Below are 57336 nucleotides of genomic sequence, written 5' to 3'. Positions count from 1 at the left end.
CCATACGAAGGTTTGGCCCCCGACAGCTTCGCATCGAGATAGGTCCGTCGGTCTGCCTCGGCCGGAAAAACGGCCTCGAACAGGGCAGAGTACTCGTCTGGTGCCCCTTCGGCAGGCAGGCTGTTTGAAGAGTCTATGTGGGCCTGCAGATGCTGGCGCACCCCTGGCGCCGAAAGGTCCGCGACCATCTCCGGTGAGGCGCGACGCTGGCTCACAAACAGCTTCTGCTTGAACTCCCAAATCATGTCGCCAGCAGTGGGAATGCCAGCTGCCGCGGAAGCTCCTGCACCCAAGAACCACATGAGATTCCCGTGTCGCATTGAGAAGCGTCTCGAAAAGTCGTCGAGCTGAATCTCGAACGGCAGCGTTGCGCCCGCCGCAAACTGGTCTCCTACTTCTTGCATATCCCTCCGGGTCCGCATTGGCGTCGGTTGTACACATCAGTTTACAAAACTGCCGCTCGCAACGAGAGGGGCGACCAGCGCGCCTTCAGTCGGGCGCCTGGACCGAGGAATCTCACTCAGGGAAAGTCCCTAACAGTACAACATTGACCGGTTATAGTTGTAGTACATACACTGCGCCACCGTCATCGATGAGGCGTTGCGCAGCGCACTGTCCACTGACGGCTTCAACCCTCCTTGTGAGGGCTGCATCTCAACTAGGGACAAGGCATGGGATATTTCATCGGGACTGATGTAGGCGGCACCTTCACCGACCTTTGGGTTGCCGAACGTGGCGGCCGGGCGCGTGTGTTCAAGTCGCCGACAACCGGCGACGTCATGACGGGCGTCATCAACGCCGTTCATCTGGCCGCGGAGCACTTCGGCAAGGACTTCAGCGCTTTCTGCTCGAGCATCGAACGCTTCGGTCATGGCACCACCGTCGGGCTGAACGCGCTCCTCACCGGCAACGGAGCCAAGACGCTGGTGCTCACCACCGCCGGCTTTGGCGACACGCTGGAAATTGGGCGCATGCGCCGACAGACCGCTGGCCTGTCGGAGCTCGAGGTCGGCGACTGGATGCTTCACGACCGCCATGGACCGCTCGTGTCGCGTGACCGCGTCGTCGAAATCGTGGAACGAATCGATGCCAACGGGCAGGTCCTCCTGGCACTCGACGAAGCCGCTGCTCGCGAGACGCTTCAGCCTTGGGCATCCCGCGGAGTCGAAGCTGTCGCTATCTGCACCCTTTGGGCCACCACGAACCCCGTTCACGAGCAGCGGCTGGAGAAGCTGGTGCGCGAACTCTTCCCGTCCGCGTTCGTCACGCTGTCGCACCAGATTTCCCCGGTGGTCGGCGAGTACGCCCGAATGGCTACCACCGTTGCCAACGCAATGCTCGGGCCGATTGCCGGCCGGTATCTGAGCAAGTTGGAGTCGACGCTCCGTGAAGCAGGTATGCGTGTGCCAGTGCTCATGATGACCAGCGCGGGTGGTGTGCTCCCGACGCGCGTCCTCGATGACCGGCCCGCAGTGGCCATCTTCTCCGGACCTGCGGCTGGGGTGATGGGCTCCATCGCTGTCGGCAAGCAGCGCGGAGAAAGCAACATCCTGAGCGTTGACATTGGCGGCACCAGCTTCGACGTCGGTGCCATCGTTCAAGGCAGTCCGATGATGCGCCAGTCGATTGACCTTGCGGGAGCTGACATCAGCGTGCCGTCCATTGACGTTGCATCCATCGGCGCAGGGGGCGGAAGCATCGCTTCCGCCGAGTTTGGTGACATGGCTGTCGGCCCGCAGAGCGCCGGGGCCAATCCCGGTCCTGCCTGCTACGGCCGTGGGGGCAAGCGTCCGACCTCGACCGACGCGGACCTGGCGCTCGGCGTCCTGGACCCGGACTACTTCATTGGTGGCCGCATGCGCCTCAACAAGGACCTCGCGGAGACGGCGATTCGCGAGCATGTCGCCGAACCCCTCGGTCTTTCCGTGCGTGCGGCAGCCTGGGGCATCCGTGAGGTGCTCGACAACAAGATGGCAGACCTTCTGCGCAGGGTCACCATCGAGCGCGGTCACGACCCTCGCGACTTCGTCCTTTACGCGAACGGCGGCGCCGGCCCATCCCATGCCTGGGTACTGGCTCGAGAACTGGGGCTCGACAAGTTCGTGGTGCCCGCGGCTGCGACGGCCCAATCCGCCTTCGGAACTGCCAACAGCGCGCTGGGCTTCACTGTGACCAAACCGTTCTACCTGCGTTTGACCGGTCGCACAGAGCCGACCCCGGCTTCATTGGACGCGCTAGGCAACACCCTCTATGGGGCGGTCGCTGACGCCCGGGCAGCTCTGGCGCAGGCGGACGCGAGCGACCTTGAGTGCGGGGTGAGCATTGCCATTCGATACCGCGGCCAGGCGCACCACCTGGACGTGCCCCTGCGGGACCTCGACCCCAACGGCGGCTTTGCGCTCAAGGACTATCGCGGCGCCATCGAGAGCTTCGAGCAGTCCTACGAGGCCTTGTTCGGTCGCGGCGCCGGCTCTCGTGATGCCGGCTTCGAACTCCTCTCGATTCGCGTCATAGGCCGCGGTTTGCTGCCAGTGCCCGACATGGTCGGAGAGGGCGAGCCCATGGAGGAAGTCGGCAAGCGGGAAGTCGTGTTCGACGACCCGGAGCAACCGGTGCTCACCACCATCTACCGCACGACCTGGCCGAAGCCCGGTCAGGTCATCAATGGTCCGTGCATCGTCGAGTACCCGGGTCAGAGCGTGGTTGTGCCTCCTGGTGCGGTGGCAGAAGCAGACCCTCGCGGTCATCTGGAAGTCCGTTTCAACGCCGCACCGGTGTGAGGTCCCCTATGAGCAAAGAGAACACTGTGAAATCCGAGCCGTCGACGCTGAACCCCATCACGTACGAAGTCATCCGCAACCGCATGATTGCGATGACGGAGGACATGCGCGTCGCGCTTCAAAGCGCCTCGGGGTCTCCCACGGTGACTGAGGCGTCCGACTTCTTCACCGGCATCTACCTGCCAGACGGTGCCTTCGCATCGATGGGCTTCCAGGTCACATACCAGGCGCCCGTGGTCGGCTCGCTGATTCGTCACATCACCTCCCGTCCGTACTTCGACGTGAAGGACGGTGACATGTACCTGGGCAATGACCCGTACGTCGGAGCCCTCCATCAAAACGACGTGCAGCTGGCTGGCCCCATCTTCGTGGACGGCGAGCTGATTGCCTGGGCCGGCGTGGAGGCTCACGAAACGGACGTCGGCGGCATGGACTTCGCCAGTTGGTCCCCCAAGGCGAAGTCGGTGTACCAGGAGGGTATGCGGATTCCTTGCGTCAAGCTCGTCGATGGCGGCGAAGTACGGGAGGACGTTCTCGAGATGGTTCTAACGGCGTCCCGCCTGCCGGCACAGCTCGGTTTGGACATTCGCGCATTCATCGCAACCATCAACGTGGCGCGCGAACGCACGGCGGCCTTGGTTCGCAGGTACGGGGCAGCCACCATCAAGGAAGTCATGCGCCGCATGATTTCCGCGTCGGAGACCCGGCTGAAGGCCCGGTTGATGGAGCTGCCGGATGGCGAGTTCCGCGCCGCCGACTTCCTCGAGCACGACGGCCATGAGAACCGGCTGTACAAGGTCGATGTGAAGCTGACGAAGAAGGCTGACCGGCTGGTCTTCGACTTCGGCGGTTCTTCGGAGCAGGCCCCAGGGTTCATCAACTGCACGCGCGCCGGTCTCCATGGTGGGGTCGCGGGTGGTCTCTTCCCCACGCTCGCATACGACATCCCTTGGAACGAAGGCTTGCTCAACTGCTGCGAAATCGTTGCGCCTGAAGGGCTGGTGTGCACCGCGAAGTTCCCCGCGCCTGTCGGGTCGGCCACGGTCGAGACCATCTGGGTCGTGTCGAACGCTGTGAACGCGGTCCTCAACAAGCTTCTGGGCTGCGCCGAGAAGTACAGCCGTCGAGCGCAAGGCGTGAACTCCGGCACGATGGCCACCTTCAACCTGGGCGGGAAAAACCAGTTCGGCGAAGTGTTCGGCCTCCATTTGATGGACCCGCTGGCCGGTGGCTCTGGAGCGTTCGCTACCAAGGACGGTGTGTGTGCCGGTGGCCCCAACAACGCGCCAATGCCCTCGATTGCAGACGTCGAGCGCAATGAGCAGGTCGCGCCGTTGTTCTACCTGCATCGCCGGCTTGCGACGGACACCGGAGGTGCAGGCGAATACCGAGGTGGCCGCTCGGTCGAGTTGGGCCTGACCCTCGGCGGCATCGAAAGCGCCGACGCGCTCATCATGACTCACGGGGCCGAAGTTCCAAACTCCGCGGGCCTGGGTGGTGGTCTTCCTGGTTCGACCGTCCTCCAGCGCTTCGGACGGGGTGCGGTCAAGAACGGCGTAGCAACCGGCTCCGGCGTATGGGAAGACTTCGGGCCCAAGCCCGGTCACATCCCGATGACCAACAAGGACGTGTTCGAAGTTCGTTGGCAAGGCGGCGGGGGATTCGGCGACCCGCTTATGCGGGATGCGGAAGCGGTCGCCGCCGACGTGCGACGCGGTGTGGTGTCGCAGGCTGCCGCCAAGCAGGTCTATGGGGTGGCACTTGCGGATGACGGGATGGCCGATGCGGCGACGACGGAATCGCTCAGGCGAGGCATTCGGGCAGAACGCATCGGACGGCAACCGAAGGCTGCCGATGTCCAGGAGGTCCGGCAGCTGCTTCGTCCGCTCTCGGCTGCTCTGTCGGTCGAGATAGTCGACGGGCAGGTGAAAGTGGTCTCGCGTGCGGGACACGTCTTGAGCGAAGGGGACACCCGTTGGCGGCAGGGGGCGGATTCCAAGCGGTACGACGCCGCGCCGGCGGAGTGGGGCATCACCCTGCATGAGAATCTGGCTTTGACCGCATGGCACTGCCCGCTCAGTGGCGACCTGCTTGCGGTTGATGTTCACGAGCGGGACCGTCCCCCTCAAGACGATGTGGTCCTAGATTTGACTGCACTGGACGTTCCCGCAGCCTAGTCCTTAGCCTGCCTGGAGCCATCCGTTCATGTCACTTCGTCACGCCATCCTGGGATTCCTTAGCACGACGCCCGCGTCTGGGTACACGCTCGGCCGAAAGTTCGCCGACGGTGCCGGCGCGATGTGGGAAGCGTTGCCAAGCCAAATCTACCCCGAGCTCAAACGACTCGATGAACTCGGGTGGATTGAGGGTGACGTCGACGAGAGCGACCAGCTCAAGCGTCGCGTCTACAAGCTCACGAAGGCTGGCCGTGCCGCGCTACAGGAATGGGTGGAAAGTGACGACGCGGAGCACCCACCGGAGAGGGACGCGGAACTGGTCCGGTTCCTGTTTCTCGACCGGTCGGACTTCTCGTTCATCAGGCGGCATGCAACTCGCCACCGGGAGCACTACGCAAAGCGCCTCGCGCACTGGAGCTCAGAGCGTGATGCCATCGCGGATGGGACGCACGAGAGGAACGTCGACCGCCTCGCCAAGGAACCAGCCGAGAAGCACGGCTTCATCACTGGCATGAAGTGGTTCGCGTTCGAGGGTCTGGTGAAAAGGGCTCAGATGGAAATCGATTGGGCCGATGACGTGCTCGCCTGGCTCGACAGCCTCAACGACAGCAAGCTGAACAGCCCGCTTCCCAAGGGCGCTCGAACCTCCGGCCGGCGCCCCAAAGAAGCCTCGAAGGAACCCTCGGCAGCAAAGGCGGCGAGGGCGAGATAGCGCGCGCTGGCATGCCGGTTCTCATGCAGCGCGATTGAAAACTGAACCGAATTTAGGAGACAACGTGAAACTCTCAAGGATGTTGGATACCGCCAAGGCGGGAGTCCTGGCAATTGCAGCAACGGCGCTCGCGCAGCCGGCGCTGGCGGACGTGAAGGTCGGGTTCTCGGGCGTGATGTCCGGACCCGTTGGCATTCTTGGGCAGGAGCAATACGACGGGTTCATGTTGGGCGTCGAGTTGCTGCAGGGCAAGCTTGGCGGCCAGACCGCAACCGTCTTGAAGGAGGACGACCAGGTGCGACCCGAGGTCGGCGCCCAGATTACGCGCAAGTACCTTGAGAAGGACAAGGTCGACGTGCTCGTCGGATTGGGCTTCACGAACGTCTTGATGGCGTCTCTCCCGCTTATCGCGGAGTCCGGCGTACCCGCGCTCGCGACCAACGCAGGGCCGTCCGCGGTCGCAGGAGCGAGCTGCAAGCCGAACCTCTTCACGCTCGCTTGGCAGAGCGATGGTCCGGCGGAGGGCATGGGCTCTTACATGACGTCCAAGGGCGTCAAGAAGGTGGTGCTGCTTGCACCGAACTACCAGGCCGGCCGGGACATGCTCAACGGCTTCAAGCGCTTCTTCAAGGGCGCCGTCGTCGACGAGATTTACACGCAAATCAACCAGCCGGACTACTCGGCTGAGATTGCTCAGGTACAGGCGGCCAACCCAGATGCCGTGTTCTTCTTCTATTCGGGGGGCATGGGCGTCAACTTCATCAAGCAGATGAACCAGGCAGGCCTTGGTGGCGGGAAGCTCCCGCTGTACTCGGTCTTCACCGTGGACGCTACAACCCTTCCAGCGCTCAAGGACCAGGCGGTTGGCGTGTACTCGAGCGCACTCTGGGACGCCGGTTTGGACAACCCGGCTTCGAAACAGTTCGTGGCCGCCTTCGAGAAGAAGTATCGGCGCACGCCAAGTCTGTACGCGGCCACGGGCTTCGATGCAGCCAATCTGCTTGACGCTGCCATCAAGCAGGCCGGCGGGAAGGCAAACGACAAGGCCGCCCTGGCGGCGGCCATCAAATCTGCTGCCAAGACTTTCCCGACGGTGCGTGGCAGCTTCGCGTTCAACAACAACAACATGCCCATCCAGAACTTCTACGTGTTCCAGGCGGCGAAGTCGGGTGACGGCGTGCAGATGAAGCAGGTCGCGACTGCGCTGTCTGCGCACAAGGACAGCTACGCGAAGGACTGCAAACTGCCCAGCTAGCGCCTGTTCGAAACGTCGGCGAGGCCCGCGATGAGTTCTACCCTCCTGCTTTCCCTGCTGCTCAACGGCTTGCAGTACGGCGTGCTGCTGTTCCTGCTCGCCGCGGGCTTGACGCTCGTGTTCGGCATCATGAGCTTCGTGAACCTGGCGCATGGTGCCCTGTACATGATGGGTGCCTACGCCGCAGCCGTAGTGCTGAATGCGACGGGGTCATTCACCCTGGCCGTGCTGGCGGCCGTCGCGGCGTGCCTCGCTATCGGTGCCGCGCTTGAGTACCTCGCGGTGTCTCGGCTCTATCGGCGAGACCATCTCGACCATGTCCTGGCGACTTTCGGCATGGTGATGTTCTTCAATGAACTCGCCCGAATGATATGGGGCAGCCAACCGTACTTCGTGTCGCTGCCCGCCAGCCTCGAGGGCACATTCGAACTGTTTGGGTTCAAGTACCCCGTCTACCGACTGGTCATCATCGGTGCCGGCGTCGCGGTGGCTTTGGGGTCGTACTGGCTCATCCAGCGCACGCGTCTGGGCACACTGATTCGAGCCGGCTCGGTGAATCCTGCGCTGGTCGGTGCGCTTGGCGTGAACATTCGCGCGCTCAACGCGCTCCTCTTCGCCATCGGTGCGGGCCTTGCTGGACTGGCCGGGGCGTTCGCAGGTCCGATGCTGTCGGTTCAGTCCGGGATGGGTGACGGCGTGCTGGTGACGGTCCTTGTTGTCATTGTCATTGGTGGTATCGGGTCTGTGAGTGGCGCGTTCGTTGCCGCGCTCATCGTGGGCCTCGTCGACACCATGGGGCGGGCACTTCTCCCAATGCTCCTGCGCGAGTTCCTGGACCGCCAGGTTGCCAACGCCGCAGGACCCGCGCTTGCGTCCATGAGCATCTACGTCCTGATGGCCGTCGTGCTCGCCCTCCGGCCGCAGGGCCTCTTCCGACCATACAAGGTGTGACGTCGATGTCGGCCAGTTCCTTCCAGGCACGCTCTTTTGTGCCAACAACCGCGGCCTCGCGCCGGTCCGTGCCGGCACTCGGCTTCTCGCGTGGCGTTCCAGCGTTGGTTTGGGCTGCCCTGGTAGCGCTTCCAGTTTGGGCCCTCGCAAGCGGGGAGCCGTACTACGTGACTGTTGTGGCGCGCATCCTGATATATGCGATTGCGGCAAGCGCGTTGCACTTCGCGCTGGGCCTTGGTGGCCTGGTTAGCCTGGGCCATGCCCTTTTCGTGGGCATCGGCGCGTACTCGGTTGCTCTTCCAGCCTTCTACGGGGAGTCGAGCGGATGGCTCCATCTGGCGATTGCGCTCGGCGCCTGTTCGCTCGTCGCTGCCGTCACCGGTGCCATCAGCCTGAGGACAAGCGGTCTAGGCTTCCTCATGATTACCCTCGCGTTCGCGCAGATGGGGTACTTCCTCTTTGTCAGTCTGAAGCAGTACGGCGGCGACGATGGCCTGGCAATCCCGGTTCACAGCCAGTTCGCTGGTTGGGGGTTGGATGGCTCGGCGAAGGTGTACGTCGTGGCGCTGGTGCTCCTCGCGCTGCTGACATATTGGATGGCCCGCCTGAAGCGCGCGCCCTTCGGGATGGTGTTGTTGGCCGCAGAGCAGAACTCGCGGCGTGTCCTCGCTTCCGGCCTCACGGTTCTGCACTATCGCCTCGCCGTCTACGTGCTGTCGGGGGCCGTCTGCGGAATCGCCGGAGTCCTTCTCGCGAACCTGAGCGCCTATGCGTCGCCGGCCACCTTCACGCTCCAGGTTTCCGGCGACCTGCTCGTGATGCTGGTCATCGGAGGCGTCGGGTTCACCTCTGGACCGTTGCTCGGTGCCTTGAGCTACATGGTCCTCGAGGAACTGCTAAAGGGGACCACGGACCACTGGATGGTCATCCTTGGGCCAGCAATCGTTTTGGTCGCCTTGCTCGGCCGGGGTGGACTCTGCGGATGGCTTGAGCGGCTGGATGCTCGGCGCGCTGCTGCAGCCTTGAAGGCGAGGTCGCAATGAGTACGTCAGAAACGTCATCAGCACTTTTGCAAGTTGATGGCCTGGTGCGCAACTTCGGGGCGCTACGGGTGACGGACAGTGTCTCGCTGCGAGTCGCGGACAGGGAACTGCACGCCATCATCGGCCCGAACGGTGCAGGGAAAACCACTCTCGTCAACCAAATCAGCGGTGAACTGTCGCCACATGCTGGGCGTATCGTATTCAACGGTGTCGACGTGACGACCCTGAAGGTTCAGCAGCGAGCGCGTGCTGGGCTACTCCGCTCGTTCCAGATTACGTCTGTCTTCGAGCGGTTCACCGTGCTGGAGAACGCGGCGCTCGCCGCATTGGGCACGCGGGAACACGGCTTTCGGTTCTGGCAGCCGCTCATGAAGCGCCGTGACCTGGTGGAAGCCGCTGAGCAGGCGTTGACCGCAACTGGACTTGAAGCGAAGGCCGATACGCCTGTCGAAGCCATCGGGTATGGAGAGCGCAGGCAACTCGAATTGGCCATGGCACTCGCATCCAAACCGAAGTTCCTCCTGCTCGACGAACCAATGGCCGGGATGAGCCCGCAGGAATCTGCGGTGGTGGTGGAACTGCTGAAAAGCCTGAAGCAGAGGTACGGCATCTTGCTCATCGAACATGACATGGACGCGGTGTTTGCGCTTGCCGACACGATTTCAGTGTTGGTGAACGGTCGAATCCTCTTGCAGGGGCCGCCGAGCGAGATACGTGACCACCCGGAAGTCCGCGCGGTCTACCTGGGAGAGGAAGGCGTCGATTCCGAGGAGGGCGTCCTATGACAACGCTCCTCAGTGCCCGTGGCCTACGGGCGTCATATGGCGCCGCCCAGGTGCTCTTCGATGTCTCACTGGATGTTGGCGCTGGCGAAGTAGTGACGCTACTTGGGCGCAATGGGATGGGGCGCTCGACGACGGTGAAGTGTGTATTCGGTCTGCTGCGCCCCGGCGGTGGCGAGATTCATGTCGGCGGCCAACGTTGCGATGGGTGGACATCCCATCGGATTGCCCGGCTCGGGCTGGGCCTTGTTCCAGAGGGAAGACAAATCTTTCCCAACCTCACCGTCCAGGAAAACCTTACTGCAACCGCTAGGCGCGCGTCGAGTCCGAGCAGCCAGGCCGAACCGTGGGGACTGAAGCGCATCTACGAGCTTTTCCCTCGCTTGGAAGAGCGGCGGAGCAACCTCGGAAATCAGCTGTCGGGTGGCGAGCAACAGATGCTGGCCATCGGGAGAGCGTTGATGACAAACCCGCGCGTGCTCGTGCTTGATGAGGCCACCGAAGGGTTATCGCCTTTGGTGCGCGGGGAGATTTGGAAGGCGCTGGCGAATCTGCGACGGGACGGTCTGGCGATGGTTGTGATTGACAAGAACATCCGGGCGCTTCTCGAACTTGCGGACCGACACTACGTCCTGGAGAAGGGGCGGGTGGTCTGGAGCGGGAGTTCGCGCGACCTACGTGCCAGTCCTGAGACCGTTGGTAGGTATCTCGGCGTGTAAGTAGGGTACCGCCCCCACTCGCAGAACTCGCCCGGTGCGGCCTATGAAGGTGCGGTTCGGGTCTTGCGAAGTAAAACGCAATGCCGGCATTCGGGCCAGAAGCGGAAGTACATGCACCGACACAATCCAGAGCCGAAAGCGGTCACTCAGCCGGGCGTCACCGGAGCCAGCGCTACTTCGCAGCCGCTTCCAATTCCGGCTCTCGGTAGTGCTCGAACGTGCGCTTCACAAGTGCGCGTAGCCAACTCACTGCTGGGTCGTTGTGAAATCTAGGATGCCAGTGCTGGCTCAACGCGAACTGCGGCAACTCTAGAGGCGGCTTCAGAATCCGCAGCGTGCCGTATTTTGAGAACGCACTTGCGAGTTCCATCGGGACGGTCGCAATGAGGTCCGGATGCCGCTCAAGGAGCAGCGGCACGACAAGAAAATGCGGTGTCGTCAGAAATACGTTGCGCTCCAGACCCTGCTCTTCGACTAGCTTGTCATACGCGGTGCCAGGCTTGCCTTCAAGGGAGACCACCACTTGGGGCATTAGCTGAAACTGCTCCATCGTCAAGCTGTCGCCAATCGACGTGTTGCTAGCACTGACGATGGTGACGAAGGTGTTGAGGAAGAGACGCTGGCGATACAGGCCTTCTGGGGCGGAACGGATTGAACCCAGCGCCAGGTCGACCTCGCCGGAGGCAAGCAGCCCTTCAATCTGCTCAATTGGAACCTGCACCGTCCGCACCGTGCAGTGCGGCGCTTCCTGCCGTAGCTTGGTCAGCAGCGGCGGAAGAAACACCAACTCCCCGGCATCAGTCATTGCGAACACGAAGGCTCTGCGGGAGCGTTCCGGATGGAAACCTGCCTCAGCTAAGACCTGCTGGCGGACGGTGGCCATGATGTCCATGACGGGCTGACGCAACAACTCTGCCTTGCGCGTCGCCACCATGCCCTGTGATGACTTCACGAACAGCGAGTCGTCGAAGAAGGTCCGCAGACGGCTGAGCGAGTGACTGACCGCGCTTTGCGTCATGCCAAGTGAGTCGGCTGCGCGTGTGACGCTTTGCTCACGCAGCAAGGCGTCTAGGACCCCCAGAAGGTTGAGGTCCAGTTGCTTCAGGTTTGAATCGATGGAGGCCATAGGGGTAGCGTGCCGCGCCGCAGCATGAATCGCGCTCATTCTAGGCATGAGCGTCATGGCGTTGTCTCATTTGCCCGCCCCTCGTATCGTCTGCCCCGCTACGTGGAAGCAGACCAAATGAGACAAGTGCACGCCAGGAGCTGGCCGCAGAAAGGCCAGACATGAGATTCGCCGAGATGCCCGAAGTGGGGCCGGCCGGATTGGACTATCAGGCCTTGGAATTCGACTTTGAGCGGGCCCCAGACCAAGGCGCCGCGACCCCGGCGCGCAAGCCCGTAGTAGTGGTTGGGGCGGGGCCGGTCGGGTTGAGCCTTGCCATCGACCTAGCACAGCGCGAAGTGCCCGTCGTTCTGCTCGACAACGACTTCAGGCTCTCAACTGGCTCGCGCGCCATCTGCTTTTCCAAGCGCACCCTTGAAATCTTCGACCGCTTGGGATGCGGCGACCGGATGGTCAAAAAGGGCGTGTCGTGGAAACTCGGCCGCGTTTTCTTTGGCGAGGAGCAGATTTACCAGTTCGACCTCTTGCCAGAGGACGGCCACGAGCGGCCCGCATTTATCAACCTGCAGCAGTACTACGTCGAAGGCTATCTGGCGGAGCGCGCTGCGCAACTGCCCCTCATCGACGTTCGCTGGCACAACCGGGTCTTCAACGTCGAGCAGAAGGAAGGCCACGTTCTCGTCACCATCGATACGCCGGAGGGGCCCTACCAACTGGCCGCCGACTACCTGGTTGCTTGCGACGGCTCGCGCTCTGCAGTGCGCCAACTGATTGGCCAAGAGAGCAAAGGACGCGTTTTCCGTGACCGCTTCCTCATCGCGGACGTGAAGATGAAGCTGGAACAGCCCGCCGAGCGCTGGTTCTGGTTCGACCCTCCCTTTCACCGCAATCAAAGCGTGCTGCTTCATATGCAGCCAGACGGCGTTTGGCGCATCGACTTCCAGCTCGGATGGGATGCTGACCCGGACGAAGAGAAGAAGCCCGAGAACATCATTCCTCGCGTCAAGCAAATGCTCGCGCACACCTCGATGAAGGACGCCGAATTCGAGCTGGAGTGGGCGAGCGTCTACACATTCGCGTGCTTGCGCATGGACAAATTCAGGCACGGGCGCATCTTCTTCGCAGGCGATTCAGCACACGGTGTTTCGCCCTTTGGGGCGCGTGGTGCCAACTCCGGGGTGCAGGATGCCGAGAACCTGGCCTGGAAGCTTGCTGCGGTGGTCCAAGCCCGAGCTCCGGACACGTTGTTGGACAGCTATGCAGTCGAGCGTGAATACGCCGCCGACGAGAACATTCTCAACTCGACCCGTGCGACCGACTTCATCACGCCTAAGAGCGAAGTCAGTCGGCTCTTTCGCGACGCGGTCCTGAACCTGGCAAAAAGGCACCCCTTTGCCCGCACATTGGTCAACAGCGGACGCCTATCGGTCCCAGCGACGCTCAGAGAGTCGTCCCTTAACACGCCGGTCTTGGGCGGTGACTTCCAGCGCATGGTCCCCGGTGCGCCGGCGACGGATGCCCCGGTGCGGCTCCCTGATGGCACCTCTTCCTGGCTGCTCCGGCAGCTTGGTGCTGACTTCACCGCACTGGTGCTGGCGGACGGCGGCGAGTCCAAGCAATTGGCGGGCTTCTTTGACGCTGCGGGTACGACCGGTCCCGTGAAGGTGCTCACCGTCGCGAACGCTCCTGGTATCGACGCCGACCTGGTCGACGCAGCTGGCCTGGTGGCAAAGCGCTATGAGATGAAGCTCGGTTCAGTTGTGCTTCTGCGTCCAGACCAACACGTTTGTGCGCGAGGCGAGCTCGCGGACCCGTCCTGGCTACCGGCCGCCCTGCAACGAGCGCTCGCTGCGCACTGAGAACCAGATGGCGCTCATCACTACCCCCAACCTCTCTGCTCCCGACGAGTTCTACGAGGCGCTGATAGAGGCGCATCAAGACCTGTCCCTCGCGCAAAGCCAGGCCCTGAACGCAAGGCTGGTTCTTCTGCTTTCAAACCATATCGGCTCAGTCGACGTCCTGCGTGAGGCGCTTCACGAGGCGCGCGGCTAGCTCCACTGCATTCAATTTACCACGGAGACAAGATGATTCGGACACAGATTTCACGACGCAATGTGCTGCGAGCCGGGGTGCTTGCAGCAGCGCTGCCCAGCTTGGCATTTGCTCAGGACAGCCGCCCCATCGAATGGGTTGTCGGCTACGCCGCCGGCGGGGGCTCAGATGTCGTGGCCCGCACTGTTGCGGACGCCATGAGCAAATCGATGAGCCAGCCCATCGTCATCAACAACAAGCCGGGCGCTGCGACCAACATTGCCGCCGGCTATGTCTCGAACTCCAAGGACTACGGGCACGTCATGTTGTCCGCCGACTTCGCAACGCTGGCTGTCAATCCTTGGCTCTTCGCGAAGCTGCCCTATGACCCGGTGAAGGATTTTCAGCCAGTGGGAATGCTCGCCCGATTCCCCATGCTGCTGGTGATTAGCCCGACTGTGCCTGCGAAGAATCTGACCGAGTTCCTCGCATGGGCTAAGACCAATGGTCCAGTGACCTACGCGTCTGCGGGTGTTGGTAGCCCGCACCATCTGGCAGCAGAACTCTTCCGGGAGCGCACCGGCCTCAGCCTGCAACACGCACCGTACCGCGGCGCGGCTCCTGCTGTTCAAGACCTGCTTGGCGGTCAGATTCCGTTCGGCTTCATCGATACCGCCAGCGTGCAGCAATACATCGCGAGCGGAAAGCTTCGTGCCATCGGAGTCGCGAGCCCTGCGCGCTTGGCCACGATGCCCGACGTCCCGACCATCAGCGAGCAGGGCGTCAAGGACTTCACTGCCTTTGCCTGGCAGGGTCTCGTGGTTCCAACTGGCACCTCGCCCGAGGTCATCTCGAAGTTGAGCAAGGCGCTTCAGGAGGCGCTGAACTCCTCGCAAGTCAAGGCGCGTTTCCAAACCCTCGCACTTGAGGGCATGCCAGGAACGCCGCAACAAATGACCGCCTACGTGGACGCGGAACGCGAGCGGTGGGGCAAGGTTATCAAGGCGAACTCCATCCGCCTTGATTGAGCGACTGAACGCACGAACACAACAACCATAGGAGACAACGTGATGAATATTCCTGTTCACAACCCTTCGGAAAGCGCTTCGCAGCGACCCCGGAAAACTGTCGGGCTCTGGGCACTGGCCGCGCTGTGCGCGGTCACGTTGGCCGCTTGTGGGGGCGGTGGCAATAGTCCGCCAGCGAGCACTGCAAGCAACCCGACCACTCCAACGACGACTACCCCGACAACCCCGACGAACCCGTTGCCGTCGATTGACGCCATGAAGGCGACCTGTGCCGCGATGGTCGGAAAGACGTACGCCTCGGCAACTGTGACTGCGGCCAATCGAATTGAAGCCGATTCCACCCTTGGCACGTCCGGCATGTGCCAGGTGCTCGCGACTCGCGCCCCTTACCTCGATATCGAGGTCGTTGTCCCCGACAACTGGAGCGGACGCTACTGGCAACAAGGCGGTGGAGGATTTGACGGGCGTATTCCATCAGCCATCACCAAGAACAGCTCAGGGGCAGTCACAGCAGTCACAAGCGCTGTCACGGCTCAAGCTGCTGTCTACGCGGCGTCAAACGGCGGCAACCGCTCTAACGTTGCAGGCCAGGCCGCGCCGGCCGTCTTCTTCGACGGCACGGATGCTGGAAAGCAGTCCATGACGGACTACGCGTACGCCTCACTCGGCACGACGCTGTACTTCGCCAAAGGGGTGATTCAGGAGTTCTTCAAGCAAGATTCGAAGTATCGGTACTTCGTTGGATGCTCGAACGGAGGTCGCAACGCTGCGATTGCAGTTCAACGTTGGCCTGAAGAATTCGATGGGGCCGTGTCCGGATGCTACGGTTTCAGCATGCCAGGACAGACGGTCGCGTGGACCAGCATGGCAGGTCTCGCCGGAACCCCTGCAATGCCGAGCAGTGCGCAGTGGTCCGCTGTTTACAAGGCAGCAGTAGCGTCGTGTGACGCGGCCGACAATGTGACCGACGGAGTGATTGCGAACTACTCGAAGTGCACGTTTGACCCGGCCACTCAAGTTTGCGGCCAGCCTTTGGCAAGCACTGACCCCGCGCTCTGCTTGACTACGGCTCAGCTTCCTACGGTGCAGAAACTCTTCGGGGGAACGTGGACCGATGCGTTGGGCAACACGATTTACTCTGGCTATGGGTGGGCTAGTACGAACCCCGCCTCATTCGGTGGGCTCGGCGGTGGGTACGTCGCCATGGCAACGGGTGATGCGTCGTGGCTGACTGCAGCGAAGCAGGCGACGTTTGACGTCAATGTGGACTACGGCCCAGTCGCAGCCGGGCTTCAGGCCGTCGGTGCAGATGTCGACAAGATTGCCATCGCAAAGTACATCGCAAGCGGCAAGAAGTTCCTCACCTATCACGACGGGGCTGACGGCTTGCTGTCGATTAACGAGCACACCCGCAACCTGAACACGGTCTACTCCATCGCGAAGGGCATGGGGCTGGCTGACCCGTCTACTTCGAGCCGGTACTTTATCGTTCCTGGCACGGGTCACGGCGGCTCGCAGGCCCTGACCCAGGTCAGATGGGACGATGCCATCGTGAAGTGGGTGGAGGCCGGCACGGCGCCCACGCAACTCACCTTCAACGGCAAGATGAGCACTGGCGCTGCGAAGTCCATTCCGGTATGCCAATACCCGCAGTATCCGCGCTACGTCTCAGGCGGCGATGTGAACAGCGCTGCTAGTTATAGCTGCACGGCTCCGTAACGGCCAGGCACGGCGGTTCGCCTTGAGGTGGACCGCTCGCTTTGTGCAAATCGTTGCGTGAGTGCAGTGCGGCGTGCGAGGCGTGCAATCGAAAGAAAAGGCGTAGGCATGCCATACGCGCGGTGCGCGAAGTGGACTGGGACGGTGCCGCCTACGCGGACGACCGGCCGAGTCGGCGCGAGATTTCCGCCGCGCACTCGAGAAGCGGTCGTGCGACGGACCCATCCCAGTCGCCGTCGAAGGTCGCCGAAGGCCCCATAACCAGAATGCCGAGGACGATGTTGCCCGCCGGGTCAAAGACGGGGGCGCAAAGGGCGTCAATCCCGGGGATTGGATGACCCTGGGCACGGGAAAGCCCGTGCTTCCTGGTTTCAGCCAGTTGCGCTTCGAACTTCTCAGGGTCGAAAGTCTGGTCTTCAGCGTTGCTTTGGGGGGCTCCCTCAGTTCGGATGAGGCGCTCGATGACTTTGGGCGGCATGTACGCTGAGAACAGCCGACCGGTTGCCGTATTCGTCAACGACATCACCGTGCCCTGCCGCAAGTTGACGTGCAGGGGCTGAATCGGCTCTTCCAGGCGGACGATGGTCGGGCCAAGGTTTCCCCAGACGGCGACCGCAACGCTCTTGCCGGTTTGCTTCGCAAGCTCCTCAACGACCTTCGAGGCTTCCCGGACCGGGCCAATTTGGCGCAGTTTCGTGAGCCCAAGTTGCAGCGCAAGAGGCCCAAGCTCGTACTGGCCAGCGGGGGTCTGGGTCACAAAGCCAACCTTCATGAAGCTGACCATGTAGGGGTGGGATTTGCCGACGGTCATTGCCGCGGCTGTCGCCAAGTCCTTCAAGGCCATTGGCCTGACGTGGCGAGCCAGCTCGAGAAGCAGTGCACTTCCGATTTCCACTGACTGAATTCCACGTCTACTTTTTTCCATGTCGTTGTGCCCAAAGCCTCGAATGATGATAGCCAACCGCCTGTTGGAAGCCTCGCGGGTGTTCCTCAGGCGGCACTGGCTCCAACCAGCTGGGTAGGGAATGCTCTAAATCAAAGGAATTCGATAATGTGAGACGATGCGTCTTAATCGAATACCTCCACTGAGCGCTCGCGTTTGGAGCGGCGTCAGTGCCGGACAAAGGAGCGAAATGCGAGCTACAGCGAAGGTCTGCGCATGGAAAGCGCTAGTGGGGTACATCTCTGTCGCGCTCACCGCTTGTGGGGGTGGAGGAGGAGGGTCGCCATTCACGCCAATGGATGTCACCTCTAGCGGCGTTTCCACGACGGAAACTCCGAAGGCGGAAGACCCGATGAAGGCACCGGAGGCGCCGCCGGAGGACCAGGATTCGGCGACGACTGCGGACAGGTTCGCGAACAGCGCAGCAGCTGCTTCACTAATAGAAGAGAACAAGAACGTTGCCGGAGCCAAATCCAAGGCTGCTGTCCAACGCGAGCCCCAGCCGGAGTCGCCCAGGACGCTTGCAGTAGCTCCGAGCGCGAAGAGCCAAGAAAAGTAGGGCGCAGCGACCGGGCAATCAGGCCTGGCTGTTTCCGTCCCTGCCAAGGCGCCTGGTGATTTCCTGCGCGCATCGGCGAAGCGGTCGCGCAATCTCGCCGTCCCACTCGGTGTCGAAAGTCGCTGATGGCCCCATCACCAAGACGCCAAGGACCAAATGTCCCTCATAGTCGAACACTGGGGCGCAAATGGCATCGATACCCGGGATGGGATGGCCGCGTGTTCTCGACAAGCCGTGCTGGCGTATCTCGGCGAGTGCTTCCTGCAGTGTCTCGCCAGGGAACTTGTTCCCAAGGTCAGTTCCATAGCTCTGACGCGCCAGTTCGAGGTTTAACAGGCGCTCGACAACCATGGGCGGCATGTAGGCCGCAAAGAGGCGTCCCGTCGCGGTGTTGTCGAGTGACATGACGGTACCGGTTCGCAGGTTCACGTGCAGCGGCTGGATGGGTTCTTCAAGCCGAACCACCGTCGGTCCCAAGTTCCCCCACACCGCAATGGCAACGCTTTGCCCAGTCTCCTCCGCGAGGGCCTCTATCAGCTTGGAGGCCTCCTTGACCGGGTCCAGACGCTGCAATCGCGTGAGCCCCAGCTGCAAAGCGAGTGGACCAAGCTCGTAGAGGCCGGAGTCGTTCTGCGACACAAAGCCCACCTTGAGAAAGCTCACCATGTAGGGATGAGCCTTGCCCGCAGTCATCCCGGCCAGCCTGGCCAGGTCCTTGAGAGCAACAGGCCGCCCGACACGCGCGAGTTGGAGCAGCAGCTCACTCCCAATTTCGACGGATTGGATGCCGCGGCGATTCTTTTCCGCTGAAGCTTGTCCTGGGAGTTCTGAAGTTGCCATGTAGTAGTGCGTGGGTCTTGCAGGCTGCGCGAATTATGGTGCGGGCAACCTGGATGCCGCCTTGGCGACCTCCCTAGGGTGCTTGAGCGCAAACGGCGGCAAGAGCCGCCGTTTGCCTATGGGGTCACCTGGACCCTTCCATCAATCCTCGCCGTCGTCGTCCAGTTCTTGGCAGGGGCCGCGACCCTCGAGGTCGTTGTCGCCCTTCCAATAGGGAAGACTGGTGGTGCTTTCGGGGCTGAAGCAGCCAGCCTTGAGCAACGGAAGGTTCAGAGACGAGCGGTTGTGCGGCCCGTAGTACAGCGACACAGCACTTCCCGTCAGCGAGGCCAGTTGTGGCATCGTCGGGTAGCAGGGGTCGGTCCCAAGCACCGGAGAGCACTGGCTGCCGGCCGGTGCAGGGCTGTAGGCACCGTTTGAGCCTTGCGAGGGCGTCTGCGTGGTTACGGTCAGACGCAGCTTTCCACCGGCAGGTATCGCGACGAACCTGGGAGAAATCAGGAAGTCGTACTTGTTAACCGACCCCGCGGGCAAATACCTGTCCGTGTCGTAAGCGCCGTAGGGCTTGACCGGCACGCCCTTCTTGTCCACCCAGGAGCGTGATGGGATGTTGGTCGCAAGACTTCCTAGCACCGCCCCTGAGGAAATGGGCGTGACCGTCCCTTGAGCGTCCACCAGAGAGACCGAAGCAATGAGTTCGAGGTTCTTCGTGGTGGACGACGCGTAGAAGGACGCGCTCATCGGGCCTGCGAGAGTCGCCCCCTTCTTGATGACAGGGCCATCGAACTGAAGCGTGCTGCCAGGCCCGGGCTGAGCCCAATTTATCGTTTGCTTGTCGGCCGAGCCAGCAATGTGCCGCGTCATGCGGCCATTCGAGTTCAGGAAGTACTGCTTGTAGGACGTCGAGACCGGATAGGCGGATGTGCTTATCCAGTTGTTCGACAGTAGCTCGTGAACGTGAAGCGGCTGGCTCGTATCGCTCATCCGAGTGCGTTTGTCCTTCAGCCACGTGTCGAACCATTCGAGCGTGATGTTGTCAGCGATGTGCTGGCCCCTGGTCTGCTCTTCGAACTGGCAATGGCCGCCCTGGCTGATAAGGACCTGATATCGACCGGTTGCCTTCTGGTTCGGCGACATCGGACCGAAGACGGGCCTGTTGCTGTACGCGTTCTGAAGGTAGGCGTACATCGACAACGAGCTTTCCGCATAGATGTCTTGGTGGGTGCTCCAGATGAGAGCAGGGAGGCCAAGTTCAACAATCTTCTTGGCGTAGTTCCCCGGGGTTCGCAGTTGCCAGAAGTCCAGGTCGTAGGCTTTGGGGCCGCCTGCGTAGATGTCGTTCACGACTGCTTGGCCGTAGGCGGTAGCGCCGTGGTTGTTGCCCACCGCACCACCAAAAAACAGCGGGAACTGCGCCGTCTGGGTCGGAATGCCGCCGGCGAAGTAGGTCTCGCGATAGAACTCGGCGCCGAAGCAAACCGGAGCGAGCGCCTTGATGGGCGAGTTCTTTCCCGCTGCTGCCGCGGTGTAAATCTGGTTGAGGCCAGCCCAAGAGCCGCCCTGCAGGCCGACCTTTCCGTTTGAGTTTTGGAGCTTGGTCGCCGCCCACTGAGCCAACTCTGCACCGTCCTTGGCGTCGCGCTCGCTGAAGAAGCTGAAATCGCCGCCCGAGTTTCTCGTTCCTCGCACCGAAGCAGTCACGAACAGGTAGCCGCGCTGTACGTAGTAGTCGCCGGCGGTCGACGGGTTGCCCAGATAGGGCGTCTGGGTCAATAGGACGGGGAAAGGACCAGGCACCCGAGCGCCGGTCGTCAAGTCGGTCGGATACGAGACGTCGACCATGAGAACGGCGCCGTCGCTCATCGTGACGGGGATGCTGGTGTCGAGTTTTGTGCCGTAGAGCGCTGGGCCCGGAGTCCAGACACCGCCTGGATAGGGCGTCAAGGCTTGCTCTTGGCAGCCATTGTTTCCGCCCCTCTTGTCGCTGTCGTCGCAATGGGCGAACGCTGGGGCCGTCGCGCATGCCGCGATAACGACAAGGGCCCCAGCCATGAGCCCGCTGCATCGACGAGTAGTGGGGAGTTGGGGGGAGGCGAATCCCGCCTCCGACGATGTGCGCTGCGCGCTGTTATCGCTGGTTTTCATCTCGAGTGTCTCCTTGCTTCGAGGTCCGACCTACCTAGATTGCCGCTTCGCTGCGGCCCCTTTGCATCTGACATAGTCAGATGACTATGCTGAAAACAAGTAATCAGACCAAATCGCAATGACTCGAAATAGTCGGGTCTACCCGTAGCGTTGCAAGCAGACGTAACCGTTCCCGTGGCCAAGGCGGGTTCGGGCTGGGGAGAGAGCGAGGTGCGCCGGGACCGACCTACGCCTCAGAGCGCGTCAGTCCGCGAGGAAGTGAGGGCAAAAATCCCTCCAGTCGCGAACGATGGCCAGATTTGGCCAGGTGCGATTTATCTGCGCGTGCTTCGCGCGGAAGGCGATTGAGCGCCGATGCGCTTCGAGATGGCAATGCCGGCCTCTTTCACGGCCGTAGCCTGAGCGCCGTCCCAGTTGGTATCAAAGGACCGCGACCGGCCCATCAGGGTGATTCCCAGCACGATGTTGCCGGAGTAGTCAAAGACGGGGGCCGCGAACGAGCAGACGCCCGGGGTCGGGTTGTTTACCGAACGGGAGAGGCCATGGGTACGAACTTCGTTGAGCATGCTCTGTAGCTCGTCCTTGTCCACTGGCTTGGCAATGTCTGGCCCGAGTCGACGTTCGTCCTCCAGCAGCGATTCCTCGATGAGCTTTGGCGGCAAATATGCCGCGAACAATCGTCCCGTAGCGGTACCGGCCAGAGACATGACGGTCCCGGTTCGAATATTCGTGTGAAGCGGATAAATCGCATCGAACAGGAACACGATGGTCGGCCCCTGGTTGCCCCACACGGACATCGCGACGCTGTGGCCAGTTTGACGAGCCAGTTCCTCCGCGAAGGGCGTGCCCTCGCGGACAGGATTGAGCATGCGAAGGGTCACCAAGCCCAACTGCATGGCGGTCGGCCCAAGCCAGTAATAGCCCGTCAGCGACTCCTGAGTCACCAATCCCAGCTTTGCAAAGCTCACCAGGTAGGGATGGGCTTTGCCTGGCGCCATGTCGGCAGCCTTAGCCAGCTCTCTGAGTGGCATTGGCCGGCCGTGGGCGCCGAGGGCGAGAAGCAGTTGGCCGCCGGCTTCGATGGACTGAATGCCTCGTCGCTCCTTCTCGGCCCCCATCTCGCCGACTTCGCCTTCCAACGCGTCCATGATGATTTGCCCCCGGGCTCTATCGATGTAATTTGCCTTAGCCGAAAAATTAAACCACATCAGATGCGTTGATGCCGAACTAATTTGCTGCGCGACGTCCATTGTCAATCAAATGCCGGCAGGCGGGTGCGGCGGCCAACCGTCGGAGCCTGCAAAGCCCAGAATTTCAGTGCGAAAGGGCACCCAGCCGTTTGGAGATGGCGACGCCGCAGGCCCTGACAGCCTTGGCCTGAGCGCCGTCCCAATTGGGGTCGAAAGAGCGGGTGCCCCCCATCAGGGTCACTGCAAGCACCATATTTTCGGAATAGTCAAAGACCGGGGCAGAGAAGGCGCAAACACCAGGAGTCGGATTGTCGAGTGCGCGAGAAACGCCGTGCTTTCGCACGTCGCTCAGCATTTCTTGCAAGTTGGCTGCAGCAACGGGTCTCGCTATGTCGGGCCCGAGTCGCGCCTCGTCATTGAGCAGGGATTCCTCGATGAGTTGGGCCGGAAGGTAGCTCGCGAACAGGCGCCCTGTTGCGGTGCCGGCCACGGACATCACCATGCCCGAGCGGATGTTGGTGTGCAGTGGGTACGCCGCGTCAAATAGGACGACAGCAGTGGGGCCCTGATTGCCCCACACCGCCAGAGCCACGCTATGACCAGATTCCCGGGACAAGTGCTCAGCGAATGGAGTCGCTTCTCGAACCGGATTGACGGTCCGAAGTGAGACCAGTCCGAGCTGCATCGCGGTCGGCCCTAGCCAGTAGTACCCCGTCGCGACTTCCCGTGTGACCAGTCCGAGCTTGGCGAAGCTGACCAGGTAGGGGTGCGCCTTGCCTGGAGGCATTTCCGCCGCGCGTGCGAGTTCGCTGAGCGCCATCGGGCGTCCGTGTGCGCCCAGAGCAAGGAGCAAATGGCCCCCCGCTTCGATGGACTGAATCCCTCGGCGCTCCTTGTCGTGGCCTGAGTCGCCGCCTTCACCGTCGAGCTCTCCCATGGCTGTCTCCTTTCATTCGATTCTATCGATACCATCCGATTAGGGTATACCATTAGCGTATAGAAAACGCGTTAGCGTGATACTAACGCCATCGGACCGGCAAACGCGGTCCCCACCCTCAAGGAGTGAAGCTCATGAGCAAGCAGGAAACCCAATACGACGTTTTGGTGGTTGGCACCGGGGCGTCTGGGATGTCAGCGGCAGTCACCGCCGCGTACGAGGGCCTGAAGGTCCTGGTCGTCGACAAGGCTTCCCTTTACGGCGGCACCACCGCGCGCTCTGGCGGCTGGCTGTGGATTCCCAACACCAAGTTGGCCAAGGCGCAGGGCATCAACGAACCAGCCGGCGCCGCGCGCACATATCTCCAGCACGAGGCCACTACCCATTTCGACCCGGCTCGTGTCGACGCTTTCCTCGAAAACGGCCCCAAGGCCATCGACTTCTTCACCGAGAAAACCTGCGTGCAGTTCGAAATGCCACCGGTGTTTCCTGACTATCACGCGGAAGCCCCCGGCGGCCAGCCCGGCGGCCGCTCCATGGTCACGGCGCCCTTCGACGCCCGTGAGCTCGGCAACCAGGTGAAAAAGCTGGCTCCGCCCGTTCCCGAACTGACGGTGTTCGGGATGATGCTGGGCTCCGGCAAGGAACTGTGGCACTTCTTGCGTGCGTTCAAGTCACTCGAATCCTTCTGGTACGTCACGAAGCGCTTTGGCTTTCACCTGCTGGACGTTCTGCGCCATGGCCGTGGGATGACGCTTACCAATGGCAACGCGCTGGCCGGTCGCTTGGCAAAGGCGGGCATGGACCTCAACGTTTCGGTCTGGCTGAACTCCCCGGTCAAGAGCCTCATCGTTGAGAACGACGTCGTCGTCGGCGCGAACGTCGTGCGCGACGGCACGCCCCAAGAAATCCGTGTTCGCAAGGGTGTCGTGCTGGCCTGCGGTGGCTTCCCCTATGACATCGAGCGTCGCAAGCAACTGTTCCCCCACGCGCCAACTGGTCACGAGCACTACACACCGTCCCCGTCGCTGAACACCGGTGACGGCTTGCGCCTGGGCGAATCCGTCGGCGGCTGGGTCGACCCGACTATCCCGAACGCCGCCGCTTGGTGCCCGACGTCGGTGACCAAGCGTAAGGACGGTTCGCAGGGCGTCATGCCGCACTTCATCGACCGAGCCAAGCCCGGCGTCATCGCAGTCACCGCCCGCGGCCGCCGCTTCACCAACGAAGCCTTGTCGTACCACGACTTCATTCAAGACCTGGTGAAGGCCTCCGCAGGTCTTCCCGATGTGTCCTGCTGGGAAATCTGCGACCACAAGCACCTACGTGAATACGGCATGGGCGCAGTAGCTCCGTTCCCGCTTCCCATTGGCAAGCACCTGCGCAGCGGTTACCTCAAGCGCGGGAACACCCTGCAGGAACTGGCCAAGGCCATCGGCGTGCCGTACGCGGCTCTGCAAGAGGAAGTCGAGCAGTTCAATCGAGACGCTAAGTCCGGCAAGGACTCCAAATTCGACAAGGGCAGCACTGCCTACAACCGCTTCCAAGGCGACTCCCTGGTCAAGCCGAACCCCTGCATGGCGCCCATCGAGACGGGGCCCTTCTATGCCATCAAGGTCGTGGTCGGCGAAATCGGTACGTTCGCCGGCCTCGCGACCGACGCGAACTGCCAGGTGCTGACGAAAGACCGTCGCCCAATCCCCGGCCTGTACGCTGTCGGCAACGACGCTGCCAGCATCATGGGTGGCAACTACCCGGGTGCCGGCATCACCCTGGGCCCGGCGCTCACCTTCGGCTACGTCGTGGGTCAAACCCTCGCCAAGCAGCCCGACCTCACGACGTTCACCGTCGACCAGCAACTCCGTCAGCGCGAGCGCGTCCACGCCGCTTGATTCGCCCGTCTGCAAGCAAGGAAAGCAAAATGGAAATCACTGAACTGATGGCGCCGCAGGTTCTAAGCGGCCGCCTGGCACTGGTCACCGGCGCTGGTCAAGGAAACGGCAAGGCCATCGCCAAGGGCCTCGCCAAGGCCGGTGCGACGGTCATCGTTACCGACCTCAATGAGGCGAACGCGAAGTCGGCCGCTGCTGAAATCAATGAAGCCGGCGGCAAGGCCTACGCATACAAGCTCGACGTGACCTCCCGCGACGCGTGTGACGCCCTGGCCCTCACGACTGCCAGCGATGTCGGCAACATCGACATCCTCATCAACAACGCCGGCATCATCATTCGCGAAGGTCTGGATAGCCCGAAGGTTGCGTCGAATCTCCAACGCACCCTCGACGTCAACGTCATGGGCACCTTCCATCCCACCCACGCTTGGTTGAGCGCGCTGAAGGAAACCAAGGGCGTCATCATCAACGTTGGCTCCATCGCTTCGACCACCGGCATTCCCAACGTGGTCGGCTATTCGCCGTCCAAGGGCGCCGTGAAGATGCTTACCCAGGCCCTGGCGGTCGAGCTAGCCAAGGACGGCATCCGGGTCAACGCCATTGCACCGGGCGTCATTGAAACGCCGATGACCTCCTATACCCGCGAGGCGCCGGAGCGCCTGGACAAATTCATGCTGCGAACGCCCATGGCGCGCGTCGGACAGCCTGAAGAACTCGTCGGCCCCGTCGTGTTCCTCGCTTCGAGCATGGCCACCTATGTCACGGGCGTCACGCTGCCCATCGACGGCGGCTTCCTGGCCTCCTAACAAGAACAAGTTTTCCCTAGTCCGCAACCCCGAACTCAAAGAGTTCAACAACATCTCAACTGGAGACAGCCATGAGTATTCCTTCGTTCTTCAAGTGCGCCATCCTGACCGCGAGTCTGGTGGCTGCGGCGGCAGCGAGCGCGCAAGACATCAAGGTCGGCTACAACGGCGACCTGTCTGCTTCGCCCTCGGCGCAAAGCGGCCAGGCGGCAGTGCTGGGCATGGAGGCTGCCATCGCCGACATCAATGCGAGCGGTGGTCTGCTCGGCAAGAAGCTCGAACTTGTGACTCGAGATGACACCTCAGCGCCGCCGAAGTCCATCCAGAACATGAGTGAACTCATCGACAGCGAGAAGGTCTCGGCAGTCTTCGGTCCGACCAACTCTGGCAATGCTATGGCCTGGAAGCACATCGCCAACCAGAAAAGGATTCCTGTCATCGGTAACGTGGGTTCGGGCACCGACATCACCAAGCCCATGAGCCCGGGCGCTGACAACTACATGTTCCGCGTCTCGATGGTGGACCGTGAGCAGGTCGCAGCCCTGATGGCTTACGTCAAGAAGAACTCTGACAAGTCCAAGGTCGTGGGCCTCATGGCCGAGACCACCGGATATGGTCAGGGTGGTCTGAAGGACATGGAAGAAATCGCCAAGCAGCAGGACATCAAGATTGCAGCCATCGAGAAGTTCGGTGTGGGCGACACCGACATGACCTCGCAGCTGAGCAAGATGAAGGCCGCCAACGTGGACACGCTCGTGGTCTGGGCGCAGGGCACCCCTATCGCCCAGCTGGTGCGCAGCATGGAGAAGATTAACTACTTCCCCGTGGTGCTGACCTCGTGGGCTGCGGACAACATCACTTTCTACGACGCTGCAGGCAAGACGCTGGCTGAGAAGCCTATCTTCATGCGCACTGTGAGCGAGACCCGCACCCCGGCCCAACAGAAGCTGTTCGACCGCATTGGCTCCAAGCTGAAGGCACCGGGCTCGTTCTCCTTCGCACTGCATGGCTACGACTCCATCCTGCTGTATGCAGCTGCGGTCAAGCAAGCCAATAGCACTGACGGCAACGCTGTCCGCCTGGCGCTCGAAGACCTGAAGACCCCTGTTCAGGGCGTTCTGAAGACCTACGACAAGCCCTTCAGCAAGACCAACCACGAAGCGCTGACCGCCAAGGACCTGGTGTGGATTCGCTGGAAGGACGGCAAGCTGCTGCCCTACACCGACCCCATCGTCGGTTCCCTGTCGACAGCTGACTTCAAGCAATAACGCACGTTGCGTAAGCGGGGCTGCACGTGGCAGCTCCCGCAATCTTCTCGGAGGCAATCATGGTAGAGGCGCTCTTACAAGCGATTCTCAGCGGCTTGGCCGTGGGCGGAGCCTACGCGCTGGTAGCACTGGGCTTCAGCATCACATTCACGACGACCAAGACTTTGAACTTCTCGCACGGGGAGTTCGTGTCGGCGGGTGCATTCATTGGCATGAGCGCTCTCTTCCTGGTTCTTGGTCTCCCGGTCAGTTCAACCACTTTCGGCACCGCCATGCCCGGTGCCGGCGCGCAACTCCTTGCTTTGGCCGCTGCGTTGGCCATCATGGGTGCGCTCGGCTGGGTCTTGTACCTGGTGGGCGTGCGCCCCTTCGCCGGCCGTCCTGGCATGGCATGGGTGATGAGCACGCTGGGCTTCGGCGTCATCCTGCAAAGCATCGGCCTGGCCATCTGGGGTCCGAAGCCTGTGGTGGTGCCCGGCCCCGTGGGTGACGAAGTCATCCGCATCCTTGGTATTGGGGTTCGTCCGCAGGAACTGCTGACGCTTGGCGTGGCCATCGTCATCATGGTCCTGTTCGACTGGGTAATGAACCGCACCATGGTTGGCAAGGCGATGCGTGCCGTGGCAGCGAACGGAAACGTTGCCAGCCTGATGGGCATCAACACGAACGCCGTGATGATTGGCGCCTTCGTGGTGAGCTCCGCGCTCGCAGGCCTCTCGGGATTCCTGCTGGCACCTATCGCTCAAGCGTCCCTTTTCATGGGACTCACCGTGGGACTAAAGGGCTTCTCCGGCGCAATGATTGGCGGTCTGAGCAATCCCCGCGGCTGCGTTATCGGCGGCTTCGCCCTTGGCGTTCTCGAATCCTTGGTGAACCTGTGGTCGGCGCAATGGCGTGAAGTCGCAGTGTTCGCACTCGTCATCCTGGTCCTGGCCTTCCGGCCGACCGGCCTCTTCGGCAAGCCAATGGTGGAAAAGGTATGAAGCGCGGTCAACACTTCCTGGGCGTAGCGGTTGCCGCTGCGGCCGTCATCGGTGCCACGTCATTCTTCGGCAACGATTACTACCTTCGCATCATCTTCATGATGTGCGTCTACTACATGTGCGCAGCTGGCATGAACGTGCTGGTCGGCTTCGCAGGACAGAAGTCCCTCGGTCAAGCCGGCCTGTTCGCAGCAGGTGCGTACGCGGTGGCACTCCTGACGACCAAGACTGACATCAGTCCTTGGCTAGCCTTGGTCTTGGCCGCCGTCATCTCTGGCGTCTGCGGTGTCCTGATTGCACTGCCGTCTCTGCGCGTCAAAGGCCCGTATCTCGCCATGGTGACGCTGGCATTCGGCATCGTCGTCGAAAAGCTGGTCGGCGAGTGGACCGAGGTGTTCGGTGGTGCACAAGGCATCTACGGCATCCGCCCCATCACCTGGAACGGACAGCCTCTCACTACCCAGCAGTGGGTCTGGTTCGGCGTGGTGCTTTGCGCTCTGACCCATCTGCTGCTGCGCAACCTGCTGCACGGACGTTTCGGTCGTGCTTTGCTCTCGCTGCAGGCTGACGAAATTGCTTCCTCGTCGGTGGGTGTTCGCGTCTATCGCGCCAAAGTGATTGCGTTCGTGGTTGCCGCGGTGACTTGCGGCATCGCCGGTGCTCTGGTCGCTCAGCAAAACCAGTACATCAACTCGGACTTCATCACCTTCCACCTGTCCATCTTCATCCTGTTGCTTGTCCTCTTCGGTGGAGCGGGCTCGATGTATGGCCCCCTGGTTGGCACCATCATCCTGACCAGCATCGACGCGGCGCTGGCTCGCTGGCCGTCGGCACAGCACTTCCTCTACGGCTTCCTGCTCCTCTTCGCGCTCTATGTGATGCCTGGCGGGGTGATGGGCGTGCTGAACTCAATGTTCAAGCGCAAGGACAAGGTCGAGCCCTTGAAGGCGGCGACCCAGCCGAAGACTACGCGCATCGGTCCGGATGCGTCAGGCGACCTGCTCGAAGTTGAAGGCGTGACCAAGGCGTACGGCGGCGTCAAGCCGGCTCAGAACGTGTCGTTTCGCCTGAAGCGCGGCCACATCCACGCGCTGATTGGCCCCAACGGCGCAGGCAAGAGCACGATGATTAACATGCTCACGGGTGTGGTGAAGCCGACTTCTGGCTCCATCAGGTTCCTGGGCGAAGAGATTTCGGACACGCCGGCGCACCAGATTTGCCGCATGGGCATGGGCCGCACGTTCCAGAACCTGCGACTGTTCTCTGACCTCTCGGTCCTGGACAACGTCATGCTCGGACGCCACACCCGAATGAGCAACGGGTTCTTGGCTTCGCTGACGGCACTGCCGGGCGCGACAAAGCAGGAAGTCATTACCCGCGAACGCGCGCTCCAACTGCTCGAACTGGTGGACCTGGCGCATCTGGCTCATCAGCCAGCCGGCAGCCTTCCGTATGGTCTTCAGCGCCGCGCCGAATTGGCACGTGCCTTGGCCACAGAACCTCAGCTTCTCCTTCTGGACGAACCCGCTGCTGGCCTCAACCCGCAAGAGACCGCCGAGCTCGGTCAACTCCTGCTGCGAATCGGCAAGTGCGGCGTGAGCATTCTGATGGTGGAGCACCACATGGACCTGGTCATGTCCGTCTCCGACCACGTCATCGTGTTGGACTACGGCATCAAGATTGCCGAGGGCAAACCTTCCGATGTGCAAGGTAACCCGCGCGTGGTCGAGGCCTACCTTGGTGTCGATGACGAAACAGAGCCTGCCGAGGCGCTCGTAGCTGCTTGAGGACTAAGCCATGTTGAAACTCGATAACGTCAAGGTGTCCTACGGCGCCATTGAGGCAGTCAAGGGCGTGAGCCTCGAAGTTCGCAAGGGCGAGGTGGTGACCATCATCGGCGCCAACGGCGCTGGCAAGAGCACGCTGCTCAAGAGCATCGTCGGTCTGGAACCTGTCAAGGCAGGCACGATTTCCGTCGACGGTAAGGACTGCACCTACGTTGCGCCCCACAAGCGTGTCGGACTGGGTGTCGCGATGTCGCCGGAAGGACGCGGCGTGTTCGCCGACCAGACAGTTCGTGAGAACCTCATGCTGGGTGCCTACTCGCGCAAGAGCGACTCGCGCGCCACCGAAGAGGCCATCGAGCGCGAGTTCAAGCGCTTCCCGCGACTCAAGGAGCGTCAGCACCAGCTGTCCGGAACGCTTTCCGGCGGCGAACAGCAGATGTTGGCCATCGCCCGTGCGCTGATGAGCGAGCCGCGACTTCTCTTGCTCGATGAGCCCTCGCTGGGCCTGGCTCCTCTCATCATCAAAGAGGTTTTTGAAGCGATTCGACAACTGCGTCATTCGGGCTTGACCATTCTTCTGGTGGAGCAGATGGCCAAGCAGGCGCTGGGCGTCGCCGACAGGGCGTACGTACTGGAGACAGGGCTGATAACCCTCGAAGGCTCTGGAAAAGAGCTTCTCAACGACCCGAAGGTCAAGGCTGCCTACCTCGGCGCCCACTGACCATTCCCCATCCCACTCGTTCAATTAAGGAGGTCCCCATGACCCAGACCAAGAAGTTCGCCAGCCAGGCCGACCTGGAAGAAAAGAAAGTCACTTTCAGCCAGATTTCCGAGCACGCCTGGGCGTACACCGCCGAAGGCGACCCGAACACCGGCATCATCATTGGCGACGACGCCGTGTTGGTGGCCGACACCCAGGCCACTCCCGCGATGGCCGCCGACGTCATCCGTCGCATCCGCGAAGTGACCGATAAGCCCATCAAGTACGTCGTGCTCACGCACTACCACGCCGTTCGCGTGCTTGGTGCCAGCGCCTACAAGCCTCAGCAAATTATCTCGAGCCAAGACACGTACGACCTCATCGTCGAGCGCGGTGAGCAGGACAAGGCCAGCGAAATTGGCCGCTTCCCGCGCCTGTTCTCCAACGTCGAGACGGTGCCCCCCGGCATGACTTGGCCGACTATGACCTTTACGGGCAAGATGACCCTGTGGCTCGGCAAGCTCGAAGTTCAACTGCTGCAGGTTGGTCGTGGCCATACCAAGGGCGACACCATCGTCTGGCTGCCAGGTGAAGGCGCGCTGTTGTCGGGTGACTTGGTCGAGTTCGGTGCCACGCCCTATGCCGGTGATGCCTATTTCAAGGACTGGCCGCAGACGCTCAACAACCTCGCTGCTCTCAAGCCAAAGGCTCTGGTTCCCGGCCGCGGCGCCGCGCTCACCACGCCCGAAGACGTCGAGAAGGGCCTGACCGAGACGCGCGACTTCATCGCCGACGTCTACTCGAACGTGCAGAAAGGCGTGGCTGCTGGCAAGGACCTGAACGCTGTCTACAAGGACACCTTTGCGGCGCTCAAGCCCAAGTATGGCCACTGGGTCATCTTCGACCACTGCATGCCGTTCGACGTGACGCGTTGCTACGACGAGGCGACTCAATACGCTGACCCGCGCATCTGGACCGCAGAGCGCGACATCGAGATGTGGAAGACGCTGGAGGGCTAAAGCTCTCCTCCAGTCCACAAGCATCTGTTCTTTCGGCTCGCGCTGACCTTCAAGTTGGCGCGAATGGGTCGGCTCGTCCCTACATCCGAGGGATTGGCCGTCCGCAAACCTGTAAAGGAGTAAAGCGTGAACGACCGTCTGAACTCGGAGCGTCGCTATCAGAGCGGCTTCGGCAATGAATACGCCACCGAGGCCGTGCCCGGCGCCCTGCCTCAAGGGCGCAATAGCCCGCAGAGGGCGCCTTTCGACCTGTACCCCGAGCTCATCTCGGGCACAGCCTTCACGGCCCCCAGGCATGAGAACCGCCGCACATGGATGTACCGGCGTCAGCCTTCGGTGGTGGCCGGTCGGTACGAGGCGTACAGCCAGCCGTTGTGGACGACAGGCGGCAGCCGGGAAACGCAGCTTCCACCCGAGCCGATGCGTTGGCACCCGATTCCCTTCGAGAAGGGAGCCGAGGTTGACTTCGTAGACGGTATGCGAACGCTGGCGGCCAACGGCGATGCGGATGCGCAATCGGGCGTTGGCTCGCTTGTGTACTTGGCAACGAGGTCCATGGACAAGCGCGCGTTCGTGAATGCAGATGGCGAGTTGCTCGTCGTGCCCCAACAGGGGCGTCTGGTCATCACGACTGAATTGGGCATTCTTGATGTCAAGCCCGGCGAAATTGCCGTATTGCCTCGCGGGGTGGCATTCAAGGTCGCTGTACCAGACGGCCCGTCGCGCGGATACGTGTGCGAGAACTACGGCGCGCAGTTCCGACTGCCGGAGCTCGGCCCCATCGGCTCGAATGGGCTTGCAAATGCCCGCGACTTCCTCGCTCCGGTCGCCGCTTTCGAAGATGAAAACGTGCCTTATGAGCTGGTGAAGAAGTTCGGCGGTCGCTTCTGGCGCGCGCCAACCAAGGGCACGCCGTTCAATGTTGTCGCGTGGCACGGCAACCTGGCGCCGGTCAAGTACGACACGGTCAACTTCATGACCATCGGGTCCATCAGCTTCGACCACCCGGACCCGTCCATCTTTACCGTGCTGACTTCGCCCAGCGACACGCCTGGCACGGCCAACTGCGACTTCGTCATCTTCCCGCCGCGCTGGTTGGTGATGGAGGACACCTTCCGCCCGCCTTGGTATCACCGCAACCTCATGAGTGAGTTCATGGGCTTGGTCTACGGCGAATACGACGCGAAACCGGGCGGATTCAAACCGGGCGGTGCGAGCCTGCACAACGCCATGGTGCCCCACGGCCCTGACGAAGAGGCCTTCGAGAAGGCCTCGAGCGTCGACCTGAAGCCGCAGAAGCTGGACAACACACTGGCCTTCATGTTCGAGAGCCGCTACCGCTTCATTCCAACTCCCTTTGCCCTCATCAAGGCCCCGCTGGATGAGGACTACGCCAACTGCTGGGCGGGACTCAAGGACCAGTTCAAGCCTGCCTGACGGAGGAATTGAGACCATGTACGACATCGACGCCACCCACGACCCGAAGCTTAAGAGCTGGGTCACGTCTGCCAACGAGGCAGGCTGCGACTTTCCCATCCAAAATTTGCCGTTCGGACGCTTCAAGAGAGGCGGCATCGAAGGCGGTTGGAAAATCGGTGTGGCCATCGGCGACAAGGTTCTGGACCTGCGCGCCGTTGGCCTGATTGATACCGACGACATGAACGTCGTCATGGCGGCAACGCCAGAGGCCAGGCAGGCGCTGCGCCGCAAGATTTCCGAAGGCCTGCGCGAAGGTAGCGCTCAACGTCCCGCGTGGACGCGCGCTTTGGTCCCCCAGGATGAATGCGAATACACGGTTCCGTGCCGCGTAGGCGACTACACCGACTTCTACACGAGCGTCCACCACGCGACGACTGTCGGCAAGCAGTTCCGTCCGGACAACCCACTGCTGCCGAACTACAAGTGGGTGCCCATCGGCTATCACGGTCGCGCGTCATCCATCGGGGTGAGCGGCGGTTCGTTCAAGCGGCCGCGCGGCCAAACGAAGGCTCCCGATGCACAGGTGCCGACCTTCGGCCCCTCCAAACGCCTGGACTATGAATTGGAACTGGGCTGGTTCATCGGCGCCGGCAACGAACAAGGGGAGCCCATCGAGATTGGCAATGCTGAAGCCCATCTCTTCGGTGTGACCCTGTTCAACGACTGGTCTGCACGGGATATTCAAGGCTGGGAATACCAGCCACTGGGCCCGTTCCTGTCCAAGAACTTCGCAAGCACGTTGTCGCCCTGGATGGTGACCATGGAGGCGCTGGCACCTTTCCGTGCGCCATTCGAGCGCCCGGCGGAGGACCCGCAGCCTCTTGCGTACCTGGACAGCGAAGCGAATCGTGCAAAGGGTGCGTTCTCCATCACGCTGGAAGTCTTGTTGCAAACCGCCAAGATGCGGGAAGCGGGTGAAGCTCCGGTGCGTCTATCAGCAACGAACACCACACGCGCGGCCTACTGGACACCTGCGCAACTGGTCGCCCACCACACAGTCAACGGCTGCAACCTGCAGCCCGGCGACCTCCTGGGCTCTGGAACCCTGTCCGGGCCGGCCGAGAGCGAAGCGGGTTCGATGATGGAGCTGACCGTCAGTGGCAAGAACCCGGTCAAGCTGCCTAACGGCGAGGTGCGCAGCTTCCTCGAGGACGGCGACACGCTTACCTTGCGGGGATGGTGCGCAGCCGACGGGGCAGTGCGTATCGGCCTCGGCGAGTGCTCGGGAACAGTGGTGGCACCATGAAACGGCCCGTCCCGCTCGAGCAGGCAGTTGCGATGGTCCCAGACGGGGCGGTAGTGATGGTGGGCGGGTTCATGGGCGTCGGCAGTCCGATGCGGCTGATAGACGAACTGGTCCGCCAGCGCAGGAAGGACCTGACGCTGATAAGCAACGACACGGCCAGGCCCGGCGTGGGCGTGGGGCGGCTCATCGATGCCGGCCTTGTGACCAAGGTGATTGCCAGCCACATCGGGACCAACGAGGTGACGCAGCAATACATGCTCGATGGGCGCATCAGCGTGGAACTCGTGCCCCAGGGGACTCTGGCAGAGCGCATCCGCGCCGGCGGCTTCGGCCTGGGCGGCGTCCTCACGCCCACCGGCGTCGGCACTGCGGTGGCTGACGGCAAGCAGACCTTGGAGGTCGAAGGCCGCGCGTACCTTGTCGAGACGGCGCTGAAGGCGGACTTCTCGTTCATTGCTGCCAAGCGAGCCGACTACTACGGCAACCTCGAATACACGCTGACAGCCCGCAACTTCAATCCGTTGATGGCGATGGCTGCGAAGACGACGATTGCCGATTCGGAAAGCATCGTTCCTGTCGGAATGATTAGCCCTGACACAGTGGTCACTCCTGGCGTGCTGGTCCACGTCCTTGTTGGAAAGGAGCGTGCCTCATGAACGGACGCGAAGTAATCGCCAGGCGGGTCGCTGCGGAGCTCAAGGACGGCGACCGGGTGAATCTGGGTATCGGCCTACCCACGCTGGTTGCGAAATATCTCCCGACGTCGCTGCACGTTTTCTTTCACTCCGAGAACGGCATCATGGGCATGAGCCCGCTGCCTGGAGAAGGCTTTGAAGACGTGAACCTCATCGATGCCGGTGGGCGGCCAGTTGGCGCTCTGCCTGGTGCCTGCGCCTTCGATTCCGCTTTCTCCTTTGGGCTCATAAGAGGCGGGCATCTGGACGTCACTGTGCTCGGGGGCCTGGAGGTCGATGAGGAGGGGCGCCTGGCCAACTGGATGGTGCCCGGCGAGAAGATTCCCGGGATGGGCGGCGCGATGGACTTGGTCACGGGCGCACGTCGCGTCATCGTGGCCATGACCCATCGCTCGCGCAACGGTTCGAAGCTTGTTCCCCGCTGCACGCTGCCGCTGACGTCAATTCGCAGAGTCGACCTGGTCGTCACCGAACTCGCGGTCATCCGGCCGACTGAAGCTGGTCTGGTGCTTGAGGAGACCGCGCCCGGCGTAGCCGTTCAGGAAGTCATCGATGCAACCGACGCAGCTCTAACTCTTGGTGCGGCACTGCGGTGAAAGGGCAGGACCGCGGCGCAGGAGAAGACATGCAGAAGTCTGAAGTTGTCTCCTTGAATGATTGGTCAGCAAAGCTCTGGCTCGTAGGGTGCTGTGCTTTCACGAGCATGGCCTCTATGCGAATCTGCGACGCCATGCTTCCGGCGCTGGCACAGGAGTTCGCCGCGACGGCTGGTCAGGCGGCAAGGGCCATCTCCGCATTCGCGCTTGCATATGGGGTGCTCCAGCTGTTCTACGGGCCCCTGGGCGACCGCTTTGGCAAGGTCAAGGTCATTGGTCTGGCCACTTTGGCATGCACCGTCGGTAGCGCCTTGGCTGCGGCGTCACCTAACCTGGAATGGCTGGTCGCAAGCCGCGCACTCTCAGGTGCCGCCGCAGCCGGAATCATTCCACTCACCATGGCTTGGATTGGTGACAGCGTGGCCTACGAAGACCGACAGGCCGTGCTCGCTCAGCTGCTGGGTGCAACCGTCTTCGGGATGATTACTGGCCAGTGGGCGGGAGGCCTCTTGGCCGATGCCTTCGGCTGGCGCTCCGCATTTGTAGGACTTGCCGCCATCTTCGCGGTCAGCGGCGCGCTGCTGGTTAGTCGCGTCATTTTCGACCCGCGGGTGAAGCAATGCGCCCCGATGGGACTACTCAATGGCATCAAGTCGGTCGTGGGTTCGCGCTGGCCGAGAGTCGTTCTGTTGGTCACGGCGATTGAGGGTGCACTGGCGTTCAGCGCGTTGGCGTTCATCCCAAGTGACCTTCATCTGCGCTTCGGCCTGTCGATGCCGACAGCGGGCGGCGTGGTGGCGCTCTACGGAATCGGCGGTCTGTCGTACAGCCGCACCGCGCGGCGGATGCTGCGGCGGTGGGGTGAAACAGGCCTTGCTCGCATAGGCGGCATCGCCACGGCGGCGGCATTCGGAACGATGGCACTCGCGCCGAGCTGGTACTTCGTGCCACCGGCTTGCTTCCTGGCCGGCTTCGGGTTTTACGCGTTGCACAACACCCTGCAGACCAATGCGACGCAGATGGCGCCGTGGGCTCGCGGCACGGCGGTGTCACTCTTTGCCTGCAGCCTATTTCTGGGGCAGTCGATTGGCGTTCTGGGCGCAGCCTGGTTGGTTGACCAGTACACGGCTCCCGCCGTGTACTCGGTATCGGCCATTGGGCTTCTGCTGCTCGGACTCTCCTTTGCAGTGCTTGTCAAACGGAGAGGTCGTCCATGAGCGTCGAAACGTCGAACACCGCAGGCCGGCAGGCGCTTGCGGTCCAGATGACCCTCATCGCTGCAATGGCGATTTGGGGGCTGAACGTCGCCGTTGTGAAGCAACTCACCCACAGCTTCGACACGTCGATGCTTGCTGCGCTGCGGATGGTTGTGGCCCTTGCCGTGCTGTCTGCAATCTTGCTTTGGAAGCGTTGCGTTGTCCGAGACATGAGCTGGAAGCAGGTTCGCACGCTGCTCGTCTGCGGTGTCCTCATGGTCTATCTGAACCAACTGCTGTTTGCAGAAGGGCTGCAGCGCTCTACCGCCACCAACGGTGCCCTCATCATGGCGCTGAGCCCTCTGGTGTCAGCGGTCCTTGCTGCGTTCATGTTCCGGGAGAGCTTGTCAGTGCAGCGGATGCTGGGCGTGGCCCTGGGATTCGGCGGCGTTGCGGCCGTTGTCCTGAGTCACCCTGGGGCCGGGCTTTCCCGCGCAAGCACCGGTGACCTAATGTTGGTTGCGGGTGTCGTGAGCTTCGCCGCCGGCGGGGCGCTTGTGCAGCGCCTGGCGAAGTGCTTGCACCCTCTGACCATCAGCTGGGCCATCTACTTGGTCGGCACCTCGATGCTGGTTGTGCAGGCCGCCGTCGGAAGCCCATCTCTGGACTTGGAAGTGCTCTTTCCTGGCTGGTGGCAATGGGCACTCATTCTGTTCTCCGGCGTCATGGCCACTGCTCTAAGCAACCTGCTTTGGAACAGAGCCATTGCCAGCATTGGGGTGGCCCGCACGGCGGTCTTCCTGTACTGGGTTCCCGTCTTCGGCGTTCTCTTCGCCGCCATCCTGCTGGACGAGCGTCTCACCGCGTGGCACTTGGCAGGTTTCGTTGCCGTGATGGCCGGCACCTACCTCGGCACTCGGCAGCAGCCCGCTACTCCTTCGTCTTCTACCTGAGCTTCTCGGATTCCATCATGACAACTCCTGACCCGCTGCTCTTCCAGCCTCTAAAGCTTCGCGACCTGGAACTGAAGAACCGCATTGTCATTTCGCCGATGTGCCAGCACGCCGCTGAAGCCGGGCGGGCGACGCCTTGGCATATGGTTCATCTCGGCAAGTTTGCACTGGGCGGGGCGGCCCTCATCCTCACGGAAAGCACCGCCGTCGACCCCCGCGGGCGTATTGGGACGGCGGACTTGGGCCTCTGGGACGACAGCCAAATCGAGCCGCTGAAGTCCGTGGTCGACTTCGTGCATGCCAATGATGGCGCAATTGGGGTTCAGCTGGCTCACGCCGGCCGAAAGTCGGGCAGCCAGCCACTGTGGGAAGGTGGTGCGGCACTGACCGACGAAGTGATGCAAAGCGACGCAGAGCCTTGGCAACGGTTGGGCCCGAGCGCGCTGGCAGCCGGTCCCGGTTGGTCGGCCCCCCGCGCGATGAATGCTCAAGAAATCGAGGAGGTCATCCAGCGCTTCGTGGATGCAACCGTGCGGGCAGACAAGGCAGGCTTTGACGTGGTGGAACTTCACTTCGGGCACGGGTACCTGGTGGCCAGCTTCCTGTCGCCGAACTCGAACCACCGAAAAGATGAATGGGGCGGTGACCTGAATGGCCGGATGAGGCTGGCACTCGAGGTCGCATCTCGGGTCCGCGACGCCTGGCCTGCCGGCAAACCGCTCTTCGCCCGTCTCTCGGCGGTCGACGGAAGCGTCGATGGCTGGAGCCTGGACGACTCCGTGGTCCTCGCTCGCGAGCTTGCTCAGCTAGGCGTCGACGTCATCGACTGCTCCTCCGGAGGTCTGACCGAGGAAACGCGGGCTCTCCCCGTGCCTCGGGGTTTGGGCTTTCAGGTGCCGTTCTCGGAACGCATCCGCCACGACGCCAATGTTCCAACCCAGGCGGTCGGAATGATTGTCGACGCTAGCCAAGCGGAAGCGGTGCTCCAAGAAGGCAAGGCGGACCTCATCGCTCTTGGGCGCGAAGCATTGTTCGACCCGTACTGGGCTCACCACGCGGCGACGACGCTTGGAGTGGACCCGAAATATCAACGCTGGCCGGTGCGACACGGTGTCTGGCTGGCCAAGCGAGCGCCTGGACTGGCACGAGCTCGCGCACAAGCAGCTGAGCAGCTGGTCTCTCCCTCCAATTGAAAGGACACATCATGACTGTACGTATGGGCTTGATTCGCAAGAAGGCCGACTGGACGTTCGACGACTTCAACGCCTATTGGCGCGAGAACCATGGTGCGCTTGCCCGCCAAGCACCCAATCTGCGCGAGTATTGGCAAAACCCAGTGGTTGATAGGCTGCAGCGGGGCATTGAATTCGCGAGGGGGCCGTGGAAGTTCGATGGCTTCTCGCAGCTTTCGTTCGACGACCCCAAGCAGTCGAATCATGCGTTCAACGACAGCGGCATGGCCGCAGCCCTCATCAAGGACGAGCTGCACTTCATCGGCGAGCTGCACATCGTCACCTCCGAGCAATCGGTTGTCATCCCGGTACCGCCGAAGGAAGAGCGCGCGAAGCTTTTGAAGCGCATGTCGGTCCTCAAGCGACTGCCGACGATAAGCGAGGAAGACTTCCGTAGTGAGTGGAAGCGCCACGGCGACTTCGTCCGCAGGATGTCGGGTGTCGCCGGGTATCGCCAGAACGTCATCGTTGCCCGCGAGCGTGTGAAGGGCACCCCGTGCAGCTACGACGAGCTTCCTATCGATGGAATCGTCGAGATGTGGTTCAAGGACGCGGCGACGCTTGAGGCCGCGTTCGGCTCGGATGCGGGCAAGGAGACGATGGCTCACGCGAAAACCTTCTTGTCCGAAATCACGGCCTTCGTCGTGGCAGAGCGGCAGATTCTGTAAGTCGACCAGGACGTTGAAATGATGAAGCGGATGACCCTTCTTGCGAAGAAGGAGGGCTCGGCAACGAGTGACTTCAGGGCCTACTGGGCCGGCCCTCACGCACAGCTTGCGCTGGGTATGGAAGGCATCGCTAAGTACAACCACAACCGAGTGGACAAGGTGCTGTGGGCAAGCGGTGGGAGGCCCGTCTTCAATGTGGATGGTGTCGTGGAGCTTTACTTCGAGGACGCCGAAGCCATGCGTCTGGCGCAGGGCTCCGATGTTGGCAAGAAGTTCATCCCCGCGGACGAGCCAGTCTTCCTGAAAGGCTGGACCCTGTGCGTGGTCGACACCCAAGGCGACGACCCCGGCGAGGCCCTGGTGAAGGTGCTCATTCTTTTTCACGCCCAGGCTGATGCGCGCGAGGCCCTCTGGGTAGACCTGCAGCGCGCTGCGGATGCCATAGGGGTCCAAGTCGCCTTGAATTGGACAGCGTCGACGGCTAAGCGAGAGCGCTTGTGGGCCGAACCTTCCCCTCCCACTGGGTTTGTTGCCGCCTGGTTTCAGAGCGTTGCTAAGGCGCACGAGGCGTTCGAGCCTTCGTCTACGCTGCGCGACGTCGTGGAGAAGCACACCAGCGACGGTGCTGCCTATCTCATCGACCAACTACGCATCAAGTAGCGGCCGGCGTGCCTGAACGCACGCCGTCCATTTTGATTTCAACCGGCGGTCGCGCAAGCGGGAGAGCCGACCCGCGAGCGGCTGCCGTGCTCGTCCCCTTCGGCACTTGGAGACAAAAATGCGCAAGTTCATCAACGCTGCAACTGTCGCCTGCGGCCTCGCCGTCGCAACGGGGGCAGTTGCCCAACCCTCAGACTCCATGAGTTCAAACACCCCCTTCGTCAGCGAGGGCGTCGCCCGTGAGACGTTGGCCCGACCACCGCACTCAAAGACCATTGCCAGCACGAGCCAGCCACTCATCGCGATGACCGGCTTCCTGGCGCGCGCCGACTCGACCCCGCTCTCCCAGCGCGGTCGCGACCCTAACAATCTAGTGGGTCGAGATGGCAAGCCTATTGATGACCCTGCGGCAAATCCAAGCGCGATTGCCCTTGAAAGCGACCCGAACATCAGCTTCGAGAAATGGGGCGAGTATTGGCGAAAGGTCCATGGGGTGCGGTTCACATTCGCGGACGAACCTTCTGACAAGACCCTCGACGTTCTTGCACGCTACGACCAGATTCACCGCATACCGGCGGGCCCGACGATGGCGAACTCGCCTCCGTACTTGGCTCCCGCGGATGCGCAAGGCAAGCTATACCCTGGCGTTATCGGCCATATCCCGGAATACAAGCGCCCTCGCTGGGACGGGATTGCCTACCTGAATTTCCACAGCGCCGACAACATCGGAACGCTCTTTGGGGACAAGTTCAAGAACAAGATTCTTCCCGAGGACCAGGCGCTGTTCCGCCAAGTAGCGCCGGTTCTGTCGCGGCAGTTCATCCGAATTGCCAGCAAGGACAGCCGGGACCCCATCGTGCTCGTCTACACACACACCAGACGTCCGGACCTCACGCGCGACCAGTTCCAGAAGGACTGGTTGGGCCGTCACCTCAATGTCGTGATGGCGCAACCTTCGACAAAGACGCTCGTCTCCCGCTACGTCCAGCTGCAAAACATCGGCGGCAGAGAGCCCGGTCAACCCTTCTACGCAGAGGCGACTTCAGCAATTGACGGCATCACCCTGATGTATTTCCGCAGCATGAACGACGCCGAGGACTATGTGATGTCCGATGGCTTCAAAGCGATGAGCGCAGACCTTGAGCGCATTGCCGACAAGACGAGGTCGGACTACTGGACAGCGCTCGACTACGTTGTGGTCAACCGAATCGGGAAGGAGAAGGTCAGCCAGGGTTCGTCCAAGTAGCGCTGCAGCCCACCGTGGGCCTTCCGTCCAGTCCAAATACCGGATTCAGCAACTCTTTAAGCCCCAGGGCCGGCGATTGCCCGTCGGCCACCTCACATGAAACTGTACGGATACTTTCGCAGCGGCACTTCGCACCGCTTGCGCATCGCCCTCAATCTTAAGGGGCTGTCATATGAGCAGGTCGCAATCGACCTGCGCAATGAAAAACATCTTTTTGAGAGCTATCGAGCCATCAACCCGCAGCAGCTGGTGCCAGCGCTTGACGTCGGAGATGGCGACATACTGACTCAGTCGCCTGCCATCATCGAGTGGCTCGAGGAGCTGTATCCGCAGCCGTCGTTGCTGCCAACCAATGCACGCGACCGGGCGCACGTCCGTGCGCTTGCGGCCATCATTGGGTGCGACGTGCATCCGGTCAACAACCGCCGGATTCTCGAGAAGCTTCGCCACGAATTTGGCGCGAACGAAGATGCCATCAACGAGTGGTGCGGAACCTGGATTTCCAGCGGGTTTGACGCCTATGAGGCGCTGGTCGTCGCTCGTACGCCGGTTGGGGCCTTCTCCTTCGGAGATAGGCCTTCGCTGGCCGATGCCCACCTCATCCCACAGATTGAAAGCGCACGTCGATTCAAGGTTGACCTGGAGCGATGGCCGAGGCTGCTTTCGATTGATAAGACTTGTTCGCGGCTTGAAGAGTTCAGGCGAGCTGCTCCATCAGCTCAGCCTGACGCGGTCTAGATGCTGCAACCGAAGCCGCAAACGGACTCGTGCCGACGAGCAATCCAACATGCGGAGAAGGGACGGCGGACGCATGAACGTCCGCTTCAACGCATCGGCGCACTTCCGCTTAGGGCACGCACCAGGCCAATTCTTCGGCTGACGCAAACACTCTTTAGGGGGCGTAGCCAGAAATGAAAAGCTGGACCGAGCTGTCGACGTAGGCTTGTCTCTGGCGCGCCTTCCTTGCGGGCGGCAGCGAGAGCAGCGCGCGCATCTGCTCGTTGCCGCGCACGAGGGCGACGAACTGTTCTGCGGCGAACTCGATGTTCGGAATGTTGAGGGCCCCGCTGCTGGCAAGTCGGGTGAGGGTGCGTTCAACCACATCGAGAATCTGCTGCGGGCCGGAGGCATAGAACGCCGCTGATGCCTGGGGCGACTTCTTGCTGCTCTGGTATAGGGCGTGGATTTGCGCAGCTGCACGAGGGGTGGCGATGCTATCCAGGAACGCCTTTGCGAGGGTTGTCAGTTGCTGCGCCACCGGTAGGCGCTCTAGCTCGTCTTCCGCAATCACCACCGCGTCGACCACGACCTGGTTCACCGACGCGTGAAAGAGCTCCTCCTTCGATGGGAAGTAGGAGTAGATGGTCACGCGACTGGTCCCTGCAGCGCGGGCAATAGCTTCTAGGCTCGCGCCGTCCAGTCCTCGTGCCAGGAACTCATCTCGGGCGGCTGCGAGGATGCCTTCGCGCAGAGCAGGATTTCTCGGGCGACCCCGAGGTTGGGCTGGTTCCATCGTTTTTCGGTCCACTTGAAGGGATATTTACTTTACAGTAAAGTAAATAAATACATCAGATTCAGTTGATTGGAATGGTATGAGCTCCCTTGTTCGCAGTCCGTTAATGCCGCTTACCGGGCTGCGCCTAGGCGCAACTGCGTTGGTCGCGTTCTCGGTTGCCGTGCTGCTCGAAATTCCGCACCCGTACTGGGCTGCGATGCCCGTCTGGGCAATGTCTCAGCCGACCCGAGGGCTGCTTCTTGAGCGTGGCATCTTCCGGCTGCTCGGCACGCTGTTCGGCGCGTTGGTCGGGTTCTCGATTCTTCGCGCACATCTCCCATTCCACTTGGCAGCCGCACTCTTGGCCGCATGGGTTGCACTGATGACGGCTGCCATCCCGATGCTGCGAGGCGCGCATGGGTACGCGCCCCTTCTGGCGGCAATGACGGCGGGCATCGTGGTCGTTCCTGGCCTCTTCGAGCCAGTGAACACGTTGGAGCTTGCGATGTCCCGGGTGGACTGCACGCTCATCGGTCTGGCCGTAGGCTTCCTATTCGGGTTCCTTGCCACCCCCAACTCACCGCTGCACGAACTGAGAACAGCCGTACGAAGGCTGGGAAGCGACACCATTGAGTACGCCGCGGCGCTGCTCGCCGGAGATGCCGAGCGTATCGACGTATACGTCGAGCGCAAGCTGCTAGCGGACCTCGCTGAGGTCCAGGCGAACGCTCAAATCGTGGGCGCGGGTAGGCCGGTTGGCTATCGCCTCGCGAACGACGTGCAGGCCATGGCGTACGCCGCGGTCGAGGTCCTTGCATCCGTGCACGCGTTTCTTGAACGTCTGGACCGAAATGCAGCCGAAGACGCCGCACTCGCTCGCTCAGCCCTCGCCAGCGCAGTGCGGAGCTCGCTGGACGCCGAGCATGGCATGCTTCCCATCGAAGCAGGCGCGCTCGTCGAGCAAGCCGACCCCCGGCTCCACCAGGCCTTGAATGCACTGGCAGTGTCCTGGCACAACCTGGTCCAGGATGGGAAGCGTGCGCGACGAGAGGACGCCGGGCGCACGCCTCGCGGCCCCGCCTACTTGACACCGTTTCGGGACGAATCGGCAGCCGTTGTCGGTGGCCTCTCGGCCGGCGTTGCGACCTTCGCCGCCTGCTACGTCGCCCACGCCTCGAAGGTGGCGCAAGCGGATTTGGTCGCATTGGCGGTCTGCATGGTCTCCGCACTCCTAGGCTCGCACCCAACACCGCGAGTGGTGGGTTCAATCGTTTTCCGAGGAGCCGCCATTGGCGTCGTCGTGGCCGCGGCCTATCGACTTCTGGTTCTACCGCATGTGGACTCGCTCCCGATGCTCATAGCAAGCGTCGCCCCGTTTCTGCTCGTGGGCGGAGTCGCCAGGGCTCATGCGCGAACCGCGGGTCTCGCCTTCGATACGAATCAGCTCTTCCTCATCTCAAGTCATGCCGCGCTGCCGCTCGACCACCTGGGAATGCGTGAGGTGCTCGCAGGTTCAGGTGCTCTTCTGTTCGGGATTGGTCTGACCTGCGTCATCTACGCGCTCCACCGACCAAGCCCGCACCGCCGAACACAGCGGCTGACTCAAAGGGTTTGGCAGACCCTTCGGCGGCTATGCGATGCGCACCATAGCCCCGGCGAGAGAAGCGAGCTGGTCCGGCACATCTTCAATCTGAGCCGTCATGGGCATGCGGCGCGATTGACTGAAACCGGCGGCTCGCCGATGGCTGCGCTCCGACTACTGGACTCAATCGCGCATCTCCGGCGCTTGCGGGAGGGTGACCCCATGAAGACGCCTCAGGTAAGCGAAGCCCTGCGGCATATACGTGACGCAAATGGGAGGTTGGACTCAAAGGCGGATGCTCTCGACGAAATCGCCGACTCATGCCGGGTGGAAGAGGTTTCCGGTGCGGTTCGCGTTGCAGCGTCGGCGCTGCGGGCGTGTCATGCGACGTATGGGGTCGACCCACGCATGACCCTGTGACGGGGAACGGAGGTGCGCCGCGCCTCAGCAGCTACGCCTTGGCTAACGCATTGCCTACCGCCGATGCACCGAACCAATCTTTTGTGGCCAACGCCTGGCTGACGCCCGACATGACAAGGCGTCTTCCTTCACGCACGGCCTGCGAATGCATCCGGGCCGGGTTCTCGCAAAGGGTCCAGGTCATGTAGAGCCCGCGCAATGGGGTCCAAGATACTTCGTTCAGGATGGGGTTCTCGAACAGCGAGCACGCCGGAACAACGGTGAGGCCGACACCCTGCCTTGCCATGTCCAGGCACAACGTCAGCGTGTCAGTCTCCACCGCGAGTCGAAAGGCCATGCCCTTGCGTGCAAGGGAGTGCTCGACCAAGCCACGCAGCACGTTCGGCCGGCCGGGTAGCACCAGCTTGATTCCATCCAGCCTAGATATCGGCGCCGGCTCATCGGAGCTCAGCCCATCGGCAGGGCTGCCCACAAGAATCAGCGGTTCGCGAACGAGCGAGGTCTGCCGGTATCCCGACGCAGGCGAACTATCGAACGGCACGATGCTGAGGTCGAGCAGCCCGGCCAACATGTAGTCGCGGAGTACGTTGCTCACGCCCTCGTAGACCCGCAAGGTAATCCCTGGAAATTCCTTGACCATCTTGGTGGCGAACTCCGAGGTGAACACCCCGTGCCACGAAGGCGGAATGCCGATTGCGAGTTGCCCTGCGGCCTTCTCACCGACCTGCTCCTTCAGGATAGTGAATTGCCTGAGTAGCGGTCGAGCGCGGTCGGACAGTAGCTTCCCCGACTCGGTGAGGTTGACGCCGCCTTGAGTACGGACGAAGAGCTTGGTGCCCATCTCCTCTTCCAGTGCGGCAACGTGCCGAGAAAGCGCAGGTTGCGAAAGGTGGAGGTCGGCGGCCGCACGGTTGATGCTGCCTAGCTCGGCCACCCGCAAAAAGTACTCCAGGAAGCGAACGTCCACGTTTGTCTCCAATGTTTCGTCGGCCTCTGCCGGGCCATGTTGAGAGCGTACGGGCGAAATGTACCGCGACAGAGAGGCGGGTTCACCAAAATGCGGATAACAACTATGTCTGTCAAACATTATTCAAGTAACCCGCAGGTGCCTACGATTGCTCCAAGCCCGCCAATAGTCGGACGGGCAACGGAACCTGGAGACAAGACTGATGGGCAACACCCCCTCCACGCATGCAGTCCGGCAGGCAAACCTGCAGCGACTCCTGAACCCGCGCTCGATAGCCGTCGTCGGCGCATCGGTTGACGCGGCAAAGGCTGGCTCCCAGGCGCTGCTCTCACTGAAATCCTTCCCTGGAACTCTGGTCGCGGTGCACCCGCGCGAGAAGGAGATTCAAGGGGTCACTTGTTATCCGACGTTTGCTGAGCTCCCCGAGCCGGTCGACCTCGCCATCCTGGCGATTCCCGCGCAGCACTGTGTCCAGGCCGCGAAGGATGCGGCGGCGCGCGGTGTCGGCGGTGTGTTCATCATTTCGGGCGGCTTCGGTGAGACCGGCGGGCAGGGTGCGAAGCTCCAGGAGCAACTAGCAGAGGTCTGTCGAAGCACCGGCTTGCGACTGCTTGGTCCCAATACTTCCGGGTTCATCAACACGCATGAGCGCTGTGTCGCGAGTTTCGTCCCGGGTGTCGACCAGCTCAAGAAGGGCTCCGTAGCAGTTGTCGCTCAGTCGGGCGGCGTCAACCTGAGCATCTCCTTCCTGCTCGACCAGCTTGGTAAGGGCATCTCCCTTGCGGTCGGCCTCGGCAATGCCGTGGACGTCAACAGTGCCGACGTCATTGAGATGTTGGGCACGGCAAGCTCGACGAAGGCCATCGCGCTACATCTGGAGGGAGTGCCGAACGGCCGCGCCTTGAATGAGGCGCTGCGCAAGGTGACGCCCTTCAAGCCAGTAGTCGCGCTCGTCGCCGGCCGCGCCGACATCGGCGAGTTTGCTGTTTCCCACACGGGCAACCTCATGGGGTCCCATGCGCGCACGGTCTCGGCGCTCCAGCAGGCCGGCGTGGTAGTTGTGAATTCCACCGAGGAACTCGCCCAGGCCGCCGCAGCACTTGCCGATGGGCGCCTACCTCCCAAGCAGAAGAACGGTATCGGTCTGGTCACCGGTCAGGCCGGCCCTGGCCTTCTCATCGTGGACGGCCTCAAGTGCGCTGATGTGGACGTCCCTCTGCTCTCGCCGGATTCCATCAAGGGCATCGAGGCGCTTCTGCCGCCGATGACCTTCGTCAAGAACCCGGTCGACACCGGACGGCCTAGCCCGACCTTTCCTCAGGTTGTCACCGCGGTCGCGCAGGACCAGAACGTCGATGCCGTGCTCGTGTTCGGGCTCAGCGAGCCGGCGGTGCTGAATCCTGTGGAAGCTCTGAAGCCCGCGAAGGCGGCAACCGGCAAACCGGTCATCTTCGGAAGCCTGGGACTGGCGCATGACCTGCAGGGGCCGTTCGAAGAACTGATGCACGAGGGAATCCCCGCCGTGCGCAGTCCCGAACGGTTGGTCCTCGTCGCGGCGGCCCTTGATGCCGATTCCCGCGCCCAGTGGCGACTTGCAAACAGTGAAGGCGGCTCGCGGACGGCCAACAACGACCAGCCCAGGCTTCAGGGCCCCTTCAACGAGGACACCGCGAAGGCGCTCCTCGCGAAATACGGCGTCTCAAGCCCCGCGCGTCGTCTTTGCATCGGCCGCGCCGAAGCGCTGAAGGCGTTCGAGGAGCTTCGAAAGCCACTAGTCGTCAAGATTGCCGCTGACGACGTCCCGCACAAGACCGAGGTCGGTGGCGTCTTCCTCAACGTGCGCGACCAGGCCGGTATGGAGAAGGCCCTCGCCTCTATCGAGCGCATTCCGACCGAGACCCCTGGCCGCTTCCTCGTCGAGGAGATGGCCGGGGAAGGGGTCGAGCTCATTGTCGGCGCGGTGCGCGACGCGTCCTGGGGGCCATGCGTCGTTATCGGCCTCGGAGGCATCCTGGCCGAAGCGGTATCAGATTCAAGTGTCCGGCTCGCCCCTCTCACCGAGCTGGATGCGCAAGAGATGCTCTCCAGCCTGCGAGGCAAGAAGGTGCTCGACGGCTTCCGTCACCTGCCCAAGTGCGACCGTGCCTCGATTGCCAAGGTGGCCATCGCACTGGGCGACTTGCTGGAAGAGCACCCGGAAATCGCGGAAGTGGAAATCAACCCCTTGCGCGTGCATGCCGATGGCGCGCTGGCCCTGGACGCCCTCGTGGTGCTCAAAGAGACGACCTGAGACAACCTGACATTCGGAGAAAGACAATGAAGATTCGCGTCATTGGCGGTGGTCCCGCTGGACTGTTCTACGCGTACTTGATGAAGCGCGACGACCCTAGCCACGATATCGTGGTCTACGAGCGTGACCCGGAAAACGCCACCTACGGCTGGGGCGTGGTCTTCTCCGACGTCGCGCTGAACTTCGTTCGCGACATCGCGCCTGAGGTGTACGACGCGATGACCCACAACCAGGTCGTTTTTGACGAGATGGCCGTCGTGCATCAGGCCACGCACGTCACGCTCGCGCACAACACGTTCCACCGGATGGCGCGAATCGACTTGCTAAAGGCCCTTCACCAGCAATGCCGCAAAGTCGGTGTTTCCATCGAGTTCGACTCGAAGGTGGAGGATGTTGCTCAACTCGGTGAGTGCGACCTTGTCGTGGCGGCCGACGGAGCAAACAGCGCCATCCGGACCAAGTACAAGGAGTTCTTCGAGCCGGAACTCGACGTACGACCCAACATGCTGGCTTGGTATGGCACGACCCAGTTGTTCCAGGCGCTGTCGCTCATCTTCCGTCAGAACGAAGATGGTCTGGTCATCTCACACACCTACCAGTTCAGCCCGACCCACAGTACGTTCCTGGTGGAAGTCGACCCCGAGACGTTCCGCAAGGCAGGTCTCGACCGCATGTCGGAGGCTGAAAGCCTTGCCTACTGCGAGAAGGTGTTTGCCGATGACCTCAAGGGGCACAAGCTTCTGTCTAACAAGTCGAACTGGTTCCAGTACACCATCGTGAAGAACAAGCGGTGGCACTACAAGAACATCGTGCTCCTGGGCGATGCGCTACGCACTGGCCATCCGTCCGTCGGGTCCGGCACGCGACTCGCACTGCAGGACTCCATCGCCCTGTACGAAGCCTTCAAGATGTGCGGGGCAGACGTCCCCAGCATGCTCGCGAAGTTCGTCGAGATTCGCCAGCCCGGCTCGGACTCGTTGCAGAAGGCTGCTATCAAGAGCACCGAGTGGTACGAGCACCTCGGCCCGAAGCTGCACCTGGACCCTATCTCGTTCGCGTATGACTACGTCACGCGCAGCGGCCGGGTGGACCACGCGGAAGTGCGCAAGCGCGACCCTGAACTCGCCGCGGCGTACGAGAAGCTTCACCCCGAGGTCCTCGAGACGGTTGGAGCCGCGAAATGAGCGCGCTGGGAACGATTGAGGACCTCCCGAAGGAGTACGTCGACGACCTGGTCGCGCAGAACACGCTTCCGCTGTGGCCATCGCTGCGTGCGATGCTGCCGCACGGTATTCCGAGCCGAAAGACTCAGGCCACCGTCTGGCACTACTCGGACCTGCGTCCCAATCTGATGCGCGCCGGCGAGCTCACGCCAATCGAGAAGGCGGAGAGACGCGTCCTGGTTCTGTGCAATCCAGGCCTGGGCCTGGACAACATGAAGGCTACGCCGACCATCTACATCGGCATGCAGCTGATTCTTCCCGGGGAGGTGGCGCCGAACCACAAGCACACGCCCTCCGCGGTGCGGGTTGTTGTTGAAGGCAGTGGCGGGTTCACCGTCGTCGGCGGTGAGAAGTTGCCGATGGAAAAGGGTGACCTCATCCTCACGCCTCCCGGCCTGTGGCACGAGCATGGACATGAAGGCACTGGACCGGTCGTCTGGATGGACGCGCTGGACCTGCCACTGGTCTACGGGATGGAAGCGTCGTTCAGCACCGAAAGCCCCTCCCAGACCATCGACAAGCCCAGCGAATACGGAATCACGCGGCTCGGACTTGGCGGTGTCGTTCCCTACGATTCGCTGGACGCGCCTCGCGTGCCCTATCCGATGTTGCGATTTCCCTGGAAGACGGTGCGTGCGAACCTGAGGGGTCTGGCGGGCGTCACGCCGAAGGGCAAGCCAGTGCAACTTGCTTACGTGAACCCGGAGACCGGCCGGGAGTGCCTCCCGACCCTGGGCTTCTCGGCTATTCAGCTGAGGCCTGGAGAGGAACTCACGCTGCCAAGACGCTCTGCTTCGGCGGTCCTGCACGTCGTCGAGGGATTCGGCAGCGCTCAGATTGACGGTGCGGGCCTCAAGTTCGGGGAATCCGACACGATGGCCGTGCCTACCCATGCGCGGGTCACGCTGGCCAACGGGTCATCCACCAATTCGACCTACCTCTTCGTCGTGGACGACGCTCCACTGCAACGAAAGATGGGCATCTATCAAGTCTTCTCGGAAGACATCAAATGAGCAAATACGTCTTTCCCGCACCAGAAGTTGTCGCAGCGCCAATCAAAGGCGAGGACGGCCTCTTTCCCATCGGTCGCATCTTCTGCGTTGGTCGCAACTACGAGGCGCACGCGAAGGAGATGGGCGTGGTCGTAGACCGTGAGGCACCGTTCTACTTCACCAAGGCCTCATCGACCTACATCCCGAGCGGAGCCAAGGTCGCGTATCCGCCAGGCACGAGCAACTACCACTACGAGATGGAGCTGGTTGCAGCAATCGGCAAGCCTGCCTTCCGTGTCTCCAAGGAAAAGGCACTGGAGTGCGTCTTCGGCTATGCGTGCGGTCTGGACATGACCAGGCGCGACTTGCAGCTGGCAGCGCGCGAGCAGCGACGTCCGTGGGACCTTGGCAAGGACTTCGAAGAGTCAGCCGTGCTGTCGGAAATCGTACCTGCGGACGCAATCGGGCATCCCACCAAAGGTGCCATTGAGCTGCGCGTCAACGGCGAGGTGAAGCAATCCTCGGACCTCTCCCTCCTGATTCATGACGTGGCAGCCGTCATCGCGCATTTGTCGCAGTTCTATCACCTTCAGCCCGGTGACCTCATCTACACGGGAACTCCCGAAGGCGTTGGGCCGGTAGTCGCCGGCGACCGAATCGAAGGGTTGGTGGCCGGCATCGGCTCCGTCGCCCTGACCATTACCCCAGCGGAGTGAACCAGGACTGGCTTGCGCTCGCAAGGGCGCACCTGGTCTGGGTCGAGGAACCCACTATGGATATCGTCATCTCGTCGCCTGAGCATGCTTTCGAGCTCAAGGGTAAGAGCCTTGGCAACAGCCAATGGCTTCGAATCACGCAGGAGGACGTGAACCAGTTCGCGCGTCTCACGGGTGACAGCCAATGGATTCACGTCGACCCGGAGCGGGCGGCAGCCGGTCCTTTCGGCGCGTGCGTTGCGCACGGGCAGTTCACTCTCTCGCTCGCAGGCGGACGGTTCTTTCACGAGTTGGTTCGGACGACTGCAAAGTCTGGCATCAACTACGGACTTGACCGCGTTCGATTCCCTGCACCGGTGCGTGTCGGGCGCCAGGTCAGGGCCGAAGCCCTGGTCCAGGATGCCGGTCGGTTGGGCGAGAGCGGCGTACAGCTGTACGTGCGCATCACCGTGGAGGTTGAAGGCGAAGAGCGACCCGCATGCGTCGCAGATTTCATTGCTCGCTACGAGTTCTGAAGGTTCAGACGATGACGCTTGTTCAAGGCTGCTTGGCTATCGCAATCGGCAACATCGCGCTTCTGGCCTCACTCGGCCGATGGAACGGCGAGCTGCACTGGGCTGTCGCAGCTTTTGCGATGCTGTTCCTCATCGTCTCATGGGTTCTGTACTGGGATGAGGACGTGCACATCGCTGAATGAACGTGCTCAAAAAATAGGAAGACATGGAGCTTTTCAACTTCTTTCGCAGCGGCACTTCGCACCGCCTGCGCATTGCCCTGAATCTCAAAGGGCTTGCATATGACTATCGTGCCATTGACCTGCCACGCGACGAGCACCTCAGTGCGGAATACAAGCGCTTGAATCCTCAAGGGTTGGTCCCCGCGCTGGTTCATGACGGCAAGGTGCTCATTCAGACGCCGGCAATTCTCGAATGGCTTGAGGAACGCCATCCGACTCCTTCGCTCCTGCCCGAGCAGCCAGAGGAAAGAGCACGAGTTCGCGCGCTTGCTTCAATTGTTGGATGCGACATTCATCCATTGAACAACCGACGTGTGCTCGAACTGCTGCGCAAGAAGATGAAATGCGACGAGTCGACGGTGAACGAGTGGTGTGAGACTTGGATTGCAGCCGGCTTCGACGCGCTGGAAGCGCTGCTTCAAACGGACTCAAAGCGCGGCGAATTCTGCTTCGGCGGTACACCGACGCTGGCGGACGTCTACCTGATACCCCAAGTAGAGAGTGCTCGACGCTTCAAGGTGGACATTGGCCGCTGGCCGGCCATCCAGGCCGTTGATGCCGCCTGCTCGCGAATCGAGGCGTTTCGCGCGGCTGCGCCATCTCAGCAGCCGGACGCCCGCTAAGGGCATTCCGCCAGTCCGGTCCCAACGCAGCCGTCGTCTTGCCAGGCTGCGGGGCCTTCCACATGCATGAATCGGTGTTCGCGAAGCTTCGCGGGACGTTCGGTCGTGCAATCTAGCGTCCGGCGAAGCTTTGGTGGCGTTTCCGACAAGGCGTGTTGTGCCTTCGAGCTTCCGCTCGTGACCGGAAGTAATCTGTCACAGGAGAATCTCATCACGCTCCGTTCCTCGGCAGAGTCCGCCTGAAGCCGAGCCATACGGCGGCCTGCAACGGCCGGCGTCGGCACTTCTGCGTCAACTACGTGCAGCTCCCAGCGCTTGGCGGATGAAGTTCAAGTGCCCGACATGCAGACCCACCCCCACCTCACATAGAAGAACGCATCCGGCAGAGTCCAATCTGGAACCAGGCAGGCTGCTCCCACTGCGAATGTCATCGAGCACTACGAGCCGCTCGCCCCTGTACCCGGTGTTGAGCCACGACTCGATTGCCTCAATGCGGGACTCTCCGGGGCGCGCAGGTGCAGACCACAAAGGGTGGAGCGATGCGTCCACCTCCGTCAGGCCCGTTCGACGGAGCAATTCGGCAATGGCGCTTCGGTCCAGCCTTCCTAGCCAACTCGTGGTCAGGACGACGCGGGGCTGATGCTCCGCGAGTACCTCCAGCAGGGCGGTCACCGCAGGCGGGTGCCAAAGCCTCTCGTATAGGTCTTGGGGCGGGCTCGAAGACAAGACGTCCCGCGCACCATAGGGTCCGACGCACAATACGTCGTCGAAATCCAAGAAAAGCAGCGGTTGAGCGTTCGGGCTGGCCCCTTCGAACAGCGGTACGAGGCGGGTTCTTTTCACCTTGCCTGCCCCTGGAAATCGCGAGCGTACCGCCGGATTTCTCGTCTGCGCCTGGCACCTGGGCGGTGCCGTCCGGAGAGCTCTTCGAGCGTTGCGATGAGTTCCGCACGGAGCGTCCGAACAACCATTGGTTTCAACACGACGGACCGCTGCACCGCAGAGACCATGGCGTCAATGGAGTTCGGTGCTAGGCGCAGCAGATTTCTTGCGAAGCTGCGAGGGCTATACCGACGGCGCACCCGAGGTTCGCGGAGGCGTCTTCCCTCCGCGATAGGACTGGAGGTCGCGTGTGGTTCGGCCTTCGACAACTCCTCCAGCAAGGCGGCGTAGTGTTCCCAGCGTCGAGCACTTATGAGGGCGATGTCAGGACGGTCCGGGCGCTTTAAGACGAGTTCGACGTCGTACTCCGAGACGATTTCTGCCAGCTCATCTAAGCGTTCCTGCGTATCCGCGAAGCCGACCTCGAGCCGAAGTGCCTTTGCAAGTATCCCCGGATAGCTCATGCTGCCTTCGGTGCAACCCCAAGCTCTCCGGCGATTCGCCAGAGTAGGTGTAGGGGGTCAACGTCCGACTGAACGGCCTCCCACGTCTTTTCCTCTCGGAGCGAGTGCATCCAATAGTGGACGGACCATTCACCTTCGACTGCGCTGATGCAGATGGCGACCAGTGGCACGTTGGGCGCGATGGCATGCCGTATCTCCACTGAGAAGGCGACACGATTGAAATCAAATCTTTGAGATGTCGGTACGGGAAGCGCACCTGAGCCGAACCGAGCAGCGACAAGCCCCTGCATCATTAGGGCCACGCTTTCGCCGCCCGGCGGAACCGCAACTCGAGCTTGCAATATCTCGCCGCGCTGGTCGTTCATCACGCTGAACTCAATTGGGCGGCTACCGTCAGCACAAGGTACGTCGCACTCGATTCGGTAGCGTTCGTGGACCACCGTTGGAGTCAGGTCTGTGCTTGCAACGATGTACTCGGCAACAAGCGGGAGCACACCTCCCTCGATGCTGTTTGGAGCTGCGGCCCGGCAAGCGTCCGCCGCCCAATCAATGAATGAATGGGCTCGCTCCTCGTCTTCATCAGGAAGGTCTTTGAGGGGCTCAATCTCCTTCGACCTAGCCGGAAGTTCGTCGAACTCTTCCTCAGGCAAATAGACTTCGTCGAGCGAGGTTTGATGGGGATTTGCGGTTGCCTCTTTCTGGCGAGCGAGTCGTTTCTCGAACCCTCTTCTCAGGATGTTTTGCAGCAAGTACGGATTGGCACGGTCCGAAGCTACTGCTGAGCTCGCGGACTGTGCAAGGACGCGCTTCAGGCCGTCGAGCTCGCCTTCCAGTTCGTGGATGCGAGCCCGCATATCTCGCGCCGACTTCAGCAGCTCTGCAACCTGGTACCAGTACGCGTAGCCAACATCCCCGTCGGCCAGGCCCAGCTCGTGCATCGCGCGCAGTGCAACTTCGAGGTCGAGTCCGTCTGCCATAGGTTGAATCGATGAAGGTCTAGCTGCGCCGCCGGGGTCGACGGCACTGGTTTGCGTTGAAAGTCGAACAGGGCAACTGCCGCGTCAGGTCAGGGCGCGGTCGTGCTTTGCCCCTGGCAATGGGTCGAACGCTGCGGCGGCCTGCACCCGCGACTGTCAAATGCGATGACCATATTGTGACGTAAAAGCGGGTGACGTAAAAGCGGGTGACGTAAAGCCGGGTGACGAAAACGTGACTGGCGCGGACACTTTTTAGGTGTCGAGTTCTGCGAAGTCATCTAAATCGAATCCGCTGTCGTTCCGGGAGTTGCTTGCCTTGAACCTGGTGCAGCTGCGCCGTGAGCGGAAATGGAGCCAAGAGGATTTGGCGCATGAGGCGGGAGTGCACCGCACTTTCGTGACACACGTGGAGCGATGCGAGCGCAACATCGCGCTGGACAATCTGGAGAAGCTCGCACGCGCGCTGCAGGTTCCTGCTACTCGACTTTTTCAAGAAGACCTCGAGCAACGGCCTCGGGAGACTGCGGCCAAGCGCGAGAAGCCGACCCCCACGAAGTAGACAGGGCGCCCTCGCATCGCGAGAGCGAGAGCCGCCGAAGGGAATGGTGGTGCGAGGAGCCGTTCCGTGCCGGCGACACACCAGGGTTAGAACAGACTTGGCTCTGGAGGTGGCTGCACGACCTTGCCGCTGTATGTTCGCGGTGCGCGCGGAGGCAGCGGCGATGCTTCGCTCTCCAATGGGCCCATCCACCGACGGAAGAACTTCGAAGCGCCCGTCACAGGACACGTCAGCCACTCGTCGTAGTCGGCAGGGTCGAGGATGACGACCATCCTCTTCTCATCCTCGGGCCTGTGAAATCGCTGCATTACGACGTGTCCAGTCGCATTGACAGTCAACATGGCGAATGAAAATAGCTCTTGGCCGTCCTCTGGATTGCGCCACTTGGTGTAGATGCCGGCGATTCCCATAGGTACGCTGCCCGGCTGGTAGATACGCCATCGGACTGCCTTGCCGGTCTCGTAGCTAGGTTCAAAGATGCTTTCGGCTGGCACGATGCACCTCCAGCCGTTTCTCCATGCATCGCGGAAACTCGGGAGGGTGGCGACAGTTTCGGACCTCGAGTTGTAGGTACGGCGGCCAAAGGCCAGTTCCTTGGCGAAGGAAGGCAGAAGGCCGAACGCGCCATCTTCCACACGTCTGTTGCCCGACCCATCCTCTGCGAGGCGGATGAATGGCGCCAAGCCGGTTGGAAACACCGTTGCGGTGGGCTCATCGCGACCTCGAACGACGCCAAAAAAGCTCAAGAGGCGGTCTGCACGCGAGACGGGTTCGTAGTTTGAGCACATCGGCGGATTCTCAGGCTTTTGGGAATGGAGGCCTCTTTGCAGAAATCGCTGTATTGCTGTATATTTATACAGTATATGGGCGGTAGCTGCAAGCTCCGCCGCTAAGTCTTCCTCACTCATGGATACCGATTCGTCGCACGCAATCCTTCACTTCGTGAAAGGTCGAGGTGTTGGCTCCAACGAGCGCTCGCGATTTGAGGCGTGGAAGCGAGAGCGCGACCTGGAGCATCTTGAGGCGCAGCGCACCGAAGAAGACCCTGACGAGGTACTGCCTTCCAGGGATACCGACGTTCGACTCGTCGATGCTCGCTCCATTCTGAGCTTCAACAACTCGCCTGATGTCGGCTTCGACCAGAGCATCAATCCATACCAAGGTTGTGAACACGGTTGTGTTTACTGCTATGCGAGGCCCACCCACGCCTACCTGGGGTTGTCTCCAGGCCTCGACTTCGAGACTAAGATTTTCGCGAAGAGCAACGCAGCTGGACTTCTCCGAAAGGAGTTGGCTCGCAAAAGCTACAAGCCGAGCCTGATTGCACTAGGTGCGAACACTGACCCCTACCAGCCCATCGAGCGTGAACTCGGCATCACCCGTTCCGTGCTCGAGGTGCTCTCGGACTTCAATGCGCCAGTGAGCATCACCACCAAGTCCGCCCTGGTGGCTCGCGATATCGACATCCTCGCGCCAATGGCACAGAAGGGATTGGCGAGGGTCAACATCTCCCTGGCTACTGTCGACCCCAAGCTTGCTCGCATCCTCGACCCCAGAGCGAATGCGCCGCATCGACGTCTGAGGGCCATGACAGAGTTGTCGGAAGCCGGTGTCCCCGTGTCGGTGTTCGCTTCTCCGATGATTCCTGCCATCAACGACAAGGAGCTGGAGTCAATTCTCGAGGCAGCAGCAGCAGCGGGTGCCACCTCAGCAAGCATGATTGTGCTGAGGCTGCCGCTTGAGGTACGCGACCTCTTCGTCGAATGGCTTCAAGAGCACTTCCCATTGCGAGCAGGGCACACCATGAGCCTGGTGCGACAAATGAGGGGCGGCGCTGACTACGACGCGAGCTTTGGAAGCAGGATGCGCGGAACCGGTCAGTACGCGACCCTCTTGCGCCAACGATTCTCTGTTGCGGTGCGCCGCCTTGGTCTTGGGCGAGTCAGCGGACAAAGGTAAGCGTGCGACCGAGGCCCTCTTGAATGCGACGTACTGTATGAAGACGATCGTGTGATCGTGCTCGCCGAAGGATGGTGTGCACTTCACG

Annotated in this window: 52 protein-coding genes (1 of these 52 only partly in view); 40 read left to right on the top strand and 12 right to left on the bottom strand. The window is 61.8% G+C overall.

The genetic code is table 11. The annotated features are described in order from the left end of the window. On the bottom strand, positions 1-404 hold the beginning of the coding sequence (locus BLW05_RS13550; protein ID WP_256330284.1) for an SIR2 family protein. Its footprint begins 1366 nt before the window's first position; only the first 404 of its 1770 coding nucleotides appear in the window; it begins with the start codon at positions 402-404; its stop codon lies beyond the left edge, outside the window. 267 nt (positions 405-671) lie between these two features. On the opposite strand from BLW05_RS13550, the gene BLW05_RS13545 reads away from it, so the two are divergent. The 8 genes from BLW05_RS13545 (at position 672) to BLW05_RS13510 (ending at position 10419) form a co-directional block, all read left to right on the top strand. Next, entirely contained in the window at positions 672-2780 is a 2109-nt protein-coding gene (locus BLW05_RS13545; RefSeq protein ID WP_093163278.1) for a hydantoinase/oxoprolinase family protein, read from the top strand. A gap of 8 nt (positions 2781-2788) precedes the next feature. After that, complete coding sequence (locus tag BLW05_RS13540) at positions 2789-4957, top strand: hydantoinase B/oxoprolinase family protein (RefSeq protein ID WP_093164033.1); 2169 nt, start codon at positions 2789-2791, stop codon at positions 4955-4957. A gap of 28 nt (positions 4958-4985) precedes the next feature. Further along, entirely contained in the window at positions 4986-5669 is a 684-nt protein-coding gene (locus tag BLW05_RS13535) for a PadR family transcriptional regulator (RefSeq protein ID WP_093163277.1), read from the top strand. A gap of 34 nt (positions 5670-5703) precedes the next feature. Then, complete coding sequence (locus tag BLW05_RS13530) at positions 5704-6924, top strand: ABC transporter substrate-binding protein (RefSeq protein ID WP_256330282.1); 1221 nt, start codon at positions 5704-5706, stop codon at positions 6922-6924. Between the two features lie 30 nt (positions 6925-6954). Next, on the top strand, positions 6955-7875 hold the full coding sequence (locus tag BLW05_RS13525) for a branched-chain amino acid ABC transporter permease (RefSeq protein ID WP_093163274.1): 921 nt from the start codon (positions 6955-6957) through the stop codon (positions 7873-7875). Between the two features lie 176 nt (positions 7876-8051). Beyond that, complete coding sequence (locus BLW05_RS13520) at positions 8052-8918, top strand: branched-chain amino acid ABC transporter permease (protein ID WP_256330281.1); 867 nt, start codon at positions 8052-8054, stop codon at positions 8916-8918. Then, a complete protein-coding gene (locus tag BLW05_RS13515; protein WP_093163271.1) occupies positions 8915-9703 on the top strand; it encodes an ABC transporter ATP-binding protein in 789 nt (262 codons plus the stop codon). The genes BLW05_RS13520 and BLW05_RS13515 overlap by 4 nt, the downstream gene beginning before the upstream one ends. Next, on the top strand, positions 9700-10419 hold the full coding sequence (locus tag BLW05_RS13510) for an ABC transporter ATP-binding protein (RefSeq protein WP_093163269.1): 720 nt from the start codon (positions 9700-9702) through the stop codon (positions 10417-10419). Before BLW05_RS13515 ends, BLW05_RS13510 begins: the two co-directional genes overlap by 4 nt. 172 nt (positions 10420-10591) lie before the next feature. Here BLW05_RS13510 and BLW05_RS13505 read toward each other — a convergent pair whose 3' ends face one another. After that, positions 10592-11602: a LysR family transcriptional regulator gene (locus tag BLW05_RS13505; protein ID WP_256330280.1), complete on the bottom strand. Its 1011-nt coding sequence runs from the start codon at positions 11600-11602 to the stop codon at positions 10592-10594. 104 nt (positions 11603-11706) lie between these two features. Between BLW05_RS13505 and BLW05_RS13500 the strand changes: the two genes are divergently transcribed. The 4 genes from BLW05_RS13500 (at position 11707) to BLW05_RS13485 (ending at position 16323) form a co-directional block, all read left to right on the top strand. Next, the gene (locus BLW05_RS13500; protein ID WP_093163267.1) at positions 11707-13404 is read left to right on the top strand and encodes an FAD-dependent oxidoreductase; all 1698 of its coding nucleotides are present in this window, start codon (positions 11707-11709) and stop codon (positions 13402-13404) included. Positions 13405-13411: 7 nt separating this feature from the next. Then, positions 13412-13597 (top strand): DUF2783 domain-containing protein, encoded by a 186-nt coding sequence (locus BLW05_RS13495; RefSeq protein WP_093163266.1) that lies wholly within the window; start codon positions 13412-13414, stop codon positions 13595-13597. 32 nt (positions 13598-13629) lie between these two features. Next, positions 13630-14604: a Bug family tripartite tricarboxylate transporter substrate binding protein gene (locus BLW05_RS13490; protein ID WP_093163264.1), complete on the top strand. Its 975-nt coding sequence runs from the start codon at positions 13630-13632 to the stop codon at positions 14602-14604. A 255-nt stretch (positions 14605-14859) separates the two neighbouring features. Then, positions 14860-16323, top strand: coding sequence for a tannase/feruloyl esterase family alpha/beta hydrolase (locus BLW05_RS13485; RefSeq protein WP_177142650.1), 1464 nt, complete (start codon positions 14860-14862; stop codon positions 16321-16323). A 151-nt stretch (positions 16324-16474) separates the two neighbouring features. On the opposite strand, the gene BLW05_RS13480 is transcribed toward BLW05_RS13485, so the two are convergent. The 5 genes from BLW05_RS13480 to BLW05_RS13455 form a co-directional block, all read right to left on the bottom strand. Further along, positions 16475-17248 (bottom strand): IclR family transcriptional regulator, encoded by a 774-nt coding sequence (locus tag BLW05_RS13480; protein ID WP_093164030.1) that lies wholly within the window; start codon positions 17246-17248, stop codon positions 16475-16477. 595 nt (positions 17249-17843) lie between these two features. Next, positions 17844-18665 carry an IclR family transcriptional regulator gene (locus BLW05_RS13470; RefSeq protein ID WP_093163259.1) on the bottom strand — a complete coding sequence of 274 codons (822 nt, stop codon included), beginning with the start codon at positions 18663-18665 and terminating at the stop codon, positions 17844-17846. 141 nt (positions 18666-18806) lie between these two features. Continuing rightward, positions 18807-20810, bottom strand: coding sequence for a CocE/NonD family hydrolase (locus BLW05_RS13465; RefSeq protein WP_093163258.1), 2004 nt, complete (start codon positions 20808-20810; stop codon positions 18807-18809). Between the two features lie 314 nt (positions 20811-21124). Beyond that, positions 21125-22060, bottom strand: a complete 936-nt coding sequence (locus tag BLW05_RS13460; protein WP_256330278.1) for an IclR family transcriptional regulator — start codon at positions 22058-22060, stop codon at positions 21125-21127. 64 nt (positions 22061-22124) lie between these two features. Beyond that, the gene (locus BLW05_RS13455; protein ID WP_093163256.1) at positions 22125-22937 is read right to left on the bottom strand and encodes an IclR family transcriptional regulator; all 813 of its coding nucleotides are present in this window, start codon (positions 22935-22937) and stop codon (positions 22125-22127) included. 134 nt (positions 22938-23071) lie between these two features. On the opposite strand from BLW05_RS13455, the gene BLW05_RS13450 reads away from it, so the two are divergent. From BLW05_RS13450 to maiA (BLW05_RS13365), 18 genes are all read left to right on the top strand, one after another. Beyond that, positions 23072-24829: an FAD-dependent oxidoreductase gene (locus tag BLW05_RS13450; RefSeq protein ID WP_093163254.1), complete on the top strand. Its 1758-nt coding sequence runs from the start codon at positions 23072-23074 to the stop codon at positions 24827-24829. 29 nt (positions 24830-24858) lie between these two features. Next, a complete protein-coding gene (locus BLW05_RS13445; RefSeq protein WP_256330277.1) occupies positions 24859-25635 on the top strand; it encodes an SDR family NAD(P)-dependent oxidoreductase in 777 nt (258 codons plus the stop codon). A 119-nt stretch (positions 25636-25754) separates the two neighbouring features. Then, positions 25755-26903, top strand: a complete 1149-nt coding sequence (locus tag BLW05_RS13440; protein WP_256330276.1) for an ABC transporter substrate-binding protein — start codon at positions 25755-25757, stop codon at positions 26901-26903. 59 nt (positions 26904-26962) lie between these two features. Next, the gene (locus BLW05_RS13435) at positions 26963-27886 is read left to right on the top strand and encodes a branched-chain amino acid ABC transporter permease (protein WP_093163252.1); all 924 of its coding nucleotides are present in this window, start codon (positions 26963-26965) and stop codon (positions 27884-27886) included. Then, the gene (locus tag BLW05_RS13430) at positions 27883-29673 is read left to right on the top strand and encodes a branched-chain amino acid ABC transporter ATP-binding protein/permease (RefSeq protein WP_093163250.1); all 1791 of its coding nucleotides are present in this window, start codon (positions 27883-27885) and stop codon (positions 29671-29673) included. The genes BLW05_RS13435 and BLW05_RS13430 overlap by 4 nt, the downstream gene beginning before the upstream one ends. A 10-nt stretch (positions 29674-29683) precedes the next feature. Continuing rightward, complete coding sequence (locus BLW05_RS13425; RefSeq protein WP_093163249.1) at positions 29684-30394, top strand: ABC transporter ATP-binding protein; 711 nt, start codon at positions 29684-29686, stop codon at positions 30392-30394. A 38-nt stretch (positions 30395-30432) separates the two neighbouring features. Next, positions 30433-31392, top strand: coding sequence for an MBL fold metallo-hydrolase (locus BLW05_RS13420; RefSeq protein ID WP_093163247.1), 960 nt, complete (start codon positions 30433-30435; stop codon positions 31390-31392). A gap of 126 nt (positions 31393-31518) precedes the next feature. Continuing rightward, positions 31519-32829 carry a homogentisate 1,2-dioxygenase gene (hmgA, locus tag BLW05_RS13415; RefSeq protein ID WP_256330275.1) on the top strand — a complete coding sequence of 437 codons (1311 nt, stop codon included), beginning with the start codon at positions 31519-31521 and terminating at the stop codon, positions 32827-32829. Positions 32830-32845: 16 nt separating this feature from the next. After that, positions 32846-34117: a fumarylacetoacetase gene (gene fahA, locus BLW05_RS13410; RefSeq protein ID WP_093163246.1), complete on the top strand. Its 1272-nt coding sequence runs from the start codon at positions 32846-32848 to the stop codon at positions 34115-34117. Then, the gene (locus tag BLW05_RS13405) at positions 34114-34773 is read left to right on the top strand and encodes a CoA transferase subunit A (protein ID WP_093163244.1); all 660 of its coding nucleotides are present in this window, start codon (positions 34114-34116) and stop codon (positions 34771-34773) included. The genes fahA and BLW05_RS13405 overlap by 4 nt, the downstream gene beginning before the upstream one ends. Continuing rightward, the gene (locus BLW05_RS13400; RefSeq protein ID WP_093163243.1) at positions 34770-35408 is read left to right on the top strand and encodes a 3-oxoacid CoA-transferase subunit B; all 639 of its coding nucleotides are present in this window, start codon (positions 34770-34772) and stop codon (positions 35406-35408) included. The genes BLW05_RS13405 and BLW05_RS13400 overlap by 4 nt, the downstream gene beginning before the upstream one ends. Before the next feature lie 29 nt (positions 35409-35437). Further along, entirely contained in the window at positions 35438-36625 is a 1188-nt protein-coding gene (locus BLW05_RS13395) for an MFS transporter (protein ID WP_093163241.1), read from the top strand. Then, entirely contained in the window at positions 36622-37557 is a 936-nt protein-coding gene (locus BLW05_RS13390; protein ID WP_093163239.1) for a DMT family transporter, read from the top strand. The genes BLW05_RS13395 and BLW05_RS13390 overlap by 4 nt, the downstream gene beginning before the upstream one ends. Positions 37558-37574: 17 nt before the next feature. After that, the gene (locus BLW05_RS13385) at positions 37575-38750 is read left to right on the top strand and encodes an NADH:flavin oxidoreductase/NADH oxidase (protein WP_093163237.1); all 1176 of its coding nucleotides are present in this window, start codon (positions 37575-37577) and stop codon (positions 38748-38750) included. An 11-nt stretch (positions 38751-38761) separates the two neighbouring features. Further along, positions 38762-39457, top strand: coding sequence for an EthD domain-containing protein (locus BLW05_RS13380; protein WP_093163236.1), 696 nt, complete (start codon positions 38762-38764; stop codon positions 39455-39457). A 21-nt stretch (positions 39458-39478) separates the two neighbouring features. Further along, positions 39479-40117 carry an EthD domain-containing protein gene (locus tag BLW05_RS13375; RefSeq protein ID WP_177142649.1) on the top strand — a complete coding sequence of 213 codons (639 nt, stop codon included), beginning with the start codon at positions 39479-39481 and terminating at the stop codon, positions 40115-40117. A gap of 118 nt (positions 40118-40235) precedes the next feature. Next, on the top strand, positions 40236-41363 hold the full coding sequence (locus BLW05_RS13370; protein WP_218135166.1) for an EthD domain-containing protein: 1128 nt from the start codon (positions 40236-40238) through the stop codon (positions 41361-41363). A 96-nt stretch (positions 41364-41459) separates the two neighbouring features. Further along, positions 41460-42101, top strand: coding sequence for a maleylacetoacetate isomerase (gene maiA / locus BLW05_RS13365; RefSeq protein WP_093163233.1), 642 nt, complete (start codon positions 41460-41462; stop codon positions 42099-42101). A gap of 154 nt (positions 42102-42255) precedes the next feature. Here the strand turns inward: maiA (BLW05_RS13365) and BLW05_RS13360 are convergent, their stop codons facing one another. Further along, positions 42256-42876: a TetR/AcrR family transcriptional regulator gene (locus tag BLW05_RS13360; RefSeq protein ID WP_093163232.1), complete on the bottom strand. Its 621-nt coding sequence runs from the start codon at positions 42874-42876 to the stop codon at positions 42256-42258. A gap of 79 nt (positions 42877-42955) precedes the next feature. Here BLW05_RS13360 and BLW05_RS13355 point away from each other — a divergent pair, with 79 nt between their 5' ends. Continuing rightward, positions 42956-44860: an FUSC family protein gene (locus BLW05_RS13355; protein WP_093163230.1), complete on the top strand. Its 1905-nt coding sequence runs from the start codon at positions 42956-42958 to the stop codon at positions 44858-44860. A 31-nt stretch (positions 44861-44891) separates the two neighbouring features. On the opposite strand, the gene BLW05_RS13350 is transcribed toward BLW05_RS13355, so the two are convergent. Further along, complete coding sequence (locus BLW05_RS13350; protein ID WP_093163228.1) at positions 44892-45827, bottom strand: LysR family transcriptional regulator; 936 nt, start codon at positions 45825-45827, stop codon at positions 44892-44894. A 202-nt stretch (positions 45828-46029) separates the two neighbouring features. Between BLW05_RS13350 and BLW05_RS13345 the strand changes: the two genes are divergently transcribed. Genes BLW05_RS13345 through maiA (BLW05_RS13320) form a run of 7 tightly spaced genes read left to right on the top strand, consistent with a single transcriptional unit; the run spans position 46030 to position 52407 of the window. Beyond that, on the top strand, positions 46030-48117 hold the full coding sequence (locus tag BLW05_RS13345) for an acetate--CoA ligase family protein (protein WP_093163227.1): 2088 nt from the start codon (positions 46030-46032) through the stop codon (positions 48115-48117). Positions 48118-48143: 26 nt separating this feature from the next. Next, on the top strand, positions 48144-49301 hold the full coding sequence (locus tag BLW05_RS13340; RefSeq protein ID WP_093163226.1) for an FAD-dependent monooxygenase: 1158 nt from the start codon (positions 48144-48146) through the stop codon (positions 49299-49301). Then, positions 49298-50353 (top strand): cupin domain-containing protein, encoded by a 1056-nt coding sequence (locus tag BLW05_RS13335; RefSeq protein ID WP_093163224.1) that lies wholly within the window; start codon positions 49298-49300, stop codon positions 50351-50353. Before BLW05_RS13340 ends, BLW05_RS13335 begins: the two co-directional genes overlap by 4 nt. Next, the gene (locus BLW05_RS13330; protein ID WP_093163223.1) at positions 50350-51048 is read left to right on the top strand and encodes a fumarylacetoacetate hydrolase family protein; all 699 of its coding nucleotides are present in this window, start codon (positions 50350-50352) and stop codon (positions 51046-51048) included. The genes BLW05_RS13335 and BLW05_RS13330 overlap by 4 nt, the downstream gene beginning before the upstream one ends. Positions 51049-51104: 56 nt before the next feature. Then, entirely contained in the window at positions 51105-51563 is a 459-nt protein-coding gene (locus BLW05_RS13325; RefSeq protein ID WP_093163221.1) for a MaoC family dehydratase, read from the top strand. A gap of 11 nt (positions 51564-51574) precedes the next feature. Further along, entirely contained in the window at positions 51575-51745 is a 171-nt protein-coding gene (locus BLW05_RS35930; protein ID WP_177142648.1) for a hypothetical protein, read from the top strand. 23 nt (positions 51746-51768) lie between these two features. Beyond that, on the top strand, positions 51769-52407 hold the full coding sequence (gene maiA, locus BLW05_RS13320; protein WP_093163220.1) for a maleylacetoacetate isomerase: 639 nt from the start codon (positions 51769-51771) through the stop codon (positions 52405-52407). 291 nt (positions 52408-52698) lie between these two features. Here maiA (BLW05_RS13320) and BLW05_RS36785 read toward each other — a convergent pair whose 3' ends face one another. After that, positions 52699-53250 (bottom strand): HAD domain-containing protein, encoded by a 552-nt coding sequence (locus BLW05_RS36785; RefSeq protein WP_093163218.1) that lies wholly within the window; start codon positions 53248-53250, stop codon positions 52699-52701. Positions 53251-53749: 499 nt separating this feature from the next. After that, a complete protein-coding gene (locus tag BLW05_RS13305; RefSeq protein WP_093163215.1) occupies positions 53750-54730 on the bottom strand; it encodes a hypothetical protein in 981 nt (326 codons plus the stop codon). A gap of 316 nt (positions 54731-55046) precedes the next feature. Here BLW05_RS13305 and BLW05_RS13300 point away from each other — a divergent pair, with 316 nt between their 5' ends. Continuing rightward, on the top strand, positions 55047-55289 hold the full coding sequence (locus tag BLW05_RS13300) for a helix-turn-helix domain-containing protein (protein ID WP_256330274.1): 243 nt from the start codon (positions 55047-55049) through the stop codon (positions 55287-55289). A gap of 86 nt (positions 55290-55375) precedes the next feature. Here BLW05_RS13300 and BLW05_RS13295 read toward each other — a convergent pair whose 3' ends face one another. Beyond that, on the bottom strand, positions 55376-56197 hold the full coding sequence (locus BLW05_RS13295; RefSeq protein WP_093163212.1) for an SOS response-associated peptidase: 822 nt from the start codon (positions 56195-56197) through the stop codon (positions 55376-55378). On the opposite strand from BLW05_RS13295, the gene BLW05_RS13290 reads away from it, so the two are divergent. Continuing rightward, on the top strand, positions 56196-57248 hold the full coding sequence (locus BLW05_RS13290; RefSeq protein ID WP_093163211.1) for a PA0069 family radical SAM protein: 1053 nt from the start codon (positions 56196-56198) through the stop codon (positions 57246-57248). The genes BLW05_RS13295 and BLW05_RS13290 overlap by 2 nt on opposite strands. Positions 57249-57336 lie beyond the last annotated feature (88 nt).

It is taken from the genome of Variovorax sp. YR216 (genome assembly GCF_900107745.1).
GTDB lineage: Bacteria > Pseudomonadota > Gammaproteobacteria > Burkholderiales > Burkholderiaceae_C > Variovorax.
This window is presented reverse-complemented; position numbering and strand designations above follow the sequence as displayed.

Excerpts from the sequence above, each read along its gene's own strand:
- BLW05_RS13545 (WP_093163278.1), top strand. The coding sequence starts at position 672 with ATGGGATATTTCATCGGGACTGATGTAGGCGGCACCTTCACCGACCTT.
- BLW05_RS13540 (WP_093164033.1), top strand. The coding sequence starts at position 2,789 with ATGAGCAAAGAGAACACTGTGAAATCCGAGCCGTCGACGCTGAACCCC.
- BLW05_RS13535 (WP_093163277.1), top strand. The coding sequence starts at position 4,986 with ATGTCACTTCGTCACGCCATCCTGGGATTCCTTAGCACGACGCCCGCG.
- BLW05_RS13525 (WP_093163274.1), top strand. The coding sequence starts at position 6,955 with ATGAGTTCTACCCTCCTGCTTTCCCTGCTGCTCAACGGCTTGCAGTAC.
- BLW05_RS13515 (WP_093163271.1), top strand. The coding sequence starts at position 8,915 with ATGAGTACGTCAGAAACGTCATCAGCACTTTTGCAAGTTGATGGCCTG.
- BLW05_RS13510 (WP_093163269.1), top strand. The coding sequence starts at position 9,700 with ATGACAACGCTCCTCAGTGCCCGTGGCCTACGGGCGTCATATGGCGCC.
- BLW05_RS13505 (WP_256330280.1), bottom strand. The coding sequence starts at position 11,602 with ATGACGCTCATGCCTAGAATGAGCGCGATTCATGCTGCGGCGCGGCAC.
- BLW05_RS13500 (WP_093163267.1), top strand. The coding sequence starts at position 11,707 with ATGAGATTCGCCGAGATGCCCGAAGTGGGGCCGGCCGGATTGGACTAT.
- BLW05_RS13495 (WP_093163266.1), top strand. The coding sequence starts at position 13,412 with ATGGCGCTCATCACTACCCCCAACCTCTCTGCTCCCGACGAGTTCTAC.
- BLW05_RS13490 (WP_093163264.1), top strand. The coding sequence starts at position 13,630 with ATGATTCGGACACAGATTTCACGACGCAATGTGCTGCGAGCCGGGGTG.
- BLW05_RS13485 (WP_177142650.1), top strand. The coding sequence starts at position 14,860 with ATGAAGGCGACCTGTGCCGCGATGGTCGGAAAGACGTACGCCTCGGCA.
- BLW05_RS13480 (WP_093164030.1), bottom strand. The coding sequence starts at position 17,248 with ATGGAAAAAAGTAGACGTGGAATTCAGTCAGTGGAAATCGGAAGTGCA.
- BLW05_RS13470 (WP_093163259.1), bottom strand. The coding sequence starts at position 18,665 with ATGGCAACTTCAGAACTCCCAGGACAAGCTTCAGCGGAAAAGAATCGC.
- BLW05_RS13465 (WP_093163258.1), bottom strand. The coding sequence starts at position 20,810 with ATGAAAACCAGCGATAACAGCGCGCAGCGCACATCGTCGGAGGCGGGA.
- BLW05_RS13460 (WP_256330278.1), bottom strand. The coding sequence starts at position 22,060 with ATGGACGTCGCGCAGCAAATTAGTTCGGCATCAACGCATCTGATGTGG.
- BLW05_RS13455 (WP_093163256.1), bottom strand. The coding sequence starts at position 22,937 with ATGGGAGAGCTCGACGGTGAAGGCGGCGACTCAGGCCACGACAAGGAG.
- BLW05_RS13450 (WP_093163254.1), top strand. The coding sequence starts at position 23,072 with ATGAGCAAGCAGGAAACCCAATACGACGTTTTGGTGGTTGGCACCGGG.
- BLW05_RS13445 (WP_256330277.1), top strand. The coding sequence starts at position 24,859 with ATGGAAATCACTGAACTGATGGCGCCGCAGGTTCTAAGCGGCCGCCTG.
- BLW05_RS13435 (WP_093163252.1), top strand. The coding sequence starts at position 26,963 with ATGGTAGAGGCGCTCTTACAAGCGATTCTCAGCGGCTTGGCCGTGGGC.
- BLW05_RS13430 (WP_093163250.1), top strand. The coding sequence starts at position 27,883 with ATGAAGCGCGGTCAACACTTCCTGGGCGTAGCGGTTGCCGCTGCGGCC.
- BLW05_RS13425 (WP_093163249.1), top strand. The coding sequence starts at position 29,684 with ATGTTGAAACTCGATAACGTCAAGGTGTCCTACGGCGCCATTGAGGCA.
- BLW05_RS13420 (WP_093163247.1), top strand. The coding sequence starts at position 30,433 with ATGACCCAGACCAAGAAGTTCGCCAGCCAGGCCGACCTGGAAGAAAAG.
- fahA (WP_093163246.1), top strand. The coding sequence starts at position 32,846 with ATGTACGACATCGACGCCACCCACGACCCGAAGCTTAAGAGCTGGGTC.
- BLW05_RS13405 (WP_093163244.1), top strand. The coding sequence starts at position 34,114 with ATGAAACGGCCCGTCCCGCTCGAGCAGGCAGTTGCGATGGTCCCAGAC.
- BLW05_RS13400 (WP_093163243.1), top strand. The coding sequence starts at position 34,770 with ATGAACGGACGCGAAGTAATCGCCAGGCGGGTCGCTGCGGAGCTCAAG.
- BLW05_RS13395 (WP_093163241.1), top strand. The coding sequence starts at position 35,438 with ATGCAGAAGTCTGAAGTTGTCTCCTTGAATGATTGGTCAGCAAAGCTC.
- BLW05_RS13390 (WP_093163239.1), top strand. The coding sequence starts at position 36,622 with ATGAGCGTCGAAACGTCGAACACCGCAGGCCGGCAGGCGCTTGCGGTC.
- BLW05_RS13385 (WP_093163237.1), top strand. The coding sequence starts at position 37,575 with ATGACAACTCCTGACCCGCTGCTCTTCCAGCCTCTAAAGCTTCGCGAC.
- BLW05_RS13380 (WP_093163236.1), top strand. The coding sequence starts at position 38,762 with ATGACTGTACGTATGGGCTTGATTCGCAAGAAGGCCGACTGGACGTTC.
- BLW05_RS13375 (WP_177142649.1), top strand. The coding sequence starts at position 39,479 with ATGAAGCGGATGACCCTTCTTGCGAAGAAGGAGGGCTCGGCAACGAGT.
- BLW05_RS13370 (WP_218135166.1), top strand. The coding sequence starts at position 40,236 with ATGCGCAAGTTCATCAACGCTGCAACTGTCGCCTGCGGCCTCGCCGTC.
- maiA (WP_093163233.1), top strand. The coding sequence starts at position 41,460 with ATGAAACTGTACGGATACTTTCGCAGCGGCACTTCGCACCGCTTGCGC.
- BLW05_RS13360 (WP_093163232.1), bottom strand. The coding sequence starts at position 42,876 with ATGGAACCAGCCCAACCTCGGGGTCGCCCGAGAAATCCTGCTCTGCGC.
- BLW05_RS13355 (WP_093163230.1), top strand. The coding sequence starts at position 42,956 with ATGAGCTCCCTTGTTCGCAGTCCGTTAATGCCGCTTACCGGGCTGCGC.
- BLW05_RS13345 (WP_093163227.1), top strand. The coding sequence starts at position 46,030 with ATGGGCAACACCCCCTCCACGCATGCAGTCCGGCAGGCAAACCTGCAG.
- BLW05_RS13340 (WP_093163226.1), top strand. The coding sequence starts at position 48,144 with ATGAAGATTCGCGTCATTGGCGGTGGTCCCGCTGGACTGTTCTACGCG.
- BLW05_RS13335 (WP_093163224.1), top strand. The coding sequence starts at position 49,298 with ATGAGCGCGCTGGGAACGATTGAGGACCTCCCGAAGGAGTACGTCGAC.
- BLW05_RS13330 (WP_093163223.1), top strand. The coding sequence starts at position 50,350 with ATGAGCAAATACGTCTTTCCCGCACCAGAAGTTGTCGCAGCGCCAATC.
- BLW05_RS13325 (WP_093163221.1), top strand. The coding sequence starts at position 51,105 with ATGGATATCGTCATCTCGTCGCCTGAGCATGCTTTCGAGCTCAAGGGT.
- BLW05_RS35930 (WP_177142648.1), top strand. The coding sequence starts at position 51,575 with ATGACGCTTGTTCAAGGCTGCTTGGCTATCGCAATCGGCAACATCGCG.
- maiA (WP_093163220.1), top strand. The coding sequence starts at position 51,769 with ATGGAGCTTTTCAACTTCTTTCGCAGCGGCACTTCGCACCGCCTGCGC.
- BLW05_RS13305 (WP_093163215.1), bottom strand. The coding sequence starts at position 54,730 with ATGGCAGACGGACTCGACCTCGAAGTTGCACTGCGCGCGATGCACGAG.
- BLW05_RS13290 (WP_093163211.1), top strand. The coding sequence starts at position 56,196 with ATGGATACCGATTCGTCGCACGCAATCCTTCACTTCGTGAAAGGTCGA.
- BLW05_RS13295 (WP_093163212.1), bottom strand. The coding sequence starts at position 56,197 with ATGAGTGAGGAAGACTTAGCGGCGGAGCTTGCAGCTACCGCCCATATA.